Consider the following 57271-nt stretch of genomic DNA (forward strand, 5'->3'; position numbering starts at 1 on the left):
GTCGCTGGAGTCATGGTCGGGTCTCGTCGAGACCTTCCGGCCCGTGTTCCGGGACGACCCGAGCCGCGGCGCGCGGACCGTCGCGCTCCGCCTCCTCGGAGCGGCGGGGGCGTGGACGAGCCCCGACGCAGCCACGGTGGGCGCAGCGCTGATGAGCGGGGAAACCTGCGGCGTCGCCGTGCGCGGACATCTGCCGGCGGTGTTCGGGCGACGCGCCTCGGGTCTGCTGTCGGTGCTGGCCGGCCCGGTCGATGCCCGACTCGTCTTCGCGCGGACGCGCGACGACCTCGGCCGCGAATCGGCCGTGCTGCTCGACGGTGACGCGGTGACGACGACGGCGTCGCGCCATGCCACCGGACTCGAGGGCGTTCCCCTGCGGCGGGCGCAGGTGCGCGGCGCGCAGGTGCGGGCCGAATGGAACGTCGACCCGATCGCCGACGCGCACGCGCGGTCGATCGTCGCCGGGATGTGGCTGGCCGCGGTCGACACCGCTCTGCGGATGGCCGTGGACTACGCGCGCGGGCGCCGCCTCTACAGGGGGACGGTGTGGGACATCCCGCACGCCCGCAGTCTCGTCGCGCGCGCCCGAACCTGGTTGTCGGTCGCCGACACGGTGATCCAGGCGGCGCTCGCCGACCCGGGCGACGACGGTCTCGCTGCGGCGGTCGACCTCGTGCCGCTGCAGCTCGACGCCGCGATGCGCGCGCTGTCGGTGCTGTTCGGCTCGACCTTCTACGCGCGGGTCGATCCGTACGCCGACTTCGAGACCCTCGTGCGCGACGTCGGCTGCCTCGAACTGCTCGACCCGACCGGCGCCGGAGCGGCGCGGCGGCGCACACCGGTGAGCGTGCCCGCGATGGATGCTTCTGTGGTCGCGGAGATCTCGGCGGTGGCCGGGCCGCGCGTTGCGGCGGGGCTCGCCGCGGCATCCGACTCCTCTTTCGGTGTGACCACGCGACGGGAGTTCGGCGTCGTGAGCACGGCGCGGCTGGTCGCGTCGGGTCACGATGCCGGAGCCGTCACGGCGGCAGAGCGGGTCGCTGCCCTGACCCTTCTGGAGTCGTTCGCGACCGGCCGCCGCGCGGCGGCGCCGGACGAGTCGCTGGAGGTCATCGCCGCCGACACGGTGGGCCGCGTGGACGCCGGCCTCACCCTCACCCTCGACCGGGCGCCGCTCGGCGCCCCCGACTGACACCGATCCCTGGAGGACGACATGGACGCCATCGCGACCGAAACCGACGTGCAGGCCTGGCTGGCCTCGCGCGTGGTCACCTACGGCAAGAAGCTGCCCGGCGACTTCTCGGTCGACACCGACTTCGCCGACATCGGCCTCGACTCGGTCTACGCCCTGACGCTCTGTGGCGACATCGAGGACGAGTACGACATCGAGGTGGACCCCGAGATCATGTGGGACTACTCCACGATCCGTTCGCTCGCCGAGCACCTGGGGGAGCTCGGGGCGCGCTGAGCCTCAGGCTTCGCCTGTCGTTTCGTCTCGCTGCGCTCGCCCAACGACCGGAACAGTAGAACCTCTTGCTTTCTGACTTTGTTTAGTTTTAAATGAAGTCGTTCAGAAAGATCTGAGGTCAACGATGACATCGTCCCTTCACCGCACCGACGTCAATCGGTCGGCGATCCTCGCCCAGCTCGGGGCGCATGGCGCGGCCTCCCGCGCCGACCTGGCCCGCACGCTGAATCTCTCGCCAGCGCTCATCACGCAGCTCGTGAAGCAGCTCATCGGCGAAGGACTTGTCGCCGAGCTCGAGCAGGCGCCCTCCAGCGGCGGCCGCCCCGCGCGACTGCTCGGCCTCGCCGCTTCGGCGGGCCACGCGATCGGGGTGAAGGTCGGCGCCACCCACGTCGCGCTCGTCGAGGTCGGGATCGCCGGGCGCGTCATCCGCTCAGCAGAAGTGCCCTTCGACGCGACCGCCAGCACCTTCGTGCTCGACCTCGCCGACCGCATTCAGGCCTTCATCGGTGCCGGTGACGAGGTGACCCTCCTCGGCGTCGGGGTCGCGGTTCCGGGCACGGTCGACGAGCCGGGCAACGGCGTCGTCGAGTGCGGTGTTCTCGGGTGGAACAGCATCCACCTCGGCGAAGCCCTCCGCGGAGCCATCGGACTCCCCGTCGTCATCGAGAACGACGTCAACGCTCTCGCCGTCGCCGAGCGCCTCTACGGCATCGGCCGCTCGCACGAGAACTTCCTCGTCGTCACGATCGGCGCCGGCATCGGTGCGGGCATCGTCGTCGAGGGCACGGTGCTCCGCGCCGCCTCGGGCGGTGCGGGCGAGATCGGACACATTCCCGTCGCCGACGACGGACCCCTCTGCAGCTGCGGCAACCTCGGCTGCCTCGAGGCGGTCATCGGCGAAGCCGCGCTCGTGCGCCGCGCTCGCGAAGCCGGCCTGATCGACCAGGGCGCCGGCATCGACGACCTGCTCGCCGACGCCGAGGCCGGCGACGAGGAGGCCATCGCGCTCTACCGCGACGCCGGGCGGCTCCTCGGGCGCACCCTCGCGGGCATCGTGCACGTCATCGACCCCGCCGCGATCGTGGTGCTCGGCGAGGGAACCGTCGCCTGGGCGCACTGGTCGGCCGGGTTCGAGCCCGCGTTCCGCTCGCACTTGCAGCGACACCGCCGCACCATTCCGGTGAATGTCGAGACCTGGCTCGACGACAGCTGGGCGCAGGGTGCCGCCGCGCTCGTGCTCGCCACCCCGTTCGACACCGGCAGCGACGTTGGCGACCAGGGCCGGCTCATCCGCGCGCGCCTCGTGGGCCAGGGGAGCCGGTGATGACCGGACTCCTCAGCCAGGCCACGGCCACCCCGCCGGTCGACGGACCCCCCGCGCTCGGCCCGGCCGTCACGCGCCGCCGCGGATCGCGGCGGCTGCGCTACGCGCTCACCGTGCTGGTGTTCCTCTTGCCGAGCGCGGTGCCGCTCACCCTTTTCGTGCTCGTGCCGATGGTCTCAGCCGCCGGCATCAGCCTCACCGAGTGGAACCTGCTCCGCCCCGCCGAGTGGGTCGGCTTCGACAACTACGTACGGCTGCTCACCAACCCCGAGACCGCCGCCATCTTCTGGCACACGCTGTACTACATCCTCGGCTACCTGCCGCTGGTGTACGTGGGAGGCCTCCTCATCGCCCTCGCGCTGAACACCGCGCTCCGCGGTCGCACCCTCTTCCGGGGCATCTACTTCCTCCCCGTCATCACCAGCTGGATCGTCGTCGCCCTCGTCTGGCGGTGGCTGCTCAACCCCTCCAACGGCGTGGTCAACACCGTGCTCGGCTTCTTCGGTGTCGACGGTCCCGGATGGTGGACCGACCCGGCATGGGCGATGCCGTCGATCATTCTCGCGTCGGCGTGGAAGGACATCGGTTTCGTCATGGTGATCCTGCTCGCGGGGCTCCAGGCGATCGACCCCGAGCTGCTCGACGCCGCCCGCGTCGACGGTGCTGGACCCTGGCGCCGCTTCTTCTCGGTCACCCTTCCTCTTCTTTCTCCGGCGACCTTCTTCGTACTCGTCATCTCGCTCATCAACGGCTTCCAGGTCTTCGACCAGGTGTACGCGATGACCGGCGGCGGACCAGGCGGGGCGACCCAGGTGGTGGTGCAGCAGATCTACGACCTCACCTTCCGGTACGGACGTGCGGGCGAAGCATCCGCTCTGTCGTGGATGCTGTTCATCGTCATCCTCGCCGTCACCGTCATCCAGATCCGCGGACAGCGCCGGTGGGTGAACTATGGCTGAGACGACCCTCACTCGACGGCGCCCGCGCACGGGTTCGCGCACCCGCTGGAGCGCGCGCTCGATCATCCTCCACGTGGTGATCGCCCTCGGGGCGCTGGCAATGTTCTTCCCCTTCTACTGGACACTCATCACCTCGCTGTCCCCGGGCACGGGCCTGAGCGGCACGCCCTCCTTCTTCCCTGCGAACCCGAGCATCGATGCCTACCTGCGGCTCTTCACCGACGTGCCGTTCGCCCGCGTCGTCGGCAACAGCCTGCTGCTCGCCGTCATCACCACGCTCGCGCAGCTGTTCACCAGCGCCACCGCGGCCTACGTCTTCAGCAGGCTGCCCTTCCCCGGGCGGGGAGTGGTGTTCGGGATCTATCTCGCGACCATGATGATCCCGCTGCAGGTGCTGGTCGTACCGCTGTTCGCGCAACTGCGCACCTGGGGACTGGTCGACACCTACTTCGGCGCGGTGCTCCCGACCCTCGCCGCCGCGTTCGGCGTCTTCCTCCTCCGTCAGGCCATGAATCAGGTGCCGATCCAGCTCGACGAGGCCGCCTCGCTCGACGGTGCCGGACACTTCCGCATCTTCTGGGGCGTCATCCTCCCCAACATCCGTCCGGCCCTCGCCACCCTCGCGGTCTTCGCGTTCATGGGCAGCTGGAACAGCTTCCTCTGGCCGCTCGTGGTGCTGCGCTCGCCCGAGGTGCAGACCCTTCCGGTCGCGCTCGCGGGGCTCCAGGGGCAGTACACGACGCAGTGGGACATCGTCATGGCGGGCTCGGTCATCAGCATCCTGCCGATGCTCGCGCTCTACCTCTTCGCCCAGAAGTACATCATCCAGGGGGTCGCGAACACGGGGCTGAAGTAGCCCCGACTGCGTTGCACCCCTTTCCACCCCCCGTTCTTCACCAACAGGGACCCGTCCCACCGCATCAAAGGAGATACCCACCATGAGAGTCACCGCAAAAGCCGGTGTCGGCATCGTCGCCGCAGGACTCGTGCTCACCGGCTGCGCCGCCGGCAGCACGGGCGGCAGCGATGGCGGCAGCGAGAACGTCACCATCAGCTACACCAACTTCATCTCGAACGGCGGCAACGAGGAGAACCTCCAGACCATCGTCGACGCCTTCCAAGAGGAGAACCCCGGCATCACTGTCGATGTCACCACGCTTCCGTACGCCGACTACGCCACGGCTCTGCAGACGGATGTCGCTGCCGGCACCGTCTCGGACGTGTTCGACATCGAGTACGGCGGGTTCGCCGAATACCAGGCCAATGGCGTGCTGGCCGAGCTCGACGTCGAAGACCCGTCGGTCTACCGCCAGAGCGTGCTCGAGGCCTACCAGGCTGACGGTGCGCAGTACGCGCTGCCGAGCTCGTTCTCGACCGTCGTCCTCTTCTACAACAAGGACCTCTTCGACGCCGCGGGGCTGGACTACCCCTCCGCCGGCTGGACCTGGTCGGAAGAGCTCGCCGCCGCCGAAGCCCTCACCGATCAGGATGCCGGGGTGTGGGGCGACCACCAGCCGGTGAGCTTCTTCGAGTTCTACAAGGTGCTCGCCCAGAACGGCGGGGAGTTCCTCAACGAGGACGGCACCGCGGTCGCCTTCAACACCCCCGAGGGCATCGAAGCCGCCGAGTGGCTCGTCGAGAAGAGCGGCACCGTGATGCCGACGATCGAGCAGGGTCAGGGAACGCCAGACTTCGACACCGAGCTGTTCACCAGCGGCAACCTCGCGATGCTGCACACCGGCATCTGGATGTTCGGTGCGTTCGCCGAGGTGCCTTTCGGGTGGGACATCGCCGTCGAGCCGGGCAACACCCAGCAGGCGAGCGCGCTGTTCTCCAACGGTGTCGCCGTGTCGGCCGCCTCGGAGAACCAGGAGGCAGCTCAGGCCTTCGCGGAGTTCCTCACCTCCAGCGACGTCATGGTGCAGATCCGCCTCGACGCCGGGTGGGAGCTGCCCGCGATCTCGGATGAGGCCGAGCTCGAGAGCTACCTCACCCGCGGCGACCCCGAGAACCGACAGGCGGTGTTCGACTCGCTCGACGAAGTCGCGCTGCAGCCGGTGGTCGGCGAGGGCCAGCAGGAGATGCAGGACATCATGAGCGAGGAGCTCGTCGAGGCCCAGGCCGGACGGAAGAGCGTCGAAGACGCGCTCGCCTCGGCCGAGGACCGCATCAACGCCCTTCTCGGCGGCTGACCCCGGATGACCCGGCGGCGGGGTCTTCACTCCTCGCCGCCGGGTCACCCTGTGCCCGTCTTCGCCTCGACCTCTCAGGACTCACCATGACCGTTCCACCTCCCGGCGCCTTCTCACACACAGCGCAGATCGACCGCCAGGCGCTCGTCGCCGGCAGCATCGAGCTGATCGAACGCCTGCAAGACGTCACCGGCGCGTACCCGGCGAGCCCGACGTTCTCGGCGTACGCCGGATACAGCTGGTTCCGCGACGGGGCGTTCATCGCCGACGCGATGTCGAGCGCCGGCCGGGTCGAGTCGGCGGAGCGGTTCTTCGACTGGTGCGCGCAGGTCATCGCCTCGCGGGCCGAGCAGATCGGGCGGATCGTCGCGGCGGCTCGCGCCGATAGTCCGCTCCCCGACAGCGAGATGCTGCCCACCCGCTTCACCTTCGACGGCCGCGACGGCGACGACGACTGGTGGGACTTCCAGCTCGACGGGTACGGCACGTGGATCTGGGCGGTCGGCGCGCACGTGGTCCGCCACGGCGCGGATGACGCCCGCTGGGCCGAGGCCATCGGCCTCACCCTCGACTACCTCACCGTGTCGTGGCAGCGCCCCTGCTTCGACTGGTGGGAAGAGCACTCCGAGCATGTGCACATCTCCACTCTCGGATGCCTCGTGGCCGGCGCCCGGGCAGCCGCGACGCTTCCGGCCCTCGGGGCCGAGCATCGGCGGATCGCCGAGGCGCTCGCCGAGGAGATCGACGCGGCGATCGCCGAGCGCGGTGTGAGCACCGCGGGCGACGGCCGAGCGCCGCACCTGGTCAAGTGGGTCGGCTCGACCGCGGTCGACGCGAGCCTCGCGGCGGTCGTCGGGGTGATGGACGTCGTGCCCGCGGCATCCGCTCTGGCGCTCGCGACCATCTCGGCGATCGAAACCGACCTCGCCGTGGACGGTGGGGTGCACCGCTTCGTCGACGACACCTACTTCGGCGGTGGGCAGTGGCCCCTGCTGTCGTGCTTCCTCGGGCTCGCGCACCTGCGCGCGGGCGACCGTGACCGCGCGGAGCAGCTGCTCGACTGGGCCGGAGCGACCGTCGACGCCGACGGCGCGATGCCCGAGCAGGTCGAAGGCCACCTGCTCGCCCCCGACCGGCTCGAGGAGTGGGTGACGCGCTGGGGACCCTCGGCGCGCCCGCTGCTGTGGAGCCACGCCATGTACATCCGACTCGTGGTCGACCTCGGCCGCCCGAGCGCCCCTGAGGAGCACTCCGCATGATCACGCACCGACCGGCCGGATCGGGTCATCCCTATCTCGTGACGACCGATCAGCGCTGGCCCGTCCACCCCGTCGGCGGCGAGCCGCTGCGCCTGGGCGTGCGGGCGTCGGCCGATGTCGGCGACGTGGTCGCCGAGATCACGGTCACGGCGCCCGACGGGGCGGTGACGACGCGGAGCGAGCCGCTCACTCGGGTCGAGCCGACCCGGAGCGAGGGCGCGGCCGAGCCCGACGGCCACCTCGCCGCGGCGCAGGAGCGGTTGGCGGGAAGCGGCGGCGGATGGGTGCTCGCGACGACCGCGCCGGCGGCCGGGAGCACGCTGACGTACCTCTTCATCGGTGTCGCGGGTGACGGGAGGGTGCAGCGCACCCGCACGTTCTCGACGGGGGTGGCCGACTGGCAGCCTGCGCCCGACGAGGTCGTCACCGCGGTGGGGGCGCGCCGCGTCATCCCGGGCAGTGTCTCGGTGCTGACCGACGGGCAGGCGACGTCGCGCGTGCGGTTCGCGCTGCCGCTCGCGGAGGGCGAGCACGTCACCGGCTTCGGGGAGCGCTTCGACACCCTCGACCAGCGCGGCGGCGTGCTCGACTGCGTCGTGTTCGAGCAGTACAAGAGCCAGGGTGCGGCGCGGAAAACGTACCTGCCCATGCCGTTCGCGCACGTGATCGGCGGTGACGGCTGGGGCTTCCACGTTCGGACGACCCGGCGCACGTGGTTCGACATCGGCAGCTCTGTCGCTGACCGGATCCTGGTGGAAGCCGAGGTCGGAGCGGATGCGCCGGGGGTCGAGGTGGCCTTCTACGACGGGTCGCCGCGCGAGGTGCTCGACGCGTTCGGCAGTGAGACCGGGCGCCCCGAGGAGCTGCCCGACTGGGTGTTCCGGCTGTGGGCCAGCGGCAACGAGTGGAATACGCAGGCCGAGGTGCTCCGCCAGATGGACCTGCACCGCGAGCACGACGTACCCGTCGGGTCGATCGTCATCGAGGCGTGGAGCGATGAGAGCACGTTCACGGCGTTCCGCGATGCGCAGTACGCGGTGAGCGAGGACGGTGCGCCGCATCGACTGGCGGACTTCACCTTCCCGGCCGACGGCGCATGGCCCGACCCGAAGGGGATGGTGGATGACCTGCATGAGCGCGACATCCGCGTGCTGCTGTGGCAGATCCCGCTCCTGAAGGCGCGGCCGCATCCGACGGGGCAGGCCAAGGCCGACCGTGAGGCGGCGGTGCGCGAGAACGTGCTGATCCGCGAACCGGATGGGCGCGGGGGACTGCGGCCGTACCGCAACCGCGGCTGGTGGTTCCCGCTGTCGACCATGCCCGACCTCACCGACGAGCGGGCGGCACGGTGGTGGACAGAGAAGCGCCGGTACCTCGTGGAGGAGGTCGGCGTCGACGGGTTCAAGACCGACGGCGGCGAGCACGCGTGGGGGAGTGAGCTGGTCTACCTCGACGGCCGGCGCGGCGACGAGGCGAACAACACCTTCGCCGTCGCCTACGCCAAGGCGTACGGTGACCTGCTCCGCTCCGCGGGCAAGGCGCCGGTGACTTTCAGCCGGGCCGGGTTCACCGGCGCTGGCGCGCACGGCGCCGTCTGGGCAGGCGATGAGAACTCGACGTGGGAGGCGTTCCGCTGGTCGATGTTCGCCGGGCTGTCGGCCGCCGCGAGCGGCATCCTTTACTGGGGATGGGACATCGCCGGGTTCTCAGGCCCGCTGCCGAGCGCGGAGCTGTACCTGCGCGCGACGGCCGCGTCGACGTTCGTGCCGATCATGCAGTACCACTCCGAGTTCAACCACCACCGGACGCCGCTTCGCGATCGGACGCCGTGGAACGTCGCCGACGAGACCGGCGACGCCCGGGTGCTGCCGGTTTTCCGATCGTTCGCGCAGCTGCGGGAGCGCCTGGTGCCCTACCTCGCCGCGTCCGCGCGTGAGACGGTGCGCACGTCCGTGCCGCTGATGCGCCCGGTGTACTTCGATCACCCGTCGTTCGAGGGCGCGTGGTCGCATCCGTTCCAGTGGTTCCTCGGGCCCGACGTGTTCGTGTCGCCGGTGGTGACCGAGGGCGAGCCTGAGCACGAGGTGGCGCTGCCGCCGGGGGAGTGGGTCGACGCGTTCCGCGGGGAGCAAGTATCGGGCGGGGGCGTTCTGCGACGCGGCGTCGAGCTCGACGAGGTGCCGGTATACGTGCGCGCCGAGGCGTGGGAGGAGATGCGGCCGATCTTCGCGCGGTGAGTCAGGGCCGAACCCGTTGGGGGAGCCCCTGAACCAGAAGGAGTCTGCCACGGTCGTCGTTCACGGGATCGGTGGCCGCGATGACGGCGTCGTCGATCCCGAGCACCTCGAGGACGGCGAAGAGGTTCTCGAGCTTCACCGACCCAGACCCCTCTTCGATCGCCCTGAGCGTCGTCCGGTTGATTCCCGCCCGCTCTGCAACCATTGCGGCCGTGAGTCGCTGGACCTTCCGCCAGGAGCGCAGGTTCTCGCCGAGCGTGGCCATCCGACGCGTGCGAAGAGCTGAAGGACGCTGCGACATGGGTGTCCTGTCTTAGAGGTGGTTGCGTTCATCACAATACCGTCATACGGGTAATGTGACCACCGTAAAGGATGATCTTGGCAGCGACATCCACATAATCGTCCCACGGATCGACGGGTGTGCGCGGGGGCGACGGCGGTGACGTTCGTCATAGCGAGGCGATGGGCGTTTCGTCTCGCTGCGCTCGCTCAACGACCGGAACGGGCGCCCACCGGTCGTTTCGTCTCGCTGCGCTCGCTCAACGACCGGAACGGGCGCCCACCGGTCGTTGAGCGAGGAGCGCAGCGACGAGACGAAACGCCCGTGGGCTCGGGCGTGGCGCGCACCGAAGCGAGCCTGTTCCGTCGATGATCGTAAGAACAGGTGCCGTGATCCGCTGTGGGACGGGTCACGGCACCTGCGATTCGAGGGATCGGCGAAAGCGCGCCGCATCTGGGGTGCGACGCGACCTCGCGGGACCGCACGAGGTTTCCGGCCGCAGGCGTTCGGGTGACCTACGGATCGGAGTGAGAGGCCGGCGTCTCCGCTGGACTCTCACCGCTGACGCTACTTTATGTGCGCCTGAATGGATGGGTTCGGGGTGAAATGAGGGTGATTGTGGGGCGAACCTTCGGGGTTCCGGGGCGCGGCGCGAACGGCGCAATCCAGAGCTAACCACCTCTGACCAGGTGAAAGTCGGACCCCTCTGGCGCGAGGGGTCGCGCAATCAAACCGTTGCCTCCCGCGAGGGCCGGCGAAACACGGTGTTGCGATCGTGGCATCACTCGCAGGTGCCCCATCGGTCCTGAGACCGTCCCGACGTCGGGCCCTGCGGCCCGACACGGGAGGTGATGCATGAGCGTCGTCGAAACCACTGCGCCGTCGACAGCCACCGACGCCGCCGAGGCGCCGGCATCCGGCGGATTCAGTGCCGGCATCCGCCGCCACTGGTGGCTGCTGCGCACCATCCTGCTCGCCGCGGTGAACCTGCTGGTCTTCGTCTTCGTCTCGTTCTTCCTGGTCAAACTGATCCCCGGCGACCCGGTCGTCACCGCGACCGGCGGACGCCTCACCGGGGCCGACCTCGAAGAAGCGCGCGCCTCGTACGGGCTCGACGGGTCGGTGGGCGAACAGCTCCTCACCTACCTCGGATCTCTCGCCCGCCTCGACCTCGGCACCTCGATCGCCACGGGGCGGCCCATCGCCGAAGACCTCGCCACGCGGATCCCCGCCACGCTCGAGCTGGTGTTCACCGGCCTTCTCGCCGCGTCGGTCGTCGCTCTCCTGCTGTCGCACTACGTGGTCACCCACCGCGCCAACCGTGTCTCGCGCATTCTGCTCAGTTACGCCCGCTCGGCCGGCGCGCTGCCCGAGTACGTCATCGGGATCGCGTTCATCTACCTCTTCTTCGCCGTGCTGGGGTGGGCTCCCGCGCCCTCCGGCCGGCTCGACCCGATGCTCCTGGCGCCACCGCAGGTCACCGGGTTCCCGATCCTCGACGCGCTCATCACCGGCGACACCGCGGCGGCCGCCTCGTACGCCTCGCGCCTTGCTCTCCCCGTGATCGTCATGATGGTCGCCCACGCGCCGCTGCTGATGAAGACCCTCATCATCAACCTCGACCACGCCATCGACGAGCCCTCCACGCGATTCCGCATCGCCTCGGGGGCGCCGCGGCGCAGCATCCTGCTCAGCGTCTACCGTCGGGCACTTCCCTCGGTGGTGGCGATGCTCGGGATGATGTTCGGTCTGCTGCTCGGCGGCGCGATCGTGCTCGAATCGCTCTTCGCGCTCGGGGGTCTCGGGCAGTACGCGGTCGACGCCGTCAACGCCTCCGACGTCTTCGCGCTCCGCTCCTTCCTTCTCGTCGTCGCCGCGATGTGCCTGGCGATCTACCTCATCGTCGACATCCTCACCATGACCCTCGATCCGCGACGTCGGGTCGAGACCGGAAAGGGGGCATGATGGCCGCCGCCATCGCCGGAGCCGACCTCGATTCCGTCATCCCGCGGCGGCGCGTCCGTCGCCTCTCACCGCGCGCCTCGCTGGTGCTGCACTGCATCCCCCTGGGGGTCGTGCTGCTGCTGACGTTCATCGGACCGCTGCTCGCACCCTTCGACCCCACACGGGTGGTGGGAACGAGCTCGCAGCCGCCGTCGGCGGAGTCGTGGTTCGGCACCGACTCGATGGGCCTCGACGTCTTCTCACGGGTCGTCGCGGCGTTCGCCCTGAACATCCCGATGGCACTCGCCATCACCGTCATCGCCACGGCGCTCGGAATGGTCATCGGCCTCATCGCCGGGATGTACGAGTCGCGCGGCGGCCCGATCGGCCTGCTCGCCCGCATCCTCACACGCGCCGTCGACCTCGTCCAGGCGATTCCGATCATGATCGCCGGACTGGTTCTCGTGTCGTTCTTCGGCCGCAACCCCGTGGTCATCGTGCTGTCCCTCGCGCTGGTGCTCGTGCCCTTCCAGGCGCGGCTGATGCGCACCGAGGTGCTCAAGACACGGTCGGATGCCTACGTCGATGCCGCCCGGCTCGCGGGCGAGAGCGAAGCCGAGATCGTCGTCCGCCACGTGCTGCCCAACTCCTCCCGCTCGACCATCGAGAACACCTCGGCGATCTTCGCGATGGGCATCATCTTCTGCGCGGCGCTCGGCTTCCTCGGCGTCGGTGTGCCGGTGCCCGCTCCCGAGTGGGGGAGCATGCTCGCCAACGGCGCCACCGATGCCGTGGTCGGTCGCTGGTGGCCCTTCCTCTTCCCCGCCATCGCCCTCGGCGTCTCCGTCTGGGCAGCCTCGGTCTTCATCGCGGGCATCACCCGCTCCCGTTCCTGAGCGTCGGCACCTGCCGGCGCACGTCTCCGCACCATCCCTCCGCATCGCCTCCGCCCCGCCCCCGCCCAAGGAGATCCGCACCCATGAACACCCGCACCCCTCGCCGACTCGCCGTCGTCGGCGTCGCCCTCAGCGCGCTCGTCCTCGCCGGCTGCTCTTCCGCCGCGTCGTCGGAGGAGTCATCCGCCTTCGTCATCGTGACCGCCGCCCAGCCGCCGAGCTTCAGCTACGAGACCAGCGCCACCGGTTATGAAGCGGGCGAATTCTGGGCCAACACCGGCGCCACGCTCATCCGCAACCCCTACGTCGAGGGGGAGGGCGACCTGTCGGCATCGCAGGATCTGTTCGGCTTCGAACCGCTCCTCGCCGAGAGCTACGAGGTGAGCGAAGACCGGCTGACCTACACCTTCCACCTCGACCCCGACGCCACAAGCGTCGCCGGCAACACGATCACCGCCGACGATGTGCTCTTCTCCATCAAGCGGAAGTTCGAAACGCCCACGAGCGTGGTGCCCTTCGTCTCGGCGCCGGCGCTGACCGATCCCGACGCGCAGGTCACCGTGATCGACGAGTCGACGGTGTCGATCACGATCAGCGACCCCGGCTACGGGTTCACCCTGCTGTCGATGCTCGCCAACCAGCCGTACAACATCTACGACTCCACCGTGCTCCTCGAGCACGCCACCGACGACGACCCCTACGCCGTCGAATGGTCGGAGACCAATGCCTCCTACGGGTTCGGCGCGTACGAGCTGACCGACTACACCCCCGGCGAGCAGATGGTCTACACCGCGAACCCCGGCTACGTACTCGGCGAGCCCGAGATCACGACGATCGTGCAGCGCGTCGTGCCCGACGCCGGTCAGCGGGCGAACCTCGTCCGCAGCGGCGATGCGCAGATCGCCACCCAGCTGCGCCCCGCCGATCAGGCCGACCTCGCCGAGGGTGGGGCCGCGCAGATCTTCACGGTGCCGACCAACGCCTACGTATACATCCCGCTGCTGACGACGGCTGAGCCGTTCGACGACCCCGAGGTGCGACGGGCGTTCTCGATGGCGATCCCCTACGACGACATCATCGACGACGTCTACCGCGGACGGCTCGACCCGGTCGACTCGATCCTCTCGGAGGATGCGCCGGGCTACGACGGCGAGGGACTCGCTGCCCCTGAGCACGACCCCGCCGGGGCGCAGGAGATCCTCGAAGCAGCCGGCTACACCGAACCGGTCGAGTTCACCCTGACCGTCAACTCCGCCGTCCCCGACCTCGAAGAGACCGCGGTGCTGATCCAGTCCGCCGCCGCCGATGCTGGCTTCGACGTCACCGTCGACTCGGTCAACTCGGCCGTGTTCCAGGAGGGCCTGGCCGCCAAAACCTTCCAGGCCTCGATGGGCCGCGACTACGCGATCGTGCAGTCGCCGCCCTATGTGCTGGCGCTGTTCTACACCCCGGGCTCGCCCCTGAACTGGCCGAACTACGAAACGCCCGAGTTCAGCGCGGCGCTCGCCGAGGGCAACGCCGTCGGCGACCCGCTCACCCCGGAGGCCGGCGCCTGGTGGAACGAAGCCCAGCGGATCCTGCAGACCGACCTTCCCACCATCTACGTCGGATACGTCCAGCCGCTCAACGCCTTCGCGAACGACGTCGGCGGCTACGTCTTCCGCACCGACAACGTCATCGACTACTCGCAGCTGACCCGGGAGACCGAATGACCTCCGACACGCGCAACATCGTCCTCGACATCCAGAACCTCAGCATCCACTACGGCGACGCCCCCGCCGTGACCGGCGCCTACCTCACCCTCCGCGAGGGCGAGAAGATGGCGATCGTCGGGGAGTCGGGATCAGGGAAGACGAGTCTGGCGAACGCCGTCGCGGGGTTCCTCGACCCCCTGGTCGGCTCGGTCCGCGCCGACCGGCTCGACTTCCGCTACACCCCGCTGAACCGGTCGATCGACCCCCGGCGGCAGCCTCGCATCCCGGTCCGGACTCCGGGGATGTCGATGGTGTTCCAAGACGCGATGCACTCCCTCGACCCGGTGTGGACGATCGGGAGCCAGCTGGTCGCCGTGCTGCGGGGGGCGGAGCGGATGACCGCACGCGCTGCGCGCGCAGCGGCGGTGGAGCGGCTCGCCGCCGTCGGCATCAGCGATCCGGGCCGCGTGATGCGGGCTCGTCCGACGGAGCTCTCGGGAGGGATGCGACAGCGCGTCATGATCGCGATCGCGATGGCGTCGCATCCGGCCCTTCTCATCGCCGACGAGCCGACGAGCGCGCTGGATGCCACCCTCGCGGTGTCGACCATGCAGCTCATGGTCGACCTCGCCGACCGGGAGGGGACGGCGCTGCTCATGATCACGCACGACATCGAGCTGTGCCGCCGGTTCACCGACACCACCGTGGTGATGCATCAGGGGCGGGTGGTGGAGACCATCGCGTCCGATCGACTCGACCACGCCCGGAACGCCTACACCCGAGGACTCCTCGCCTGCGTGCCGACGCTCGAGACCGCAACGCTCGCGGAGCTTCCCACCCTGCAGTCGATCGCGCCGAGCAAGCGGACGGTCGCGGCATGAGCGTGGTGAGCGTCGATGACACCGGCATCCGGGTCACCGATCTCGGACGCGACTTCCACCGCGTGCAGGCGGTGCGCTCGGTCACCTTCGCCGTGGCTCCCGGCCGCCGTGTCGGCATCGTGGGGGAGAGCGGGTCGGGAAAGTCGACGGTCGCGCGCATCATCGCCGGTCTCGACCGCCCGACGCGGGGGACCGTTCACGTCGACGGTCAGGATCTCCGCTCGGCGCTGTCGACCGCTCGGGGTCGCCGGGAGTACCGGCGGCGCGTGCAGCTGATCGCCCAGGACACCACCTCGGCCTTCGATCCCCGGTACACCGTCCGGCAGTCGCTGCGCGTGCCCGGTCAGCGCCTGGGTGGATGGACGCGCGCGGAATGCGACAGCGCCATCGAGGAGATCGCCGAGGAGCTGTCGATCGATGGGTCACTGCTCGAGCGTCGCCCGGCTCAGCTGTCGGGCGGTCAGCGCCAGCGCATGGCGATCGCGCGAGCGCTCCTGGTGCGGCCGCGATACCTCGTCTGCGACGAGGCGGTCAGCGCGCTCGATGTCTCGGTGCAGGGTGCGGTGCTGAACCTCTTGAAGCGCTACAGCACCGACCACGACGCGGCGCTCCTCTTCGTCTCGCACGGTCTGCCCGCGACGGCCTTCATCACCGACGAGCTCATCGTCATGTACCGCGGCGCCATCGCCGAAGCCGGCCGCACCACTCAGGTGCTCGGCCGCCCGACTGATCCCTACACCCGCGCCCTCGTCGGCGCGTACCGAGAAATGGAGTCGGCGCGCTCCGGCGCCTGACGCCCGCACCACTGAATAGGAGAGAGATGTTCCACCTCGCATGGTTCCTCGGCGACGGCTTCGGCATTCACCCCTGGAGCACCACCAACGGCGACGGCCCGTGGGTCGGCAACAACGTCAACGACTGGATGGATCCGCAGATCTACCTCGACATGGCGACGAGCCTCGAACGCGCCGGCTTCGACTACATCCTGTTCGAAGACACCGCGATGGTCGAAGACAGCTACAACGGCACCGCCGACACGAGCCTCCGACGCGGCTTCATGGCGCCGAAGAACGACCCGATGCCGCTCGTGCCGCTTCTCACCCGGGCGACCAAGCACATCGGCATCATCCCGACCGTGTCGACCATCCAGTACCCGCCGTACCTCGCCGCGCGGCTCTTCACGACGCTCGATCACCTCACCGAGGGCCGGGTCGGAATGAACGTCGTCACCAGCGTCACCGACCGGGTCGCCCAGAACTTCGGCTACGACCAGCACCTCGACCACGACGAGCGCTACGCGATGGCGATGGAGTGGGTCGACGTGGTGCTCGCGCTGCAGCAGAGCTGGGAGGAGGGGGCGGTCGTCGCCGACCCGGTGGCGGGCGTCTACGCCGACTACACGAAGGTGCGCCCGATCGATCACAAGGGGCGGTTCTTCTCCTCGCGGGGGCCGCTCAACACCATCCCGGGCCCGCAGCGTACGCCCCCCATCTGCTCGGCGGGGAGCTCGCCCGCGGGACGCGAGCTCGCCGCCCGGTACGACGACACGATGATCTCGATGGTCAAGAGCGGTGCCGCGGGTCGCGCCTACCGCGACGACATGCGGGAGCGGGTCGCGTCGTACGGACGCAACCCCGACGACGTGAAGTTCCTCTTCCTCGCCACGCCGTGGATCGCCGCCACCGACTCCGAGGCGCAGGATCAGTTCGACGCCTACAACCGGTGGAAGGCCACCGACAAGGGCGTGGAGTACAACCTCTGGAACATGTCGTATACCTCCGGCGGGCGCATCGACTTCGGCGGCATCGATCCCGACACCCCCGTGTCGGAGATCGACCTGTCGCGCCAGAACGGTGAGCACACCTCCATTGCGAACCTGTTCGAGAACTCCGAGGGCAAGACGCTCCGCGAGGTCGTGGCCACTTCCCACCAGACCAGCGACATGGGTCTCATCGGCTCGCCCGAGACGGTCGCGAGCAAGATGGAGGAGCTCATGGATGAGATCGGCGGCGACGGCTTCCTCATCTACATGCCCACCACGCGGATGAACTTCGCGCTCATGGCCGATGGGCTCGCCCCCGTGCTGCGCCGTCGTGGTCTCATCCGCGACGGGTACGCAGGGTCGACGCTGCGCGATCACCTGCGGGAGTTCTGACCGGAACGGATGACGCCCGCCGACCGTTCGGGGTCGGCGGGCGTCTTCTCGTCTCGACTGGGCTCAGGAGAAGGAGATCGGACCGCGGTCGAAGCTCACGCGGTCGGCGCGGAACGCGTCGAACACGACCTGGATCGGGTCATCGTCGACATCGAGGTACACCAGCTCCCGGCGAAGGAGGGGTGCGCCCTCGGCGATGCCGAGGATACGGCTCGTCCTGGCATCCGAGATCTCCGCTCCGATCCACGCGTACACGAGCCCCGGCTCTTTGCCGAAGAAGTCGCGCATGACGGTGGACATCGTCGCCGGTTGGCGGATCGCGGTCGGATCGCTCGTGACCGCCTGCGAGAAGTAGGCCGTTCGGATGCCGATCGTCTCGCCCTTCAGGGTGAAGGCGTTCTCGACCATCCGGACCACCTCATCGTCGAGCTGAAGGCGCTCGCGAAGGAGCGGTGTGGAGGGGACGAGGCGCTGCTCGAGCACGTCGATGGCGACCCCACCGCGCTCGCCGAAGGCGAAGTCGGTGACGCCGATGCGCACGCCGGCGTTGACGAGGCGCGTGCCGACGCGGGTGCGCCGTTCGAGGATGCCGATGCTCGTCAGCTGTGACAGGGCGCTGCGCACGGCTCCGCGACTGGCCGAGTAGGTCTGCATGAGGTGCTCTTCGTTGAGCGAGGAGCCGGGGGTGATCCTTCCGGCGCGGATCGCGGCGAGAAGGAGGTCGCGCACGCGGCGCGCGGAGATCTGTGCGCCGCGGGCCGAGCCGCCGTGTGCGCGGGGATGAGCGATCGTCTCGGGCATCGACCTCTCCTCGGGTGGGTCCTTCGACGGTAGCGAGAGAGCGTTTCGGCGGGGCGCTCAGGCGTTTCGCCGGTGTAACGCAAAGCCGGGGAAGAGCTACGAACTCTTCCCCGGCTTCGCGATCGCCGCGGTCTCAGGCCGCGAGGGTAGTGAACTGCGAGCGATGCCACACCAGCGGGGTGTGGGAGAAGTCGCTCATGAGGCCGAGGACACGCAGCACGATGATGTCGTGGTCGCCGGCGGGGTAGACGTGCTCGACGGAGCAGTCGAGCCAGATCGGCGCCTGGTCGAGGAAGATGGAACCCCGCTCGGAGATGTGCGTCTCGACGCCGACGAACCGCTGCGACTTGTCCTTCGACGCGAGCTGCCTCGTGACCGGCGCGTGCGCCTGGCCGAGGATCGAGATGCCGAGAGTGTCGGCCGTCGCCAGGACCGGCCACGTCGTCGAGGATTTCTGCACCGCGAACATCACCAGCGGCGGGTCCTGCGAGACGCCGACCGAGAACGAGGAGGCGACGAGAACCGTGGGCTCGTCGTCGACGACAGCGGCCAGCGCCGCCACGCCGCACGGGAACCCCGAGAAGGCCTGACGGAGAAGCGTCGGGTCGGCCGACTCGGAGGAGTAGGGATTGAGCATCGGAGTCCTTTCGTTCGGAGCAGGCGTCGTCAGGATGGCGGTCATGGGGTGCTCCCGTCCGGGGTGGCCGAGGCGAGGACGGCCGAGCCCCAGCGGGCGACCCAGGGGTCGGTCGAACCGGGCTGGTCGTAGACCTTGTCGCCGAGGTACAGACCCTGCGCGGGGCAGACGGCACCGAGCTCGACGAGCACGGGCTTGAGGAGCAGATCGGGTGCGAGCGCGTGAGCCGGCCCGGCACCGAGCATGAGGGGAACGGCGGTGACCCCCGCAAGACCGGTGCCGGTGTCGAACTGGTCGAGGAAGAGTTTGAGGATGCCGGTGTAGGTCGCCTTGAACGTCGGTGAGGCGACGACCAGCAGGTCGCTCGCGGCGACGGTGGCGACGGCATCGGCCACGGTGGGGTCGCCCCAGCCCAGCAGTCCGGGGCCCAGCTCGACGACGTCGACGGCGTGGTCGGCGTCTCGGCCGCTGAGCGCCTGCGCGACGATGTGCGCGGCATCCAGGGTGCGCGACGCGGGCTTGGGGTTTCCGGCGACAACGGTGACGATCATGGCGCCTCCTTCCACTGTGAAGTAGACACCGAGGCGGTTTCACCCGGGTGAAAGGAGGGTTACTGTCGATTGCGCGGCTCGACGACGGCTCTCCGCGCCAATGATCGCCTGATCAGCGGATCATTCCCGCGACGCTCGAGGAGAACTCCGCGACATCCGGAAGCGGCGCGAGGTCTTGCTCAGCCGGTGGCGGGAAGGGGTGCCGGGGCCTGCACTGTGAACTCAGCCACCGCCGTGTGGCCGCTCTGGCCCGTGACGACGATCTCGTAGGTGCCCGGCTTCGTCCCGGCGGGGATCGTCAGTCGCTGCGACAGTGAGCCCGCGTCATCCGTCGTCACCGACAGTGCTGGGATGGAGGAGTTCCGCACCTCGATGCGCACGGTGTCGCCGGCGGGGAATCCGGCCGCGGTGAGCTGCACGGATTCGGACGGCGCCACCGTGGAACGGTCGAGTCGGAGCTCGACGGTCGCCGGCGTCAGGGGCACCTGGATGTTCGTCGTGGAGTTCGTCTGGACGAGCACCGTCGTCTCGAACGGCTCGAATCCGCGCAACGTCACCCGCACCTCGTAGGCATCGATCGACAGCAGGGGGAAGCGGAACATTCCCTGTGCGTTCGTCACGGCGACGAGGTTGATCCCCGGTTCGGAGGGGATGATCGTCACCTCGGCGCCGGGGAGTTCGGTGCCGGTGCCGGCGATGATCACCGTTCCCATCAGATTGCCCGTGAGTGGGCTCTCGTCTTCAGGCCCGGGTGCGACAGTCGGTTGTGTCGAGGGCGAGACGGACGGCGAGGCGACCGGGCTCGGTGACGCCGTAGTCGTCGGGTTCGCGTCGGCGGACGCCACGGCGCCGCCGGTGCCGACGGCGAGAATCGCGACCACGGCCGACGCGGCGGCGATCGCCGCCCACCGGTCTCGTCGCCTGGCGGGCACGGGCAAGAACGGTGGTCGCACGGGTCGGGCTCCTTCGGCGGTCACGCGGGAATGCTGCGACCGACCCTACCGGGCGATGGTTTCGGCAGGCGGCGCTTATGCGCGCGTCCGCGCCTTCACCCACAGGCCGATGTCGTGGACGGCGCGGGCGGCGCTGTCGGGGCTCTCCGCAGCATCCAGGTCGTCGAACGAGTCGCGGAAGCCCCGGGGCAGCTTGCGCTGCGGGGTGGCGACGGGGCGGAACTCCATGGTCCAGTCGCCGAACTGGCGCTCGTCGATCGGCTCGTCGAGCACGATGCGGATGTCGCCGTGACGCGGGTCGGCGGTGATCGTGGCCACCAGGCTCTGCACCGAGTCGCGCGGGCCCTCGAGCACCTGCACGAAACGGCCGTCGCGATAGAGCAGCACGCCCGTCACGCCTGACTGGGCGTTGTTCTCGCGGCTCTCGGTGAGGATGTCGCGGAGCGTGTCGTCCCCGACATCCGCCTTGGCCCTGCTGACGTAGACGACCGACACGAGCTCGTCGCCGCCGGTGATGCTCATGCCGTCGCCTCCTCGTCGTGGTGAGCGAGGAGTGCGGCCATCGCCCGTCGGCGGTCGGGCGCCTCGCCGACCTGGCGGGAGCGGCCGTTGAAGACGCGATACGTGCCGTCGGCCTCGCGGTCGAGGTAGCCGAGGAAGACGCCGTCGCGGTTGGCGACGTAGAAGCCGTCTTCGACGCGCGACCACAGGACGCCGTAGGAAGAGGGTGATGCGGCGTCGGTGCCGCTGAGCGGATCGGGGGCCAGTGATGAAGCCATTGCTTCATTCTGCGGGCCGGGTCGGACACGGGGGAGGAGGTTGCGTGGCGACGAGGGATGTGTCAGTGGGTCTCACCGGCGGCAGGTGGCGCCCAGCCGTCGAGAAGGCGGCGGAGCGTGTTCTCGAGCCAGTCGCGATATCTCCGCTCGCTCCACCCCGAGCGGGTGACGAAGAAGGCATATGTCTCGGGACCGACGAGATAGTTGAGCTCGTCGGTCGCCTGCTCGACGGCGTCGCTCTGCAGGAGGCCCCGACCGACGAGCCACCGAGCGGCCAGTCCGATATCGGCGCGCCGGCGCGCGTCGAGGTCGGCGACGACCTCCGCAGCGGCCTGGTCGGTCTCGCCTGCGACACCCATCGCGCGGACGAGCCCCGCCGTGCGTGCGTTCGCCTGGGCCACGTAGTCGAGCCACCCACGGATCGCATCGGCCGCGTCGGCGCGCGCCATGATCTCCGCCATCGCCGGGCGCTCACTCAAGCTGTGGCGCCCTTCGTCGCCGGCGAACGCCCTTTCGAACGCAGCGATGAGCAGCGCCGACTTCGGCCCGGCGAGGTGCACGGACTGCACCGACACGCCCGCTCGTTCGGCGATCCCCTTCATCGTCGTGGCGACGTAGCCGACCTCGGTGAAGGACTCGGCCGCGGCGTCGACGATCGCCGCACGCGTACGCGCGGCGTCGGCCTGCCGACGCGGTGACGAATAGCTTCGCGGTGTCACATCACCCTCAGATATGGTTGGACTCAGAATCTAACGAATCGAGGCAGCCGTGGCCACCTACCTTCTCGCCGCGAACCCCATCCACGGCCACGTCGGCCCGATCGTACAGGTGGCAGGTCATCTCGCCCGCGAGGGGCACCAGGTCATCGTGCTGACAGGAAGCCGGTTTCAGGGGAAGGTCGAGTCCGCCGGTGCCGGGTTCGTCGCCCTTGCCGGCCGTGCCGACTACGACGACCGGGATCAGGACTCCTACCTTCCCGACCGCGCCCGATACCGGGGCGTGAAGCGGGCGGAATACGACATCCGCACCATCTTCGTCGAGACGATCCCCGATCAGTACAGAGGGATCCGCGAGGCGATCGCGGATGTCGGTCCCGACGCCGTTCTGGTCGACGGCGCCTTCGCCGGTGTGCTGCCCCTGATCTCGCAGACGACCCGACGCCCACCGGTGCTCGGCCTCGGTGTCACTCCGCTCACCCAGTCGTCTCGGGTGCTCGGACCGCACGGGATGGCGCTGCCGCCCGCCGGGGGAGCGCTGGGGCGAATGAGGTACGCGGGATTGAACGCCTTCGCCCAGGGTGTGGTCTTCCGACCCACCCAGCGGGCCGGCGTCCGAGCATTCGCGGCCACCGGCGGCCGGCTGAAAGGCTTCATCCTCGACGCGTCCCGTCACTTCGACAGGTTCCTGCAGACCGGGACGGCGAGCATGGAGTACCCGCGCCCCGACCTGGCGTCGAACACCCACTTCGTCGGCGTCCTGCCGCAGGAGGAGACGCGCGGTGCGGCGCCCGAGTGGTGGGATGAGCTCGACGGATCCCGGTCGATCGTGCACGTGACGCAGGGCACGATCGACAATCGCGATTTCACCCGGCTCGTGCGGCCCACGCTCGACGCTCTCGCCGATCGCGACGTCCTCGTCGTGGTCACGGCGGGCGGTCGGCCGGCTGAGTGGGTCGGTCCGGTGCCGGCCAACGCACGTGTCGCCGCCTACCTTTCGTACCGAGACTTCCTTCCCCGCGCCGACATCTTCATCACCAACGGGGGATACGGCGGAGTGCAGGCCGCCCTCGCGGCCGGCGTTCCCGTGATCGTGGCGGGCGACACTGAGGACAAACCCGAAGTCGCCGCCCGCGTCGCGTGGACGGGGGCGGGCGTGAATCTGCGAACCGGTACACCCGATGCGGCTTCGATCGCGCGCGCCGTGGACTCGGTTCTGGAGCACCCGTCATACCGCGACAACGCCCGCCGCATCGCGCGGGATGCGGCGGGCATGGACTCTCTGGCGGAGATCAGCGGTCACCTCGCCGACGCGACGGTGATGCGACCGGTTCGGTGAGGCGGAGGACGTCGGGGACTGCGCGGCGCGCGGTGGCCCCGGTCAGTGGGTCGGCGCCAGGGGGCGCGCCGTACTGCGGCGGCCGACTCCCGCGTCGTCACGAGAAGCCGCCCGCAGTGCGAACAGCCCGGTGATGATGATCGTCGCGTGCAGGGCAATGAACCCGAGCATGGCGCCCAGCGGGTATCCCGCGGCGATCATGTAGATGTCGTCGAGGATGCCTCGGATCGCCGACAGCGCGATCGCCAGCCACGCGAGCGTGCGGCTCGGGCGCGGACGGAACGACGTGGCCACGAGGAACGCGCCCAGCACCAGCAGGTCGAGACTGAACAGCAGCGTGTAGTCGAGGAAGCCTCGGTAGGCCGTGCCGCCGATGGGCGCGTCCCACCCGGGAACGCTCAGCTCCAATCGAGCGGCGTTCAGCGCGGGGAGCCACAGGATGCCCAGGACGATGTTGACGAGGCCGACGGAGCGGAACCACCATCTCAATGAAGTCATAGAGTCATCATCTATTCGTTAGAGGCATGTGTCAATGAATATCTCATTCACAGGGCTGGCACGTTTTCCTCCGGTCGCATAGCATCGCCGGATGCCCCAGGCGCTGCGCCGATCCTTCACCGGCAGTGCCGTCGCGGTTGCCGCGGTCCTCTTCGCCGGGTGCGCGCCGGGCGCGCCGGAGCCTGACGCTCTCACCGCCACGCCGACGCCCTCGGCCACAGCTTCGGCGAGTCCGTCCCCGACGCCCGACCCGTGGGCGGGTCACTTCGACGAGCAGGCCCGCGCGGAGTCGACGCAGTTCCAGGCGCAGTTCTGGGGCTCGTTCGGTGACCCGGGCGGTGTCGCCGTCGTCCGCAACGAGGATCAGAGGCTGCCGGCCGGCGCGTACGACATCGAGATCGAATGCGCCGGAGCGCCGTCGCTGGACGCGGCTATCAGCGACCTCGCCGGCGGCGCTCTGGTCGAGCCCCTCTCCCTGACGTGTCCTTCGTCCGCCACCGTCCCGGTCGCCCTCAGCGAACCCGGCGCGACGTTCGTCCTCGACAGCCGAGGAGAGGTCGGCGCGTACCTGATCCGCATCGCGTCGCCGGAGTCGTAGGGGCCCGCGGAGCGCGGATCCGACTCCCCTCCGCCGAGAAACCACAATTCGGCCCAGACACCACGGTCAAGGTGGGGTCTCGGCGCGGGACTGGTTTCTCGGCGAAGGTGTGGCGCGGCGCGGCGCGGGGCCGGGTGGGGCGGATGCGGCGACCCGCCGTGATCGCGGCGAGCCGCCCAGTCAGGGGCGGTGGTTCGTCGCGATGAGGGTGGCTCGCGGACGGCGCAGGGTCGAGCGCGCCGGCGGGGCAGGCCTCAGCGCGCCCCCATCCGCCGAGAAACCGTAATCCGGCCCAGACACCACGGTCGGGGTGCGGTTTCGGCGTGGGACTGGTTTCTCGGCGAAGGCGGCGCGGTGCGGGTGGGGCGGATGCCGCCCGCAGCACGGCGGGACGTTGGACCCGCCCGCTGGCGGCGGGGGATGTCGCAGGGGCGCGGCGCGCGGGTGTGGCCGTCTCCGGCGAGGTGGCGCTGCTCATGCAGCTGCTCGGTGTGCTCGACCGAGGGGATCTGGACTTCAGCATCGTGGTGCCGTAGGTGGTCGACGGCCTCCGCGTATACGTCTGGGGGGTATGGTGGTTCTGACATACCCCCTGGATGTATCGAGGAGCGCCATGAGCACCACCACCGAGTACACCGTCACCGGCATGACCTGCGGGCACTGCGAGATGTCGGTCCGCGAAGAGGTCGGCGAGATCGCGGGACTGACCGTCGTAGACGTGTCCGCCCAGGCCGGAAAGCTCGTCGTCTCGGCGGAGACTCCCGTCGACGACGCCGCGGTCATCGCCGCCGTGGAAGAGGCCGGCTACCAGGCGGCGCGCGCCTGACATGAACGCCCCGGTTCGTCTCGGCCTCTACGCCGGAGGGCTCGCGCTGGTGTTCGGCGCGTCCTTCGGCGTGGCGGCGCTCGTCGCGCCCGACGCGCCGTCGTCGGCGGCCGAGACGGCTGAGGGAGCCCCCGGTTCCCACGCCGAGGCACCGCATTCCGGCCCAGACACCGCTCCCCCCGGGGTGTCTGGGCTCGAAAGCGGTGTCTCGACGGAGAGCGGGGGTGCCGTCACCGGCGTCACCGCCAGCGACCGGGGTTACACCCTGTCGGCGGTGGACGCTCCCGCGGAGACCGGCGACGCCGGAACGCTGTCGTTCGAGATCACCGGGCCCGACGGCGACGCCGTCACCGAGTACGACGTCGCGCACGAGAAGGACCTCCACCTCATCGTCGTCCGCACCGACGGCGCCGAGTTCCGTCACGAGCACCCGACCCTGGGTGCGGATGGCAGCTGGACGATCCCCTGGACCTGGGATGCCGCGGGCGGCTACCGCCTGTACGCCGACTTCGTGCCGAGCGAGCTCGGTGAGGGTCTCACGCTCACCGGTTCGCTGTTCGTGGAAGGTGCCGTCGAGGCAACGGCGCCTGCGTCGGAGACGACCGCGTCCGCGGGGCCCTATCAGGTGGAGATGACCGGAGGCCTCACGGCGGGCGCATCGTCAACCGTCGGCTTCGCCGTCACCCGCGACGGGGAGCCGGTCGAGCTCGAGCCGTACCTCGGCGCCGACGGCCACCTCGTGGCGCTTCGCGAAGGCGATCTGGCCTACCTGCACGTGCATCCCGAACACGCCGACGGGCACGAGCCGGGCACCGTGTCGTTCGCCGCCGAGGTCCCGAGCGCGGGCGCGTACCTGCTGTACCTCGACGTGCAGATCGACGGCGTCGTGCACACCGCAGCGTTCCGAATGGAGGCGTCGTGACCACCGTGCAGCCCGGATCCACCGAGCGCGTCGAGCTCGAGATCGGCGGCATGACGTGCGCGTCGTGCGCCAACCGCATCGAGCGCAAGCTCAACAAGCTCGACGGCGTGACGGCGAGCGTGAACTACGCCACCGAGATGGCGCACGTCGACGTGCCCGCGGGCACCGATCCGGCTTCGCTCATCGCCGAGATCGAGAAGACCGGCTACACCGCCGCGCTCCCTGCGCCGCCCGAGCCCGACCCGGCGGCCGCGCCGACCGAGGGGCGTGACGACCCCGAACTGCGGTCGCTGCGGCACAGGTTGATCGGCAGCGTCATCCTCGGGGTTCCCGTCATCCTGCTCTCGATGATCCCCGCCCTGCAGTTCACGTATTGGCAGTGGGCGGCGCTCACGCTCGCCGCGCCCGTCGTGGTGTGGGCGGCGTGGCCGTTCCACCGTGCGGCGGGGCTCAACCTCCGCCACGGCGCCGCGACGATGGACACCCTCATCTCGGTGGGCGTCACGGCGGCGTTCCTCTGGTCGCTGTGGGCGCTGTTCTTCGGCACCGCCGGTGAGCCCGGCATGATCCACCCCTTCACGCTCGCCATCGCGCCGAGCGACGGGTCGGCGAACATCTACCTCGAGGTCGCCGCGGGCGTGACGATGTTCGTGCTCGCGGGGCGATACTTCGAAAAGCGCGCGAAGCGCCGGGCCGGTGCGGCGATGCGGGCCCTGCTCGATATGGGGGCGAAGGATGTCGCGGTGCGCCGTGGCGCGAGCGAGGTGCGCATTCCGATCGGCGACCTCCGCGTCGGCGACGAGTTCATCGTGCGCCCGGGGGAGAAGATCGCCACCGACGGCGTGATCGTCGAGGGGCGAAGCGCCGTGGACGCCTCGATGCTCACGGGCGAATCGGTGCCCGTCGAGGTGACGCTCGGCGACACCGTCGTCGGTGCGACCGTCAACGCCGGCGGGCGGCTCGTCGTGCGTGCCACCCGCATCGGCGCCGACACGCAGCTCGCGCAGATGGCGAGGCTCGTCGACGAGGCCCAGTCGGGAAAGGCGGAGGTGCAGCGCCTGGCCGACCGGATCTCGGGCGTCTTCGTGCCCGTCGTCATCGCCATCGCGGTCGGCGTGCTGGGCGCGTGGCTCGGCGCCGGCTTCGGCGCGGAGGCGGCATTCACCGCGGCCGTCGCCGTGCTGATCATCGCCTGCCCCTGCGCGCTCGGCCTCGCCACGCCCACCGCGCTGCTCGTGGGGACGGGCCGCGGCGCGCAGCTGGGCATCCTCATCAAGGGACCCGAGGTGCTCGAGCAGACGCGCCGCGTCGACACCATCGTGCTCGACAAGACCGGCACGGTGACGAGCGGACGGATGACGCTGACCGGCGTCGTCGCCACGGCGGGCGTCTCGGACGACGAGCTACTCCGCCTCGCGGGGGCTGTCGAGGATGCGTCGGAGCATCCGATCGCACGTGCTGTTGCTTCGGCGGCGCGCGAGCGGTTCGGCGACCTGCTGGCCGTCGCTTCGTTCCAGAACCTCGAGGGGCGCGGTGTGCACGGCATCGTCGACGGACACCTTGTGGTCGTCGGGCGTGCGTCGCTGCTGGCGGAGTGGGCCGTGCCCGTCGACGACGCGCTCGCCGCGGCCGTGCGTGAAGCCGAAGGCGGGGGTGCGACCGCGGTGATCGTGGGGTGGGATGGCGCAGCCCGCGGCATCCTCACCGTCTCGGATCAGGTGAAGCCGACGAGCGCCGAGGCAGTCGCGGCCTTCCGCCGACTCGGACTCACGCCGGTGCTGCTCACGGGCGACAACGACACCGTCGCGCGGCGGGTGGCCGCCGAGGTCGGCATCGACGAGGTCATCGCCGAGGTGCTGCCCGCCGGGAAGGTCGAGGTCGTGAAGCGCCTGCAGGGCGAGGGACGCGTGGTCGCGATGGTGGGCGACGGCGTGAACGACGCCGCCGCGCTGGCGCAGGCCGACCTGGGCCTGGCGATGGGGACGGGGACGGATGTCGCGATCGAGGCCTCCGACCTCACGCTCGTCTCGGGGGACCTGCGCGCGGCGGCGGACGCGATCCGCCTGTCGCGGCGGACCCTCGGGGTCATCAAGGGCAACCTCTTCTGGGCATTCGCGTACAACGTCGCGGCGATCCCACTCGCGGCGCTCGGGCTTCTCAACCCCATGCTCGCCGGAGCGGCGATGGCGTTCTCGAGCGTGTTCGTGGTGAGCAACAGCCTGCGGCTGCGCAGATTCCGATCGGATTTCCGCGGTTCGGCGGAATACGCAGCAATACCCGGCCGTTCTTCCTAGTACCCCCTAGGGGTATCCGAGAGGAGAGAAGCATGGACCACCGCACCGATCCTCGCCCCGATCGCGAGGGTGCACACGCCGCACCCGACGCTGCCGTCGCGACGCGCCACGATGCGCACGGCGGCCACGATGCGCGCGCCGGCCACGATGCGCACGGCGGCCACGATGCGCACGGCGGCCACGCGTCTCATTCCGGCCACGGCGGTCACGGATCCCATGGCGGCCACGCGGGGCACGGCGATCACGTCGGGCAGTTCCGACGCCTGTTCTGGTGGAACCTGGTCCTCGCCGTCCCCGTCATCGTCTTCTCGGGCATGTTCGCCATGCTCCTGGGCTACTCCCTGCCCGACCAGCCCTGGGTGACGTGGATCTCGCCGATCCTCGGCACGGTCATGTACGTGTGGGGCGGCCGCCCGTTCCTCACCGGTGCGGTCAGCGAGCTGCGCTCGCGCAAGCCCGGGATGATGCTCCTCATCGCTCTGGCGATCACGGTCGCGTTCGTCGCATCCTGGGGGTCGAGTCTCGGCATCCTCGATCACGAACTGGACTTCTGGTGGGAGCTCGCGCTCCTCATCGTCATCATGCTGCTCGGCCATTGGATCGAGATGCGCTCGCTCGCGCAGACGACCTCGGCACTCGACTCGCTCGCCGCGCTGCTCCCCGATGAGGCCGAGCGCGTCGAGGGCGACCAGACGGTGACCGTCGCGCCGAGCGACCTGCGGGTCGGCGACGTCGTCGTCGTGCGACCCGGCGGACGCGTACCCGCCGACGGCCGTGTCGTTGCGGGGTCGGCGAGCATCGACGAGTCGATGATCACGGGGGAGTCGAAGCCCGTGCGCCGCGAGGTCGGCGACGCGGTGGTCGCGGGCACGGTCGCGACCGACTCCGGAATCCGCGTCGAGATCACCGCTGTCGGCGACGACACCGCCCTCGCCGGCATCCAGCGGCTCGTCACCGACGCGCAGAACTCCTCCTCGCGCGCGCAGCGCATCGCCGACCGCGCAGCCGCTCTGCTGTTCTGGTTCGCACTCGGCGCCGCAGCGCTGACGATGCTGGTCTGGACACTCGTCGGCAACGTCGACCAGGGCGTCATCCTCACGATCACGGTGCTCGTGATCGCCTGCCCCCACGCTCTGGGCCTCGCGATTCCGCTCGTCGTCTCGATCGCGACCGAGCGCGCCGCGCGCGGCGGCGTGCTGGTGAAGGACCGCCTCGCCCTCGAGCAGATGCGCACCGTCGACACGGTCCTGTTCGACAAGACCGGCACCCTCACCGAGGGCCGCCCGGCGGTCACCGCGATCGAGCCGGCCGCCGGATACGACGAGAACCGCGTCCTCGCGCTCGCCGCCGCGGCCGAGGCCGACTCGGAGCACCCGCTGGCGAAGGCCATCGTGCAGAAGGCTGCTGATCCTGGGGTCGCGGTGCCCGCGGCATCCGACTTCGACTCCTCGCCCGCGGTCGGCGTCACCGCCACCGTGGAGGGCGTGCGGGTGCGGGTCGGTGGGCCGAACCTCCTCGCCGAGGAGAATGCCGCCGAGCTCGACGTCGCCGATCGCTGGCGCGCCGATGGCGCGATCATCCTGCACGTCGTCGCCGACGGGGCCGTGATCGGCGCGCTCCGCCTCGCCGACGCCGTGCGCCACGAATCGCGCGAGACCGTCGAGGCGCTGCACCGGCTCGGCGTGCAGGTCGTCATGATCACCGGCGACGCGGAGGCGGTCGCCCGTTCGGTCGCCGACGAGCTCGGCATCGACCGGGTCTTCGCCGGCGTGCGCCCCGAAGACAAGAGCGCCAAGGTTCAGGAGCTGCAGCGTGAGGGCCGCAAGGTCGCGATGGTCGGCGACGGCGTCAACGACGCCCCCGCGCTCGCGCAGGCTGATGTCGGCATCGCGATCGGTGCGGGGACGGATGTCGCGATCGCGTCGGCGGGCGTCATCCTCGCCTCCGACGACCCGCGCTCGGTGCTCTCCGTCATTCAGCTCTCGCGCGCCAGCTACCGAAAGATGCAGCAGAACCTGTGGTGGGCGGCCGGCTACAACCTCATCTCGGTGCCGCTCGCCGCGGGCGTGCTCGCGCCGATCGGGTTCGTGCTTCCGATGTCGGTGGGTGCGATCCTGATGTCGCTGTCGACGATCGTCGTCGCCCTGAACGCCCAGCTGCTGCGGCGCCTCGACCTGCGGCCCGAGGCCAGCGCGGAGGCGCTGCTTGGCGGCATCCCTGCTTCTGAAGAGAATCGTTCCGAGAGGATCACATCATGACCGACATCGCCTCGCCGGAGACCGGACACGAGCACGGGACGGATGCCACGCACGCCGGCCCCCACGGATACATCAGCGACAAGCACCGCTACCTCACCCGCCTGCGGCGGGTGGAGGGGCAGGTGCGGGGGATTCAGCGGATGGTCGAGGAGGAGCAGTACTGCATCGACATCCTCACCCAGATCTCGGCGCTGAGACTCAGCGCTCGAGAACGTGGCGCTGGGCCTCCTCGACGATCACCTGAAGCACTGCGTCGTCGACGCGGCGACGCGCGGGGGCGACGAGGCGGCGGTGAAGCTCAAGGAGGCGTCCGACGCCATCGCGCGGCTCGTGAAGGCCTGACGCGCCCGCTTCGCGGTCGCGACTCGCACCCGCGTGGCGCCGCCAGCGCCCGCGACCCGTCAGTATGTGCGGTCCGCGCGCGGCCAGCGCCCGCGACCCGTCAAGAATTGCGGACCGCGCGAGGCGCGAGCGACGTTTTGTGACGGGTCGCGCTGGCGGCCGCGGCCCGGGGCCCGTTGTGGAGCGCGGCCCGCGCTCGCGACCCGTCAGTATGTGCGGTCCGCGCGCGGCGCGAGCGACGTTTTGTGACGGGTCGTACCCGGGCTGCGACCCGAACCCGTGGCGCGGCCAGCGCCCGCGACCCGTCAGTATGTGCGGTCCGCGCGCGGCGCGAGCGACGTTTTGTGACGGGTCGTGCCCGCGAAGCCCCGCGCGACACATCTCAGTCGGCGTCCGGGCGACCCTTCGGAGCCAGCAGACGGTGCTCGTAGGCGTAGATCACGAGATGTACCCGGTCACGGGCGTCGAGCTTGGTCAGCAGCCGACCGACGTGGGTCTTGACCGTCGATTCGGCGACGAGCCTGCCGCGCGGCGATTTCCGCGTTGCTCAGTCCTTCGCCGATGGCGGTCAGCACCTCGCGTTCCCGCGGGGTCAGCGACAGTGCGTCCTCCGACGGCTCGGGCACCCGAGCCGGAACCTCCTGGCCGAACAGCTCGAGCATCCGGCGCGTGATGCGGGGGGCCAGCGCCGCGTCCCCGGCGTGGACCGCCCGGATCGCCGCGAGAAGATCGGCGGGGCGGGCGTCCTTCAGCATGAAGCCGCTCGCCCCCGCGCGGATCGCGGCGAAGGCGTGCTCGTCGAGATCGAACGTGGTGAGGATCAGCACCCGCGGGGCCTGGGGGGCGGACACGATCGACGCGGTTGCGGCGATGCCGTCCACCCGCGGCATCCGCACATCCATGAGGATGACGTCCACCCTCCGCCCTCTCGCCAGCTCGATCGCCTCGTGACCATCGGATGCCTCGCCGACCACGTCGATGTCGGGTTCGGCTTCGAGCACCATGCGCAGGCCCGCACGGACGAGCGCCTGGTCGTCGGCGATCGCGACTCGGATGGGGTCGCGGTCCGCGGTCATCAGGGTGGTGTCGATCATCTCGTTCACCGTCAGGTTCCGTCCGGTCGCTCGGGCGAGGGAAGGGCGACGCGGATGCGCCAGCCGCTGAATCCGCGGGGCCCCGCATCGAGGGTGCCGCCGTACACCGCGACCCGCTCGCGCATGCCGATCAGGCCGCGACCGCCGGTGTCGCTCGCCCCTGTCGCGCTGTCCGCCCGGCGGGATGCGTCACCGTCGTCGACCACCTCGACCCTCACCTCACCGTCGGCCTGCTCGATCGTGACATCCACGTGTCGCGCCGACGGCGCATGGCGGAGGACGTTGGTGAGGGCCTCCTGCACGATCCGGTAGACGGTCAGCTGCAGATTGGGGTCGGCGATCGCCGCGCCCGCGGTCTTGAGCGTCACCGGCAATCCTGCGGCGCGGAATCCCTCGAGCAGCTCGGGCATCGCCGATGTTCCGGGCTGCGGTGCTCGCCCGTCGACGGTTTCGGTGCCCGGCTCGGTGAGCACACCGAGCATGCGGCGCATCTCGAGGAGCGCGTCGCGTCCGGCATCAGCGACCAGTCGCATCCCCTCGGCGGCCCGCCCCGGATCTCGGCCGGCCGTTGCCGCGCTCCCCTCAGCGAGGGTCACCATCACCGTCAGGCTGTGTGAGACGACGTCGTGCATCTCGCGGGCGATCCGCGCGCGTTCGACCGCTGTCGCCAGCTGAGCCTGCCGGTCGCGCTCGCGGGCGAGGTCGCCCACCCGGGCGATGAGCGCCTCGAGATAGCGGCGACGATTGCCCACGGTGACGCCGATGAGGGTGCCGAGGAGCGCGGTGACGACCGCTTCGGCCATGGCGAAGGGGAAGAACGCCGATTCCCCCAAGAGCGGGCTCGGTTGGAGGAGGGATGCCACGAACGCGGCCGCCCCGCCGACCCCGGCCGAGATGGCGAAGCCGATCCAGGCGGAGCGGGTGGAGCGGTAGACGGCGAGTGCGTACAGGCCGATGGCGATGGCGAAGACGTTGACCGCTTCCAGCGGGTAGACCAGCAGCGTGGTCACCCACGCCGCAGCGACGAGCACCCAGGGCCTGCTCCGCCGCCAGACGATCATGATGGCCGCGGTCGCAGCGACGAGGAGGACGCGCGCGATCGTCACCCACAGGGGCACCGGTCCGACGGGCGCGGCGAGCACCAGCGACCCGAGGACGGGAATGAGGTAGACCACGGCGACGAGCGCGTCGACCAGTCGCGGATGCCGGGCCCAGAACCGTCGGATGACGCCGGGTGGTCGGGGCAGGCGCAGCTCTCCCCGGCCGCCGTGACCGGACGGTCGGGGGAGAGCTGAGCGGACGCCATGGCGTCGACGTTACGCGTCGCGGGTGCGCAGCAGGATGGCCGCCGCTGCGGTGGGGACCGCGACCCAGAGGCCGGTGACCAGCAGGTTCAGCCACATCCCGAGTGCCTCGCCTTCCGGTGCGAGGGCGGCGGAGGTGTAGATCCCCGTGCCGGCGGAGGAGAGCAGGTACGGGACGGCGTCGCGCGCCCAGTCCGCCGGCACGAGGCCGAGGATCGTGGGAAGGATCAGCAGAACCCCCACGACCACCGCGATCCCGCCGGCGCTGCTGCGGATGAGCGTGCCGACCGCGAGGGCGAACAGCGAAACCATCGCGAGGTAGAGCGCGGCGCCGAGAAGCGGCCAGAAGATGCCCGGGTCGGTGATGGGTGCGGCGATATCGTCCTGCGAGAGCAGGAGGGATGCCACGAGATACCCGGCGACGTTCGCCACCAGCCCCACGGCGAACGTGAGGGTGAACAGCACGATGCCCTTCGCCGCGAGCGCGGAGATCCGGCCGGGCACCGCCAGGAAGGTCGATCGGACCATGCCGGTGGTGTACTCGCCACTGATCACCAGGACACCGAGGATGCCTGCGATGAGCTGACCGAAGGCGACGCCCGCCACGGCGGCCCCGACGATGGTCTGCACCGGGTCCGCCCCGGGCGCTTCGGCCGCCACGCCCTCGGGGATGTTGAGCAGGGCGACGGCGACGAGGGCGGAGAGTCCGACCGAGATCGCGATGAGGAGTGCGTACGACCAGACGGTCGAGCGCAGGCTGCGCAGCTTGATCCATTCGGCGCGAAGGGTGCCGGGGAAGGTGAGGCGTGCGTCGCCGAGGTCGTCGGTTCGGGAGTCGAGTATCGTCGTGGTGGTCATCGGACCGCCTCCGTTCGGTATTCCACCGCATCCGCGGTGAGGTCCATGTATGCCTCCTCGAGCGACGCGCTGAGGGGGGTCAGTTCGTGGATGACCAGGCCATGCTGGGCGGCCAGATCGCCCACGGCCGGGGCTTCCACCCCGGTGATCTCGAGCAGACCGGCCTCGGCCCCGGTGATCGTGACGTCGGGAGCTGCCACGAGCTCCGCGAGGCGGCTCGCCTGGGGCGAACGGACTCGCACCCGCGGGCCGGTGCCGCCGGCGATGATGTCGGCGACCGGTGCGTCGGCGATGATCTTGCCCTTGCCGAGCACGATGAGGTGGTCGGCGGTCAGCGCCATCTCGCTCATCAGGTGCGAGGAGAGGAACACCGTCCGCCCCTCGGCGGCGAGGTGCTTCACGAGCCGGCGCACCCAGAGGACGCCCTCGGGGTCGAGGCCGTTCACCGGCTCGTCGAGGATGATCGTCGCGGGGTCGCCGAGGAGCGCCGCCGCGATGCCGAGGCGTTGCCCCATTCCGAGGGAGAAACCCCCGACGCGGCGGCGGGCGACGGATTCGAGTCCGGTCAGCTCGATGACCTCCCGCACGCGCTTCGCGCCGATCCGGTGGGTGGCCGCCATGGCGCGGAGGTGGTTCTCGGCGGTGCGTCCACTGTGGACGGCCTTGGCGTCGAGGAGGGCTCCGACTTCGCGGAGCGGGGCGCGGTGCCCCGCATACGGGCGACCGTTGACCGTGACCGATCCGGCGGTCGGGCGATCGAGGCCGACGATCATGCGCATCGTGGTGGACTTGCCGGCGCCGTTCGGACCGAGGAACCCCGTGACCTGGCCGGCGTGGACGGTGAAGTCCACGGTGTCGACGGCGGTTTTGGCGCCGTATCTCTTCGTGAGGCCTTCTGCACTGATCATGCGCTTCACGCTACGGACGACGTCGCGCCGCCACATCCATCCGCAGCATGAATCGAGACGGGATGGGGTCCTCCCGTGGTACCGGTCGGGTGACGCGACACCCGACCGCGGGGCGCGCGTCAGAGAAGCGCGGAGACGACCTGGTCGGTCACCAGGTCGTAGAGCTGGCCGGCGGGGACCGGGACCAATCGCTCGCCCGTGGTGGCGCCGGACTCCGCCGTCCGGCGCCACCACCGGTTCTCGCCGATCCTGACGAGGGGGATGAGGCCGCTGCGCATCCGCAGGTCGACGCCCACCCACGGCTGCTGCCACGCGAAGGCGAGATGTCGCCCAGCGCCGTCGGGCACGGGCTCGGCCGGGTCGGCGATCCGGCGTGCGATCGATCCCGCGGGGAGAACCGGCGCATGCGCGTCGACACTCAGCGTGCTCGGACCGGCGCCGAGCCACCCGAGCACCAGCGCGGCGGTGCGATCGAACGTCGAGCTGAACACGGTGACCGGGGCGGCGCCCAGGCTTGAGGCGTCACCGCCGGGCGCGGGCGTCGACGCGGCGAAGAGCACGGATTGCGCTCCGCGCCATCCGGTCAACGTGCCACCGTCCGACCGCTCGATCGAGACGATCGTCGCGTCGGGGCGCGCCCAGTGCTCCACCGTCCACGCGCCCAGATCGGTGAGCCGCCCACGCTCGGTCGCGAACCCGGCGCCCACGAGGGCGCGGCCTTCCGCAGAGGCGCGGTCGGCGCGTGACAGCCGACCGCTCGGCCGCGCGGAAGCGAGGACGTCGAGCGCGGGCCGAGGGACGACGGGCCCGTTCACCGTCAGCTTCTGCGGACGACGCTCCGTGGCCACATCCGCATCCGACGATTCCGGCAGGCGGTCACCGGATGCCGGAAACTCCACGTGGGCGCCGATGCTGTCGAACAGCGCGCGAAGCGTCGGCGTCTGCCACGGCGCGGCGCTCGTGGACAGGTGGACGTGATGTGTGCCGGTGGCCCACACGTACTTCCGCACGTCGACCTGGCCGGCGTCTCCGGCGGGGTAGGTGAAAAGCAGGCGACGCCCCTGAAGAGCCGGCGGCCAGAGGTCGAACGCTCCGACCAGTGCGCCCGGGTGCTGGTCGAGAGCCGCCGCGAGGGCCGCTTCGCCCGCACGCTCCACCGGCTCGCTCGACGGCACCGAGGTGACGACGACGTTCGCGCGGAATCCGTCGTCGCCCCCGGGCGCGACGAGCACGGCATCCGCGCCATCGACCGTCTCGGAGGTCCAGTCCGCAGGCACGCGGAGGCGGGCGTGCGGGGTGTCGATCAGCTGGTCGACCGTCATGCCTTTCGGCGCCCTCTCCGCCGTGTGCCGGCCTCGCGGAACCACCGGGGTGTGAGGGCGCGGGGGAACCAGAACAGCGACAGCAGGGTGGTGCCCAGGAAGGCGAAGACGACGACAGCGCCGACCCGCTGCGCGGCGAGGGGCAGGGCGTCGCCGAGCGCGGTGAGGATCGCGAACAGACCCATCCCGATGCCGAGGAAGAGGATGCCGAAGCCGATCGCGTAGAAGATGACCGCACCGGCGGTGTCGGTCACCTCGACCACACGGCGGCGGAGCGCCGCAAGGGAGACCAGGAACGGGTCGGCGGCGAGGTTCGTCAGTGCCTGCGCGGTGCGCGGCGCGCGGGCTGCGGCGGCGATCGCGTCGGCGTACCGGTCGGAGGTGGTCGTGGCTGCGTTGTCGAGGGTGGCGGTCTCGGCCCGGGCATCAGAGATGACGGCGCGGGCCGCGGGGGGATCGATGGACCACGTCACCCTTCGAGTCTAAGCAGGGCCGCGGGCGCTCACGATGTCGCGCAGGAATGCGTGGACAGGTCGCTGATCAGGGACATCTGCCCCTGTCGGTGAGGGTCTGCCGACTGGAAGAGTCGTTCCAGGCACACCACAGGAGTCCGATGGTCTCGTCCCGCATGCGCGTCCGCGATCCCGCGCGGACAGCGGCGAGCCTCGCCGTGATCTGGATCCTCGCCGCGGTGACGCCGGCGGTCGTGGCGCTCTTCGTCGCGTTGGCCACCGAGACCGATCCCGCACGGGCGGTGCGTCTCGTGGTGACGGCGATCGTGTACGCCGTTGTCGCGGCAGTGTCGACGAGGCTCGCGCGGCCCGACGTCGCGGCGGTCACCGGCGCCCTTGCGGTGACCAGCGGCATCCTCGCGCTGCTCGTCGTTCTTTCCAACGCCCGCGCCGATGGGTTTGCCGCGTCGCTGCTGCCGACGATCACTCTCGTGTCGCGCGTGCCCGAGGTCGCCGCGCTCGCGTTGCTTCCGTGGCTCGTCGCGAGCGCGCCGACGCGGGGGAGGCGGCCCGGCCTCATCCTCGGCCTCGCAGCCGTCGGGGTCGCGGTGGTCGTTTCGACCACTGCGCTTCTCGCACCCGTGCCGCTGTGGCTTCACCTGCTACCCCTCATCCTCGCGATCGTGAGTTTCGCCCTGGGGGCTGCAACGCTCTGGCGACGCTGGCGGGCTGCGGGGCCACGTCAACGCACCGCCAGCACCTGGTTCGCGTTCGGCGCGGTGCTGCTCATCGCCAGCTACATCCGCGTGATCGTTCCGCTGCCGGTGCCCCTCGCACCTCTGGCCGACGCCGCGTTCGCCCTCGCGCAAGGGTTCCTCCCCCTCGGAATTCTGCTCGCGATCGCCACCGGACGCGCTGACGTCCTGCCGTCGCCGCGCTTGATCGAACAGCTGGCGGCGGCGCAGTCGCTCGCGTTCGGCGTGAGCGCCTATCTCGCCGTGACCTCGGCGGGAACCCTGCTGAGCCTCGGCCCCGCCCTCACGGGCGCCCTTTCTGCGGCCGCGCTCGCGTTCGTCCTCGGTGGCACGCTCCGCGCCGCGCGAGCGCGCCTGACGCAGGTGCTCGCCGACATCGTTCCCGATGCCCGCAGCGTTCTCGCCCGGCTGGCCGACCGGCTCACCGAACGCCCGGCACACCTCGACGCCCGCATCGCGAGCGCAGCGATGGTCGCGTCCTCCCTGCGGGAGACGTGGCGGGTTGACGCCGTGGAGATCCGAATGACCGATGCGGATGCGGGCGGCGGCGCCGACCTCGATGTCGTGTCCGCCGGCGAGCCCGGCCCGTTCCGACGGGACGTGCCGCTTCAGGTGGGTGGCGTGGAGATCGGCGTCTTGTCCGTGTCGCATCGTTCGCTCGAACACCTCGACCGTACGGTCGGGCCCGTACTCGCCCAGATCGCAGGTTTCCTCGCTGTGGCTGTGCAGCTCGCGCGGGTGAACGAAGAGGCCGTTCAGACGCGTCGACGCGCGCAGGGAGTGCGGCGCGAGGAGAGACATCGCCTGGCCGTCGAACTGCACGATGAACTGGCCCCCACGCTGGCCGGACTGGTCTACGCGATGGTGGCCACGGACGCGGTTCTCGCCACACCGGGGCCCGGGGGGCGCGACGCCCTTGCGCTTCTGCGCCAGCATGCGGTGCGAGCAACGGAGGTCGTTCGTTCGGCCGCTCGCTCGCTCCTCCCCACCGCGCTGGACCAGGGCGACCTGGCGGGCGCTCTCGACGAACTCGCCGCGCGCACGGGCGCGGACACCGCACTGGCGGTGAATGTGCGCGCTCCTCGGGTCGACCTCCTCGAGCCCGATCTTCAGCTGGCGCTGTACCTGCTCGTCTCCGACGTCGTGTCACACGCTGTGCGGAACGGCGCCTCGGGGCACGCGGCGATCGAGATCGGCATCGGCGACGCGGTCGTGTCAGAGCGTCATGCGGCCACCGTACGCATCAGCCTGCCCGACGGGATAGATGCGGCATCCTCGCTCTTCGTCCGCCGTGTGCGCGAACTCGGTGGCACGGCCGTCGGTGACAGCCCGTTGGAGGCGGTGATCCCTCGATGACCACGGCGGCGCGGCGGGCCGTCGCGATCGTGGTATGGGTGACGTCGTGGGCCTTCGCAGTGGCAGCCCTCATCATCGGGGCGGTCGCGGACCTTCCTCCGGACCCACTCCCCGGGGTGTTCCTCTCCCAGGCGCCCGAGGAGATGAAAGCGCGGTTCGGCGACATCGGGGTGACGGTCGCCCTGCTGTACGGACCGGTCGCGGCGCTGATCCTCTTCCGGCGACCCCATCCCGTCGGGATCATCCTGGCCGTCCACGCCGTCGGTTCGGGGGTTACGGCCTTCGGGGTTGAATACGGGCTTCTGGGTGCCGAGACCGGGGGTCTGCCGCTGTGGGGCCTCGCCGTCTACGCGGCCGGATGGGGGTTCGTCCCCGGCACCTTTCTGACTGCCGTCGTCCCACTGCTCGTGACGCGCACGCCCCTGCCCCGGTGGCAACGAATGGTCGTCGCGCTCGGCGTCGCGGCCGCGCTCGCCGCGTTTTGGGTGAGCCTCACCCAGGCCGGGACAGGAAGTCCCGTCAATCCGCTCGCGATCGCGAACGGGGCCTACCAGGCGGCCATTCCCTCGGTCTACGAGGTCGCCGCCCTGTGCGCCGTGGGGATGTCGGTGCTTTCGGCGGGAGTTCTCGTGAGCCGTTGGTCGCGCTCGCGCGGCCGGGCGCGCATCGATCTGTCATGGCTCACTGTCGGATTCATCGTCGTCACGCTGTCCTACATCGTGCTGATCCTGCCGGCGGGCATCGGCGTGCCCGGATGGGTGATCGAGGTCGGTATCGTCGCTCCGATCCTCGGCCAGGTGCTCATGTCTGCGGGAATCGTGGTGATGATCCTCGGGCAGCGGCTCGCCGGAGTGGAGGTGGCGATCAGCCGCATCCTGCTCTGGCTGCTCTTGAGTGTGACCGGAGTGGCCCTGTACTTCGCCGTCGTGGTGACCGTTCCCCTGATCTTCCCGACGAGCGGAACGGTGCTGCTCGTCGTCCCCCTCGTCGTCGCCCTCGCCGTACTGCCGCTGCGCGCCTGGCTTCAGCGCCGGGTCGATCTGCTCGTCTACGGCGATGGGGCCGACGCCACGCAGGTACTCGCGCGGCTCGGCGCACAGATCGGTGGTCTCACCCCGGGACCCCGCGGGCTCGCCAGTCTCGCCGAGACGATCCGTCGGGTGCTGCGCCTTGCTCGCGTCGAGATCCGCGCAGGTGACATCGCCGCTATGGTCGGGGAAGGGGGCGCACGGTCGGTGGTCGTTCCGCTCCCGGGTGGCCTCGGCCAAATGGTTGCGGCGCCGCCGGTCGGGCAGCGCCTGGATCGTCGCACACTCACGGTGCTCACCGATATCGCGGGCCTCGTCGCCACCGTGGTGCGACTTTCGGAGTCGTACGTGGTGCTCGACACAGCGAGAGCCGACGTGCAGAAGCGCCGCGCTGAGGAGCGACGAGCCCTGCGCCGACAACTGCACGATGGGCTCGGACCGGCCCTGGCCGGCGTCAGCTACGGTCTCGCGGCGGTGGAGAATCTCATGGCCACCGACCGTTCGGCGGCGCGCGCACTGCTCGGCGAGCTCGCCGACGAAGTACGGGATCGACTTCGTGACGTGCGTGATCTCGCCGGCGAGGTCGGCGAGACGCCTTCCGAACCAGATGATCTCGCGCCGGCATTGCGGCGGCTGTCGCGGCGCCTCGGAGACGGATTGTCGGTGCGGATCGACGTGACCGGGGTGGAGCTGCTCGATGCCGCTCGAGCGGAGGCGCTCCACCTCATCGCGGCGGAAGCGCTCACCAACGTCGCGCGGCACGCGCGCGCACGCACTGCAGAGGTGCGGATCGCCGTTGACGGCGAGATCACCCTCTGCATCCAGGACGACGGCGGCGGATTCGCCGTCACCGCCACCGCCGGGGTCGGCCTGGCGTCCATGCGCGAGCGGGTCGCCGCGTTCGGCGGTCGGTTCGACATCACCTCGTCACCGAAGGGAACGACGGTGAGCGTGACGATGCCTTCCCATGGCCCTTCGTGGGCAGTGGACTCTGGCGGGTGGGACGGGCGGGGCGCGAGAATCGACGCTGAGGCGGCGCGATGAGCCGTGGGCGCGCCGGATCCGGAGTGCGGGGACGCCCGCGCCAGGACGAGGGAGAGCGGATGCCGCGTGAGACGGCGATCACCGTGGGAGTCGTCGATGACCACCCGCTCTTCCGACGTGGCATCGTCTCGCTTCTGAACACCCTCGACGGTGTTCGGGTGGTCGGTGACGCCGCGACCATCGGTGAGGCCCTCGACCTCATCGCCGCGCGCGAGCCGGACGTCGTACTCATGGATCTCGACCTGGGATCGGAGTCGGGCATCGACGCGACAAAGACGGTCGCCCAGCGGCATCCTTCCACCGCCGTTCTCGTGCTCACGATGCTCGGAGACGACCGGTCTCTGTTCGCGGCGATGCGCGCAGGTGCGCGTGGCTACCTTCTCAAAGTCGCCTCGGCGGAGGAAGTCGAGCGGGCGATACATGCCGTCGCCGGCGGGCAAGTGCTGTTCGGGGCGGATGTCGCTGCCCGTGCGGTCTCCTACTTGAGTGGTGCTGTGGCGGAGTCCTCGCCCCGGCGGTTCCCCGAGCTCACGCAGCGGGAAGCCGATGTCCTCGATCTCGTCGCCCGCGGACTGGACAACGGCTCGATCGCGCGCACGCTCGTGTTGACGAGCAAGACCGTCCGCAACTACGTCTACAGCATCATCACCAAACTCGGGGCGCCCGACCGCAGCGCGCTGATCGTCATGGCCCGCGAGGCCGGATTCGGGGCGAGAGCGGACGGCAGGGCCCTCTAGCCGCGATGCTCGGATGCCCGGAGGAGGAGCGAGCGCGTCCTGTTCCGCGTCCCAGGCCGATCGAGGACATCCGCACCTGACGATCGGGATGCCGGCTTCGGGAGCATCGACCTGTGCCGACGACGTCGGTGCCGGCGGATGCCGCTCCTTCGACGAAAGCAGAACCCATGTCATCCGATTCGCCCGTATCACCTCCGGCGACCCGACGCTTCCGTGCCTGGCCGCTCTGGGCCCTCGCCGCCGGCGTGGCGGGGACCGTCGGAAGCATCGTCACGGATCTCCGGCCTGATGGTGAACTCGCCGCTGTGGCGGAGGGGCGGGAGTACACCGTGACACCTGCCGACATGGCGGGCCTCGACCCGCTGCTCGGCCGGGTCGGCTACCTCGCCGGGCTCACGGCGATCATCGCCCTTCTGATCTTCGTCGCCTTCTGGCGCCGGCACATCGACGCGATGGTGCCGCGTTCGACCGGCGCGCGGCTGGTCAGCGGCGGACTCATCGCCGCAGCCGGCGCGCTCACGCTCGGATACGGGTGGCGCGGCGCGCTGGCGAACTACCTCGGGCCCGAGTCCGGCATGTATGGGGAACAGGGTCTGTTCGTCTATTACATGCTCACCGACTTCGGTGCCTACATCTCGTGGACGGCCGCCATCGCCGCCGCGCTCGGCGTCGCGTGGATGGCCTTCTTCGAGCGCAACCTGTCGCGGGTTCTCGGCGTGTTCAGCGCGGTCTTCGGTGTCGGCACGCTGGGGGCGATCCTCGTCACGGGCGTCCCCGGTCTCCCGGGGGTGTTCATGCCGTTCTGGCTCGCCGTGACCGGCGTGTGGCTCGCTGTCGGGCGCAGCCGAGCCCTCGCGGCCTCGTATCGCCCTTCCGCCGCTGCAGCGATGGCTCAGTGAGGCGGCAGCGCGACCTTTGAGCGGCCCGGATTGGGGGATCCGGGCAGCGAGCGCCGATCCGGATGATGACGTCTCCGGGTCGGCGCTCTCACCTCACCGATGAGCGGAGGGGTGACGAGGAGAAGAGCAGGCGCCGGGACCGAGGGCGGGGGGCATCGCAGTCCCGGCGCCTGCGCCTAAACGGTCGGCAGCGGGGGAAGGCTGCGACGACCGGGCCTGCCGGAGGGCATCGCGGCGCCATCGGTCCACCTGACGGTGAGCGTGGCGGTCGTCGACATGGATCCCTCTCGGATTCATCGGCGGTTGCCCGACGGGGCGGACGGGCGGCGGCGACGCGAAATCTTGGGGGCGCGTCGCACGCGAGAGGCGGGAACCTCCTGGAATGACTGTATGCCGGGCGGCCGCGCAAGAGCGGGAACCTTCGGGCTTCGGGTCGCGACGTTTCGGGCATAGGGGTTCACATGGGCGCCGCGCCCGGGTTTCCGATATACCGGCGCGCGAACATTCACGCGCTGGGCTTGCACCCTCGCGAAGTGCTTGACGACCCGCAGCAGGCGGTGCATAATCTGATAAATCGATTTATCACGCACACCAACACCACCTCGACCGAGGCCTCACACGACGGAGTGACATGAGCCGGGCCCGCATCTCCGATGTCGCCGCAGCCGCGGGCGTCTCGGTCACGACGGTGTCGCTGGTGATGAACGACGTCGAGTCCCGCATCTCCGAGACCACCCGTCAGCGCGTGCGGGAGGCAGCGGATGCCGTCGGCTATGCGCCGAGGCTCGGTGGCGCGCAGCCTCCGCACCCGCCAGACCCGCACGGTCGGCCTCATCTCCGATCAGATCGCCACCACGCCGTTCGCCGGCCGCATGCTCGCCGGCGCCCAGGACGCCGCCCGCGAGAACGACCACCTCGTGATCTTCGTCGACACCGGCGGCGACGAAGACGTCGAGCGCGACGCGATCTCGGCGCTTCGCGCCCAACAGGTCGACGCGATGATCTACGCCTGCATGTGGCACCGCGTCGTCGAGGTGCCCGAGTCGCTGCCGGCAGGCTCGGTGTTCCTCGACTGCCGCCCCGTGCACGGCGGCTTCCCGAGCGTCGTCCCGGCCGATCGGGAGGGCGGCTACGCCGCCGCCCGCGTGCTCATCGGGGCCGGTCACCGCCGCATCGCCTACCTCGACACCGTCGATCCGCCGATCGCCTCGGGCCTGCGCGAGGAGGGGTACGTCCAAGCCCTCACCGAAGCGGGCATCGCGGTCGACCCCGCTCTGCACGTGCGCGGCGAGACCACCGCCTTCGGCGGCCGCGAAGCGGCCGACCGTCTCCTCGACCTGCCCGACGGCCAGCGCCCCACCGGCATCTTCTGCTTCAACGACCGCATGGCGGTCGGGGTGTACTTGGCCGCTCACGCTCGAGGCCTCCGAATCCCCGACGACCTCTCGGTCGTGGGCTACGACGACCAGCTGCTGGTCGCCGCGGAACAAGACCCACCCCTCACCACCGTCGCCCTGCCCCATTACGAAATGGGTCGCTGGGCGATGGAGGTCGCGCTCGGCGTCCGCGCGGATGGGAACAGCGACGCCACGCACCGCATGGAATGTCCCGTCATCCGGCGAGACTCCGTGGGCCCGCCGCCGGCGCACGTCGCCAAACAGAGCCGACGGCGGACCACTTGAGATACCGAACGACCGCCGAAGCGGTCCCCGATCGGTGATCGACGTAGCGGTCGATCACCAGAACAGGAAATCACAGATGCGCAGAACAGTCCCGGCTTTTGTTGCGGCCGGCGCCATAGGAGCCCTCGCCCTCACCGGGTGCGGGCAGGCCGGCCAGGGCAGCACCACCACCGAAGACGGCCGCACGCAGGTCACGATGTGGACCCATTCCGCCGGCAACCCCGCCGAGCTCGAGGTCTACGAACGGATCATCTCCGACTTCAACGCCTCGCAAGACCAGTACGAGGTGGTCGAAGAGTCCTTCCCGCAGGGCGCCTACAACGACGCGATCGTCGCGGCCGCGGCATCCGGCGATCTTCCCTGCCTGCTCGATCTCGACGGCCCGATCATGCCCAACTGGGCGTGGGCGGAGTACATCCAGCCGCTCGGGATCTCCACCGACATCACCGACTCGCTCCTGCCGACCGCGGTGGGCGTCTGGAACGACGAGATCTACTCCGCCGGCTACTGGGACGCCGCGCTGTCGATCTTCGCGCGGGAGTCGGTACTCACCGAGAACGGCATCCGCATCCCCACCATCGACGATCCCTGGACGGCGGAGGAGTTCACCGCGGCCCTCCAGACCCTGAAGGATGCCGGGTACGAGACGCCCATCGACATTGGCGCGGAAGACACCGGTGAGTGGTGGCCCTACGCCTACTCGCCGTTCCTGCAGAGCTTCGGCGGCGACCTGATCGACCGCGACACGATGCTGAGCGCCGACGGCGCACTGAACGGGCCCGAGGCGGTCGCCTGGGGCGAATGGTTCCAGGGACTCTTCGCCGACGGCCTCGCCAGCAACAGCGGCACGATCGGCAACCAGGAGTTCGTCGACGACGAGGTCGCCCTCAGCTACACCGGCGTCTGGAACGCCCTCGCCTCGGTCGAAGCGATCGGCGATGACCTCGTGATCCTGCCTCCGCCCGACCTCGGCACCGGCCCGAAGATCGGCGGCGGCTCGTGGCAGTGGGCCATCTCGTCGACCTGTGAAGAGGTCGAGGGTGCCCGCGCGTACCTGGAGTTCAGCTTCCAGGACGAGTACATCACCGAGTTCGCCGACAAGCAGATCGTCATCCCCGCGACCGAGGGCGCCGCTGAGGCGTCGGAGTACTTCGGCACCGACGGCGTGCTCCGGCCCTTCGTCGAACTGTCGCAGGAGTACGCGGTGCTCCGCCCCGAGACTCCGGCCTACGCGGTGATCTCCACCACGTTCGAGACCGCGGCCAAGGACATCATGAACGGCGCCGACGTGCAGCAGACCCTCGACCGGGCCGTGCAGGAGATCGACGCCAACATCGAATCCAACGACGGCTACGGCTTCTGATCACTGACGTGCGGGCGGGGAGCCGCCGCTTCCCGCCCGCACGACTCGGGAAAGACTTCTCATGACTGTCACGCCTCCGACGGTCGCAGCCGAGACACCTCAGCGCGCGACCCGCCGCTTCCGCACCACGAAGGGCCGAGAGACCTGGGCGGGCCTGGCGATGATGGCACCCGCCGGCATCCTGCTGGTGCTGTTCCTCATCATCCCCGTCATCCTCGCCTTCACCCTCTCGTTCACCAACGCCCGCCTCATCTCGCCCAACCCGCCGCGCTTCGTCGGGCTGGACAACTTCGTCCGCGCGTTCACCGCGGACGGCGTGTTCGTGCAGTCGGTGTGGAACACGTTCCTCTTCGCCCTCGTCGTGGTGCCGGTGCAGGCAGGCCTCGGCCTGCTGCTCGCGGTCCTCGTCAACAGACGGATGCGAGGGGTCACCGCCTTCCGGGTGATCTTCTTCATCCCGGTCGTCACCTCGATCGTCGTGGTGTCGATCCTGTGGCGCTTCCTCTACCAGCCCAACGGCCTGATCAACTCCATGATCGACACGATCACCTTCGGGGCGTGGTCGGGCATGGACTGGCTGAACAACCCGCAGACCGCGCTCGGCGCGATCATCGTGCTGTCGATCTGGCAGGCCGTCGGGTTCCACATGATCATCTGGCTCGCGGGGCTGCAGACCATCCCCGAAGAGCTCTACGAGGCGGCGAAGATGGACGGCGCCGGACCCTGGCGCCAGTTCGTCAGCGTCACCTGGCCGGGCCTTCGCCCCACCATGGTGTTCGTCCTCGTCACCATCACCATCGCCGCGCTCGGCCTGTTCGTGCAGATCGACGTGATGACCCAGGGCGGCCCGGTGAACAGCACGTCCACGATCGTCTATTACGCCGTGCGCAAGGGCTACGAGCAGCAGGAGATCGGCTACGCCGCCGCCATCTCGCTGATCTTCTTCGTCGCGGTGCTCATCATCGCCCTCATCCAGCGGCGCCTGACGAGGGAGAAGGACTGACATGACCGACACCCGTAACCGCCCCGACACCGGGGCGCGGGGCCGCGCCGCGGCATCCGCTCGGTTCTCGACCGACGCCAGCGAGAAGCGGCGCCGGCGCACCGGGAAGTTCTTCCTGTACGCCGCCATGTCGGTGTTCGCGATGATCTTCCTCTTCCCGCTGGTGTTCATGTTCGTCTCGAGCCTGAAGCCCGACGCCCAGATCCTGCAGGACATCGACTCGCCGATGGCGTTCCTCCCCGTCGGCGACATCAGCCTCGACAACTACTTCGGGGTGTTCGACCGGGTGCCGGTCGCGCAGTTCCTGTTCAACTCGGTGCTCGTCACCGTGCTGACGGTGGGGCTCGGGCTGATCGTCAACTCCATGGCGGGCTTCGCGCTGTCGCGCCTGGCGTGGCGGGGACGGTTCGTCGTGCTCGCGATCATCATCGCCACCCTGATCGTGCCCTTCGAGACGATCGCGGTGCCCATGGTCTACTGGGTCGCGCAGCTGCCGACCCTCGTGATCGAGGGTGGGGTGCTGAAGTACGACTTCGGATGGCTCAACACCTACGAAGTGCAGATCGTGCCGTTCATCGCCAACGCCTTCTCGATCTTCCTGTTCACGCAGTACTTCTCCACGATCCCCAAGTCGCTCGACGAGGCGGCACGCATCGACGGCGCGGGCTGGTTCACCATCTACCGGCGGATCATCGTGCCCCTCTCGGGCCCGGCGTTCGCCACGGTGGCGATCCTCACCTTCCTGCCCGCGTGGAACCAGTACCTCTGGCCCCTCATGGTGGTGCAGCGCGAGGAACTGCGGCCGGTGATGGTCGGCATGCAGTACTTCTTCCAGCTCAACACCGCCTGGGGTGAGGTCATGGCGTACACCTCACTCATCACCCTGCCGGTGCTCATCGTGTTCCTGGTGTTCCAGCGCGCGTTCGTCTCGTCGATCGCCGCGAGTGGGGTCAAGGGATGACGCGGGGCGCGGTCGCCGGTCTGCTCGACGTCTCTCTCGATGTTTCTGAAAGGTCTGCTGTGTTCGATCTGCCCGGCTCCTGGGTGTGGGATTTCTGGTTCGCCGACGACGGAGAGCAGTACCACCTGTTCTTCCTCTACGCCTCTCGGGCGCTCCGCGACCCCGACGCGCGGCACTACCGTGCGGCGATCGGGCACGCGGTCTCGACCGACCTGCAGACATGGACGCAGGTCGCCGACGCGCTCGTGCACTCCGACGCGCCGGCGTTCGACGACCTCGCGACGTGGACCGGGTCGGTGGCGCGGCACCCCGACGGCACCTGGTTCCTCTTCTATACGGGGTCGTCACTGGATGCCGGGGGCAAGAACGTCCAGCGGATCGGGTACGCGACCTCGCCCGACCTTCTGACCTGGACCAAGGCGCCGGGGCCCGTGGCGTCGGCCGCGGCACCCTGGTACGAAACGCTCGACTCCGGCGACTGGCACGACGAGGCGTTCCGCGACCCGTGGGTGTTCCCCGATCCGGAGGGGAACGGGTGGCACATGTACGTCACGGCGCGCGCGACCGAGGGCCCGGCCTTCGGGCGCGGGGTCATCGGGCACGCGTGGTCGCCGGACCTTCGCACCTGGGAGCTGCGGCCGCCGCTCAGCGCGCCGAGCGAGCACGGGTTCGGCCAGCTCGAGGTGACGCAGGTCGAGGTCGTCGACGGGCGCCCGGTGCTGATCTTCTCGTGCGGCAGCGAGCACGCGATGCCGTCGCGGGCGGGGGAGCCGGGCGGCGGAGGCACATGGGCGATCAACGCCGACAGCGTGCTCGGGCCGTTCGACGTCGACGCGGCGTACCCGGTGACCGACGAGCGGCTCTACGTGGGTCGGCTGCTGCGGCGGCGCTCGGACGGGCAGTGGCTGCTGTTCGCGTTCCGCAACGCCGACGCCGACGGGCGATTCGTCGGGGGAGTGATCGACGGGTTGCCCGTGGCGTGGGTCGGCGACCGGCTGGTGGCGGGGCCGCGCGCGTAGCGGGCGTAGCACGCTCCCGGCACGCGGGGGTGCACTCCCTCCCGCCGGGGGTGCACCCCCCCCGACCGGGCCGGGCACCGATTGTCGGGCGCGACGCCGCCCGCGCTTCCTAGCATCGACACGTCGGCCATTCGGTCGACAGGATGACACGGGAAGGGCGGGCAGCATGCTCGAACGCTGGAACGACGCGATCGATCTCATCGAGGCTGACCTCGAGGGCGAGATCGACGTCCCCGCGCTCGCGCGGACGGCCGTCACGTCGGAGTACCACTTCCGCCGCGTGTTCTCGGTGCTCGCCGGCATGCCGCTGTCGGAATACATCCGGCGCCGCCGGATGAGCGTCGCCGTCGCCGACGTGCTCGAGGGCACGCCCCTCGTCGAGGTCGCGGTGCGTTACGGGTACGGCTCGGCCGATGCGTTCCGCCGCGCATTCGTCGCCGTGCACGGTCTCACGCCCGAGCAGGCCCGCCGTCCCGGCGCCGTCCTCACAGCCCAGCCTCGCCTGCGGCTCCGCCTCACCATCGAAGGGAGCGCCTCCATGCGCCACCGCATCATCGACCTCGAACCGTTCCGCATCGCCGGGCCCGGCGTCAGAATTCCCCTGGTCTACCGCGGGCCGAACCCCGACATGATCGCGTTCCACCGCTCCTTGCCGCCGACGACCGCCGCCGAGCTGGCAGCGATCAGCGACATGGATGAGCCGGCGGGCCCCTTCTCGGTGTCCACCGACTTCGCGCCTGATCGTGCCGACGGCAGCGAATTCCACTACGTCTACGGGGTCGCGACCCGGCGTCCGGCAGGCGACATCCCCGAGTCGTTCGACACGCTCGAGGTGCCCGCCCACACGTGGGTGGTGTTCGAAGTGTCGGCCGAGACCGGATTCTTCGATGCGCTCCAGCAGGTGTGGGCCGACGCGTACGGCGACTGGTTCCCCTCGCATCCGTATCGCACGGTCGCGGCGCCGGAGATCCTCGCCGTCCACGAGCGGTCGGACGACGGCGACGCCGGTCGCGCGGAGCTCTGGCTCGCGGTGGAACGCCAGTCCTGAGGGGCAGGGTCGGGGAGGCGGTTGAGGGAGGCCCCGCGCTCGCCTACAGTCAGCGAGCAACAACGCCCCCTCGCCCCCCCGAAGCAGGCACCCATGGCACCACGCGTCTCTCAGGTCTCCGCGCACTGGTGGCGGGAGATGACCACACCCGCGCGCCTCCTCATGGCAGCCAAGGCGGCGATCGGCTGCGCGCTGGCCTGGGCTCTCGCGCCGCTGCTGCCGACGCAGGATGAATACTCCTACTACGCGCCGCTGGGCGTGCTGGTGAGCATGTATCCGACGGTCGCCGCGTCTGCCCGGTCGGGCGCGCAGGCGCTGCTCGGACTTGCCATCGGCATCGGCCTCGGGCTCCTCGGCATCGGCGCGCTGTTCGCGGGGCTCCCGGCCGTGCTGACACTCGCCCTCGTCATCGCGTTCGGGGTGATCATCGGCGGCATCCGCGCACTGGGGGTCGGCCGTGAGTGGGTGGCGATCGCGGCGCTGTTCGTGCTGCTGCTCAGCGGCTCGCAGGCAGACGACTTCTCGGTGTCGTACCTCCTCACGGTCGGGTTCGGTGTGCTCATCGGGACGGTCATCAACTTCTCGATCCTGCCGCCGGTCTACCTCGACACCGCCAGCGCGAGGCTGTCGGAGCTGCGCGACGAGGTCGCCGATCTGCTGCGCGTGCTCGCCGACCGCGCGGCGGAGGGGAACATCGACGCCGCCGAGGTGTCAGAGCCCGACGCCGCCCTCGACGCCGTGATCGCCGACGTGCACGACGAGGTGCACGAGGCCGACGAGAGCATGCGCGGCAACCCACGGGGGCGCCGGCGCCGTGCCGAGCAGAAGGAGAACCTGCAGCGGATGCGCGCGCTCGAGCGCATCGCGTTCTACAGCCGCGATCTCGCCGATGTCCTGTACGCGCTCGATCGAGCAGGCGATGCGGCGGTCGGCCTGCAGGCGCGCGCCCCGCTCGCCGACGCGATCCGCCGGTGCGCCGACCTCGTCGCGACCCCCGTCGGCGACCGCTCCTCGCGGGCGCGGTACGCCGACGCCGACCGGGCCGTCGAGTCCTACGCCGATGCCCTGACCGCGGCCGTCGGGCATGCGGGCGTCGCCCGCCGCTCGACGCCCGTCGCGCTGCTCCAGCGGATCATCGACGCGGCGAGGCCATCCGCGTCCGACGGGCGGTGACGGCGCGCGGCGCGATGCTTCCCGCTCCCTCCCCGCACCCCCCACCCCGCACCCCGCATCCCGCCGGTCGTGTCGGGGTTCTGCAGGTTTTCACGTGCTTCCGACTGCGAAACCCCGACATCGGGCGTGCGCTCGGCGAGGACCTCTGGATGCGCGCCCGCCGCCGCCCCGACCGCCCGTGAGCCTGCTCGGGTGGCGACCGGCATGTCGCCCTGGATAGCCTGGAGGGATGGCTGACACCAGAAAGGCCATGACGGCCGACCCCGCCCGGCACTCGACCATCAAACGATGGGTCTTCTGGCCCGCCGCGACGATCGCCCTGGCCTTCAGCGCCTTCGCGCTGCTCGCCCCCGACCTTGCGGAGGCGTCGTTCGGCGCCATCCAGACGAGCATCGTCAACGCCTTCAACTGGTACTACGTGCTCATCGCGGCATTCTTCGTCGCCTTCGCGCTGTTCCTCGGCTTCAGCCGGTTCGGCGACATCCGCCTCGGCCGCGACGACGACAAGCCGGAGTTCTCCCTCGGCGCCTGGTTCTCGCTGCTCTTCGCGGCGGGCATGGGCATCGGGCTGGTGTTCTACGGCGTGAGCGAGCCCCTCAGCCACTTCGTCTCACCGCGGCCGGGCGTCGCGGGGACCCCCGAGCAGCTCGCGCAGGCCGCCCTCAGCCAGACCTACCTGCACTGGGGCGTGCAGGCCTGGTCGATCTACGTGATCGTCGGACTAAGCCTCGCCTACGCCATCCACCGCCGGAAGCGCCCGATCTCCATCCGGTGGGCCCTCGAGCCGCTCCTGGGAGATCGGGTCCGCGGCGGCTGGGGTAACGCGATCGACGCCATCGCCCTCGTGGGCACCCTTTTCGGCGTCGCCACCTCGCTCGGTCTCGGCGTGCTGCAGATCTCCGCCGGCCTCGACTTCGCCGGCCTCGTCGAGCCGAGTGAGCCGATCCAGCTCGCCATCATCGGCGTGATCTCGGTGCTCGTGCTCATCTCCGTGCTCTCGGGCGTCACCCGCGGCATGAAGTGGCTGTCGTCGTTCAACCTCATCCTCGCCGGCATCCTCGTCCTCTATCTGCTCGTCTTCGGGCAGACGGAGTTCCTACTGCGGGAATGGGTGCAGTCGATCGGCAACTACATCCAGAACTTCGTCGGGCTGTCGTTCAACGTCACCGCCTTCCAGGGCGAGGCGGGGGAGTCGTGGCAGGCCAGCTGGACCTCCTTCTACTGGGGCTGGTGGATCGCCTGGGCTCCGTTCGTCGGCGTCTTCATCGCCCGCATCTCACGGGGTCGCACGGTGCGGCAGTTCGTGATGGGCGTCATCATCGTGCCGACGCTCGTGACGTTGCTGTGGTTCGCCGTCCTCGGCGGGTCGGCGATCTACCTCGAGCTCACCCAGCCCGGATCGCTCACCGCCGCCGACGGCACGGTCGATGTCAACACCGCGCTGTTCCAGCTGCTGCAGTTCCTCCCCGGCACCCCGGTGCTGACCATCGGCGTGCTGCTGCTCATCACGATCTTCTTCGTGACCTCGGCCGACTCCGGAGCCCTCGTCATGGGCATGATCGCCACCGGCGGCGACATCAACCCCAAGCGCTGGGTGCGGGTGTTCTTCACCCTCACCACCGCGGTGCTCGCCGGTGCGCTGCTCGTGACGGGAGGCCTGCTGGCCCTTCAGACCGCGGCGATCATCATCGCGCTGCCCTTCAGCATCGTGATGCTCCTGATGTGCTGGTCGACGGTCGTGGCCTTCAGTCGCGAGCGGCGGGCGTACGAGCGCGCTGCGCGCGCGCAGTTCGTCGACCAGATCGGCGAGTACTACGGCCTCGAGGTCGAAGAGCCCTCCTCGGCGGGCGTCATCCACGAGCCGTCATGGCTGCGGCGCGTGTCGTCGCGTCTCACCGGACGTCCCCTCGCGACCGCCGAGAGTTCCGGCGGCCGAGTGGAGAGATCGGATGCCGCGGAGATATCGGATGTCGCGGAGCCGGCCGATGACGACGAGGTCCACCTCGCTCGCAGCGAGAACTGAGGAGTGCACCCTCGCGGGTGCGGAGTGCAGCGTCGCGGGTTTGGCCGTGGCATCCGGATGACGTAAGCTGACTCTTTGGTGCCGCAGTCTGCTGGCAGCGCACCGCGAACGTGAGCCCTCCACCGGCCTGTTCCCCCGGCATCCGTCGGGGTCAACGACCACCGGAGCGGGATTCACGAACCACTCCGTTCGATCAAGAAAGCAGCACTACTGTGACGCGTACTTTCACTCCCAAGGCTGGCGAGATCCAGCGCGAATGGCTGGTCATCGACGCCACCGACGTCGTTCTCGGCCGCCTCGCCTCGCACGCCGCCGCGCTCCTGCGCGGCAAGCACAAGGCGAGCTTCGCCAACCACCTCGACTCCGGCGACTTCGTCATCATCGTCAACGCCGACAAGGTCGCCCTCACCGGCAACAAGCGTGAGCAGAAGATCGCCTACCGCCACTCGGGTTACCCGGGCGGTCTGAAGGCTGTCAACTACACCGAGCTTCTCGAGAAGAACCCGGTTCGCGCGGTGGAGAAGGCCGTCCGCGGCATGCTCCCCAAGAACAGCCTCGGCCGTGCCCAGCTGTCCAAGCTCAAGGTGTACACCGGTGCCGAGCACCCGCACGCCGCGCAGCAGCCCAAGACGTACACCTTCGACCAGGTCGCCCAGTAAGCGCCGCACACATTAAGGACAGACTCGTGGCGAAGATCTCCGACTCCATCGATCCCATCAACACCGACTCCAACTTCTCGACCGAGACCCCGGTCGAGGCCGACGCCGCAGCCGTCGAGCGCCCCGTGCTCTCGGTTCCCGGCTCGGCCGTGGGCCGCCGCAAGCAGGCGATCGCCCGCGTGCGCCTCATCCCGGGCTCGGGCACCATCACGGTCAACGGCCGCACGTTCGAGGACTACTTCCCGAACAAGCTCCACCAGCAGCTGATCACCGACCCCTTCACGGTTCTGAACCTCACCGGCGCGTACGACGTCATCGTCCGCATCTCGGGTGGTGGCCCCTCGGGCCAGGCCGGCGCGCTGCGCCTCGGCATCGCTCGCGCGCTCAACGAGATCGACGCCGAGAACAACCGACCGACCCTGAAGAAGGCCGGCTTCCTCTCGCGCGACGCGCGCGTCATCGAGCGCAAGAAGGCGGGTCTGAAGAAGGCCCGCAAGGCTCCGCAGTACTCCAAGCGCTGATCGCGGAAAGCTCCACCCGTATGCCGCTCTTTGGCACGGATGGGGTGCGGGGGCTGGCCAACGGCCCCCTCACCGCCGATCTCGCACTCACCCTGGCCCAGGCGACCGCGGTCGTCCTGGGCCAGGGCCGCACTGCCGAGGCGCGTCGCGCCGCCGGCAAGCGACTCACCGCCGTCGTCGCCCGCGACCCGCGCGTCTCGGGAGAGTTCCTCTCCGCGGCAGTTCAGGCCGGGCTGGCGTCATCCGGGGTCGATGTCTTCGATGCCGGTGTGCTGCCCACGCCCGCCGCGGCGTTCCTCATCGCCGACATCGACGCCGACTTCGGAGTGATGGTCTCGGCGTCGCACAACCCGGCGCCCGACAACGGCATCAAGATCTTCGCCCGGGGCGGCGTCAAGCTGCCCGACGTCGTCGAGCAGCGCATCGAATCCGCGATGGAGTGGGACAAGCTCCAGCCGACCGGCGCCGGCGTCGGCCGCATCCGCCGGTTCGCCGATGCCGAGGACCGCTACGTCGTGCACCTGCTGGGCTCGCTCGAGCACCGGCTCGACGGCATCCACGTCGTGCTCGACTGCGCGCATGGCGCGGCCTCGGGGGTCTCGCCCGAGACGTTCCGCGACGCCGGAGCGCGCGTCACCGTCATCGGCGCAGACCCCGACGGACTGAACATCAACGACGGGGTGGGCTCGACGCACCTGTCGCAGCTGGCTGCGGCGGTGCGTGACGCGGGCGCCGACCTCGGCATCGCCCACGACGGCGACGCCGACCGCTGCCTGGCCGTCGACGCCGACGGCAACGTCATCGACGGGGACCAGATCATGGCCATCCTCGCGCTGGCGATGAAGCAGCGCGGCGCGCTCGCGCGCGACACGCTCGTCGCGACGGTGATGAGCAACCTCGGCCTGCATCGCGCGATGGCCGACCACGGCATCCGCGTGCTGCAGACCGCCGTCGGCGACCGCTACGTGCTGGAGGCGATGAACGAGGGCGGCTATTCGCTCGGCGGAGAGCAGTCGGGACACGTCATCATGAGCCGCTTCGCCACGACCGGCGACGGCCTCCTGACGGGCCTGCAGCTGGTGTCGGAGATGGCCCGCACCGGCAAGACGCTCGCCGAGCTCGCGTCGATCATGACGGTCTACCCGCAGATCCTCGTGAACGTGAAGGATGTCGACCGCTCGCGTGCCGCCGACGACGAGGGCGTGCAGGCGGCCGTGGCCGCGGCGGCCGCCGAGCTCGGCGACTCCGGTCGCGTGCTCCTCCGCCCGAGCGGCACCGAGCAGCTCGTGCGCGTGATGGTCGAGGCCGCCGACGAGGCGACCGCGCGACGGCACGCCGAGCAGCTCGCCGACGTCGTGCGGGAGCGCCTGGCGCTCTAGCTGTAGTGCCCAGGCAGGTTGTTTGAGATCCGGCTGATGGGCGGGAGCTTTCCGATGGCGGTGTGGGGCCTGTGGTGATTGTAGAAGTGCAGCCAGGCGGGAAGAGCGGCGCGGCGGGCTGACTCGGAGTTGTAGTGCTTCGAGTAAGCCCAGCCGTCGGCCATGGTGCGGTGGAAGCGCTCGATCTTCCCGTTGGTCTGTGGGCGGCGGGGGCGGATGAACTTCGGTGTGATCGCCAGCTCTTGGCAGGCGTGCCGCCAGGCGTGGGATCGGTAGGCCGATCCGTTGTCAGAGAGCACCCGTTCGACGATGACGCCGCGGTCGGCGAACCAGGATGTGGCGCGTTGCAGCACGCCGATCGCGGTGGTCGCGCGTTCGTCGTCGTGGATCTCGGCGTAGGCCACGCGGGAGTGGTCATCGATCACGGTGTGGACGAACGCGTGCCCGAGGAGAGGGTCGCGGTTCTTGCCCTTGCGGCGGTTCAGGTCGGACGCGGCCCTGTTGCGGTCCCCCTGAGCGCGCCCGACGAACCGCCAGCCACCGCCGATCGGGATGTTGCCGAGCTTCTTCACGTCCACGTGGATCAGGGCGCCGGGGCTGTCGTGCTCGTATCGTCGGGCCGGTTCCCCGGTCCTCACGTCGACATGCGAGAGCCGGTTGAGTCGGCAGCGCACCAACACCGCGTGGACCGTCGACGCGCTCAACCCGAGCCGGCCAGCGATCTGCACCGGCCCGAGACGCTTGCGCAAGCGCAGATGCACGATCTTCTTCACGACGGGCCGGGGAGTCTGGTTCGGGTGCACGTGCGGTCTGCTCGAGCGATCGACCATGCCCTCCGGCCCGAGCTCGACATACCGCCTGGCCCATTTCGTCGCGGTCGGATACGACACCCGGAAGAACCGGGCGGCCGCCGCCACGGACCAACCCTCATCGACGATCTGCTTTGCCAGGCGCAGCCTTTGGCGCGGCGTGAGGGCCGCATTAGCGTGAGACACGAGAACCTCCCGGGTTTCAGAGCGAAGTGGTAGCAGCTCCACTCTGCCGGGAGGTTCTCGTCACATCACGGCAACCAGGTCAAACAACGTCCCTGGGCACTACATCTAGCGCGCTGCTTCGCCGTCGCCGCCGCGCGCGGCGGACCTTCGGGCAGCGCGGCGCCACGCCTGGTGCTGTAGCGCGCCGCCGCGCACCGACCACCGCGCTATGCGCCGACCGCCGCGCCGCGCGTCCGTGCCCGCCGATCGCAGCCGGTGTCCACCCATCCCCGCCGAACCACCGCATCTGCATCGAGCCGCCGTCCCCGGCGAGGTGGCTCGACGCGATCGCGGTGGCTCGCCGGGGCGGGAGACCGCCGCGCGCGAGCGGCGGGCCTTCGCGCAGCGTGGGTGTAGATGGGTCAGTCCAGCGGGGGAGGAGCCGCGGCGCGGGCGAGCGCGGGACGGGCGAGCGCGGGACGGGAAGCGACGGGGAGTGCGCGGGGGCGGGGCGCGACGGGGCACTTGTCAAGGGGTGGGCGCGCGGCATCCGCTCTTCCGTACGGTGTGCGGATGCCCTACGACGACACCGCCTCGACGACCCCTGCCTCCGGCCCCGCCGCGGCGACGCCGCAGGAGGGCACGAAGCTGCGCCGGGCCATCACCGGCCCCATGCTGTTCCTGTTCGTGCTCGGCGACGTCCTCGGGGCGGGGATCTACGCGCTGATGGGCGTGCTCGCCGCCGAGGTGGGCGGCGCCACGTGGATCCCGCTGGCCGTCGCGCTCGGGCTCGCCCTCCTCACCGCGGGGTCGTACGCCGAGCTCGTCACCAAGTACCCGCGCGCGGGCGGGTCGGCCTACTTCGCCGAGAAGGCGTACAAGAAGCCGGTGGTGTCGTTCCTC

The 57271-nt window shown here is 70.0% G+C and carries 52 protein-coding genes and 2 pseudogenes (2 of these 54 cut by a window edge); 38 read left to right on the forward strand and 16 right to left on the reverse strand.

Going from position 1 to position 57271, the window contains the following annotated elements; all coding sequences use genetic code 11:
- From QSU92_RS12410 to QSU92_RS12445, 8 genes are all read left to right on the forward strand, one after another.
- Nucleotides 1-1192 carry the 3' portion of a hypothetical protein gene (locus tag QSU92_RS12410; protein ID WP_289262305.1) on the forward strand. It extends 95 nt beyond the left edge of the window, so 1192 of the gene's 1287 nt are visible here — the last part of the coding sequence; its start codon lies off the left edge, out of view; the stop codon is at nt 1190-1192.
- A gap of 21 nt (nt 1193-1213) precedes the next feature.
- On the forward strand, nt 1214-1468 hold the full coding sequence (locus QSU92_RS12415) for an acyl carrier protein (RefSeq protein ID WP_289262307.1): 255 nt from the start codon (nt 1214-1216) through the stop codon (nt 1466-1468).
- 124 nt (nt 1469-1592) lie between these two features.
- Nucleotides 1593-2795, forward strand: coding sequence for an ROK family transcriptional regulator (locus tag QSU92_RS12420; RefSeq protein ID WP_289262309.1), 1203 nt, complete (start codon nt 1593-1595; stop codon nt 2793-2795).
- Entirely contained in the window at nt 2795-3754 is a 960-nt protein-coding gene (locus QSU92_RS12425; protein ID WP_289262311.1) for a carbohydrate ABC transporter permease, read from the forward strand. The genes QSU92_RS12420 and QSU92_RS12425 overlap by 1 nt, the downstream gene beginning before the upstream one ends.
- On the forward strand, nt 3747-4610 hold the full coding sequence (locus QSU92_RS12430) for a carbohydrate ABC transporter permease (RefSeq protein ID WP_289262313.1): 864 nt from the start codon (nt 3747-3749) through the stop codon (nt 4608-4610). Before QSU92_RS12425 ends, QSU92_RS12430 begins: the two co-directional genes overlap by 8 nt.
- 82 nt (nt 4611-4692) lie before the next feature.
- The gene (locus QSU92_RS12435) at nt 4693-5946 is read left to right on the forward strand and encodes an ABC transporter substrate-binding protein (RefSeq protein WP_289262321.1); all 1254 of its coding nucleotides are present in this window, start codon (nt 4693-4695) and stop codon (nt 5944-5946) included.
- A gap of 86 nt (nt 5947-6032) precedes the next feature.
- Nucleotides 6033-7205: a glycoside hydrolase family 15 protein gene (locus QSU92_RS12440; protein WP_289262326.1), complete on the forward strand. Its 1173-nt coding sequence runs from the start codon at nt 6033-6035 to the stop codon at nt 7203-7205.
- Nucleotides 7202-9442 carry a glycoside hydrolase family 31 protein gene (locus QSU92_RS12445; RefSeq protein WP_289262328.1) on the forward strand — a complete coding sequence of 747 codons (2241 nt, stop codon included), beginning with the start codon at nt 7202-7204 and terminating at the stop codon, nt 9440-9442. The genes QSU92_RS12440 and QSU92_RS12445 overlap by 4 nt, the downstream gene beginning before the upstream one ends.
- Before the next feature lies 1 nt (nt 9443).
- On the opposite strand, the gene QSU92_RS12450 is transcribed toward QSU92_RS12445, so the two are convergent.
- Nucleotides 9444-9743 (reverse strand): helix-turn-helix domain-containing protein, encoded by a 300-nt coding sequence (locus QSU92_RS12450; protein WP_289262330.1) that lies wholly within the window; start codon nt 9741-9743, stop codon nt 9444-9446.
- 834 nt (nt 9744-10577) lie between these two features.
- On the opposite strand from QSU92_RS12450, the gene QSU92_RS12455 reads away from it, so the two are divergent.
- The 6 genes from QSU92_RS12455 (at nt 10578) to QSU92_RS12480 (ending at nt 17292) form a co-directional block, all read left to right on the forward strand.
- The gene (locus QSU92_RS12455; protein ID WP_289262332.1) at nt 10578-11687 is read left to right on the forward strand and encodes an ABC transporter permease; all 1110 of its coding nucleotides are present in this window, start codon (nt 10578-10580) and stop codon (nt 11685-11687) included.
- The gene (locus QSU92_RS12460) at nt 11687-12562 is read left to right on the forward strand and encodes an ABC transporter permease (RefSeq protein WP_289262334.1); all 876 of its coding nucleotides are present in this window, start codon (nt 11687-11689) and stop codon (nt 12560-12562) included. The genes QSU92_RS12455 and QSU92_RS12460 overlap by 1 nt, the downstream gene beginning before the upstream one ends.
- 83 nt (nt 12563-12645) lie before the next feature.
- Complete coding sequence (locus tag QSU92_RS12465; protein ID WP_289262336.1) at nt 12646-14274, forward strand: ABC transporter substrate-binding protein; 1629 nt, start codon at nt 12646-12648, stop codon at nt 14272-14274.
- Entirely contained in the window at nt 14271-15137 is an 867-nt protein-coding gene (locus QSU92_RS12470; RefSeq protein ID WP_289262338.1) for an ATP-binding cassette domain-containing protein, read from the forward strand. The genes QSU92_RS12465 and QSU92_RS12470 overlap by 4 nt, the downstream gene beginning before the upstream one ends.
- Nucleotides 15134-15931, forward strand: a complete 798-nt coding sequence (locus tag QSU92_RS12475) for an ABC transporter ATP-binding protein (protein WP_289262340.1) — start codon at nt 15134-15136, stop codon at nt 15929-15931. The genes QSU92_RS12470 and QSU92_RS12475 overlap by 4 nt, the downstream gene beginning before the upstream one ends.
- A gap of 26 nt (nt 15932-15957) precedes the next feature.
- Nucleotides 15958-17292: an NtaA/DmoA family FMN-dependent monooxygenase gene (locus tag QSU92_RS12480; RefSeq protein ID WP_289262342.1), complete on the forward strand. Its 1335-nt coding sequence runs from the start codon at nt 15958-15960 to the stop codon at nt 17290-17292.
- Nucleotides 17293-17355: 63 nt separating this feature from the next.
- Here the strand turns inward: QSU92_RS12480 and QSU92_RS12485 are convergent, their stop codons facing one another.
- From QSU92_RS12485 to QSU92_RS12515, 7 genes are all read right to left on the reverse strand, one after another.
- Nucleotides 17356-18093, reverse strand: a complete 738-nt coding sequence (locus QSU92_RS12485; RefSeq protein ID WP_289262344.1) for a GntR family transcriptional regulator — start codon at nt 18091-18093, stop codon at nt 17356-17358.
- A gap of 133 nt (nt 18094-18226) precedes the next feature.
- Nucleotides 18227-18775: a flavin reductase family protein gene (locus QSU92_RS12490; RefSeq protein ID WP_289262346.1), complete on the reverse strand. Its 549-nt coding sequence runs from the start codon at nt 18773-18775 to the stop codon at nt 18227-18229.
- Nucleotides 18772-19281, reverse strand: a complete 510-nt coding sequence (locus QSU92_RS12495) for an NADPH-dependent FMN reductase (RefSeq protein WP_289262348.1) — start codon at nt 19279-19281, stop codon at nt 18772-18774. The genes QSU92_RS12490 and QSU92_RS12495 overlap by 4 nt, the downstream gene beginning before the upstream one ends.
- Nucleotides 19282-19460: 179 nt before the next feature.
- Entirely contained in the window at nt 19461-20258 is a 798-nt protein-coding gene (locus QSU92_RS12500; RefSeq protein WP_289262350.1) for a carboxypeptidase regulatory-like domain-containing protein, read from the reverse strand.
- Between the two features lie 51 nt (nt 20259-20309).
- Nucleotides 20310-20756 carry a BLUF domain-containing protein gene (locus QSU92_RS12505; RefSeq protein ID WP_289262352.1) on the reverse strand — a complete coding sequence of 149 codons (447 nt, stop codon included), beginning with the start codon at nt 20754-20756 and terminating at the stop codon, nt 20310-20312.
- Nucleotides 20753-21013, reverse strand: coding sequence for a hypothetical protein (locus QSU92_RS12510; RefSeq protein ID WP_289262355.1), 261 nt, complete (start codon nt 21011-21013; stop codon nt 20753-20755). Before QSU92_RS12510 ends, QSU92_RS12505 begins: the two co-directional genes overlap by 4 nt.
- A gap of 62 nt (nt 21014-21075) precedes the next feature.
- Complete coding sequence (locus QSU92_RS12515; protein WP_289262358.1) at nt 21076-21732, reverse strand: TetR/AcrR family transcriptional regulator; 657 nt, start codon at nt 21730-21732, stop codon at nt 21076-21078.
- Nucleotides 21733-21781: 49 nt separating this feature from the next.
- Here QSU92_RS12515 and QSU92_RS12520 point away from each other — a divergent pair, with 49 nt between their 5' ends.
- The gene (locus QSU92_RS12520) at nt 21782-23068 is read left to right on the forward strand and encodes a glycosyltransferase (RefSeq protein ID WP_289262361.1); all 1287 of its coding nucleotides are present in this window, start codon (nt 21782-21784) and stop codon (nt 23066-23068) included.
- Nucleotides 23069-23110: 42 nt separating this feature from the next.
- Here QSU92_RS12520 and QSU92_RS12525 read toward each other — a convergent pair whose 3' ends face one another.
- Nucleotides 23111-23566, reverse strand: a complete 456-nt coding sequence (locus QSU92_RS12525) for a BphX family protein (protein WP_289262363.1) — start codon at nt 23564-23566, stop codon at nt 23111-23113.
- 91 nt (nt 23567-23657) lie between these two features.
- On the opposite strand from QSU92_RS12525, the gene QSU92_RS12530 reads away from it, so the two are divergent.
- From QSU92_RS12530 to QSU92_RS12560, 7 genes and pseudogenes are all read left to right on the forward strand, one after another.
- Entirely contained in the window at nt 23658-24164 is a 507-nt protein-coding gene (locus tag QSU92_RS12530; RefSeq protein ID WP_289262365.1) for a hypothetical protein, read from the forward strand.
- A 323-nt stretch (nt 24165-24487) separates the two neighbouring features.
- Nucleotides 24488-24700 carry a hypothetical protein gene (locus QSU92_RS12535; RefSeq protein WP_289262367.1) on the forward strand — a complete coding sequence of 71 codons (213 nt, stop codon included), beginning with the start codon at nt 24488-24490 and terminating at the stop codon, nt 24698-24700.
- Nucleotides 24701-24777: 77 nt separating this feature from the next.
- Nucleotides 24778-24990, forward strand: coding sequence for a heavy-metal-associated domain-containing protein (locus QSU92_RS12540; protein ID WP_289262369.1), 213 nt, complete (start codon nt 24778-24780; stop codon nt 24988-24990).
- A 1-nt stretch (nt 24991) separates the two neighbouring features.
- Nucleotides 24992-25912 (forward strand): heavy-metal-associated domain-containing protein, encoded by a 921-nt coding sequence (locus QSU92_RS12545; protein ID WP_289262371.1) that lies wholly within the window; start codon nt 24992-24994, stop codon nt 25910-25912.
- 50 nt (nt 25913-25962) lie between these two features.
- Nucleotides 25963-28206 (forward strand): heavy metal translocating P-type ATPase, encoded by a 2244-nt coding sequence (locus QSU92_RS12550; protein WP_289265896.1) that lies wholly within the window; start codon nt 25963-25965, stop codon nt 28204-28206.
- Between the two features lie 32 nt (nt 28207-28238).
- Nucleotides 28239-30464, forward strand: a complete 2226-nt coding sequence (locus QSU92_RS12555) for a heavy metal translocating P-type ATPase (protein ID WP_289262373.1) — start codon at nt 28239-28241, stop codon at nt 30462-30464.
- Nucleotides 30461-30806, forward strand: a pseudogene (locus tag QSU92_RS12560) (metal-sensitive transcriptional regulator). The gene QSU92_RS12555 and the pseudogene QSU92_RS12560 overlap by 4 nt, the downstream one beginning before the upstream one ends.
- 382 nt (nt 30807-31188) lie before the next feature.
- On the opposite strand, the pseudogene QSU92_RS12565 reads toward QSU92_RS12560, so the two are convergent.
- The 6 genes and pseudogenes from QSU92_RS12565 to QSU92_RS12590 form a co-directional block, all read right to left on the reverse strand.
- A pseudogene (locus QSU92_RS12565) lies at nt 31189-31882 on the reverse strand (response regulator).
- Nucleotides 31883-31911: 29 nt separating this feature from the next.
- Nucleotides 31912-33075, reverse strand: coding sequence for a histidine kinase (locus QSU92_RS12570; protein WP_289262377.1), 1164 nt, complete (start codon nt 33073-33075; stop codon nt 31912-31914).
- 141 nt (nt 33076-33216) lie between these two features.
- Nucleotides 33217-34062, reverse strand: coding sequence for an ABC transporter permease (locus QSU92_RS12575; RefSeq protein ID WP_289262379.1), 846 nt, complete (start codon nt 34060-34062; stop codon nt 33217-33219).
- The gene (locus tag QSU92_RS12580; protein ID WP_289262380.1) at nt 34059-34970 is read right to left on the reverse strand and encodes an ABC transporter ATP-binding protein; all 912 of its coding nucleotides are present in this window, start codon (nt 34968-34970) and stop codon (nt 34059-34061) included. The genes QSU92_RS12575 and QSU92_RS12580 overlap by 4 nt, the downstream gene beginning before the upstream one ends.
- A 119-nt stretch (nt 34971-35089) precedes the next feature.
- Entirely contained in the window at nt 35090-36292 is a 1203-nt protein-coding gene (locus QSU92_RS12585) for a hypothetical protein (RefSeq protein ID WP_289262382.1), read from the reverse strand.
- A complete protein-coding gene (locus QSU92_RS12590; RefSeq protein WP_289262384.1) occupies nt 36289-36765 on the reverse strand; it encodes a hypothetical protein in 477 nt (158 codons plus the stop codon). The genes QSU92_RS12585 and QSU92_RS12590 overlap by 4 nt, the downstream gene beginning before the upstream one ends.
- Nucleotides 36766-36905: 140 nt before the next feature.
- Between QSU92_RS12590 and QSU92_RS12595 the strand changes: the two genes are divergently transcribed.
- The 15 genes from QSU92_RS12595 to glmM all read left to right on the forward strand — a co-directional run bounded on the left by QSU92_RS12595 (nt 36906) and on the right by glmM (nt 55394).
- Nucleotides 36906-38855: a histidine kinase gene (locus QSU92_RS12595; protein ID WP_289262386.1), complete on the forward strand. Its 1950-nt coding sequence runs from the start codon at nt 36906-36908 to the stop codon at nt 38853-38855.
- On the forward strand, nt 38852-40927 hold the full coding sequence (locus QSU92_RS12600) for a sensor histidine kinase (RefSeq protein ID WP_289262389.1): 2076 nt from the start codon (nt 38852-38854) through the stop codon (nt 40925-40927). Before QSU92_RS12595 ends, QSU92_RS12600 begins: the two co-directional genes overlap by 4 nt.
- Nucleotides 40928-40986: 59 nt before the next feature.
- Nucleotides 40987-41664 (forward strand): response regulator transcription factor, encoded by a 678-nt coding sequence (locus tag QSU92_RS12605; RefSeq protein WP_289262390.1) that lies wholly within the window; start codon nt 40987-40989, stop codon nt 41662-41664.
- Nucleotides 41665-41831: 167 nt separating this feature from the next.
- Nucleotides 41832-42563, forward strand: coding sequence for a hypothetical protein (locus tag QSU92_RS12610; protein ID WP_289262392.1), 732 nt, complete (start codon nt 41832-41834; stop codon nt 42561-42563).
- 788 nt (nt 42564-43351) lie between these two features.
- Nucleotides 43352-44245: a substrate-binding domain-containing protein gene (locus QSU92_RS12615; protein WP_289262394.1), complete on the forward strand. Its 894-nt coding sequence runs from the start codon at nt 43352-43354 to the stop codon at nt 44243-44245.
- A 76-nt stretch (nt 44246-44321) separates the two neighbouring features.
- Nucleotides 44322-45608 (forward strand): sugar ABC transporter substrate-binding protein, encoded by a 1287-nt coding sequence (locus QSU92_RS12620; RefSeq protein ID WP_289262397.1) that lies wholly within the window; start codon nt 44322-44324, stop codon nt 45606-45608.
- A gap of 61 nt (nt 45609-45669) precedes the next feature.
- The gene (locus tag QSU92_RS12625; protein WP_289262399.1) at nt 45670-46611 is read left to right on the forward strand and encodes a carbohydrate ABC transporter permease; all 942 of its coding nucleotides are present in this window, start codon (nt 45670-45672) and stop codon (nt 46609-46611) included.
- A gap of 1 nt (nt 46612) precedes the next feature.
- Nucleotides 46613-47572 (forward strand): carbohydrate ABC transporter permease, encoded by a 960-nt coding sequence (locus QSU92_RS12630; RefSeq protein ID WP_422880377.1) that lies wholly within the window; start codon nt 46613-46615, stop codon nt 47570-47572.
- Nucleotides 47573-47631: 59 nt separating this feature from the next.
- A complete protein-coding gene (locus QSU92_RS12635) occupies nt 47632-48591 on the forward strand; it encodes a glycoside hydrolase family protein (protein WP_289265898.1) in 960 nt (319 codons plus the stop codon).
- 166 nt (nt 48592-48757) lie between these two features.
- Nucleotides 48758-49639, forward strand: coding sequence for an AraC family transcriptional regulator (locus QSU92_RS12640; RefSeq protein ID WP_289262401.1), 882 nt, complete (start codon nt 48758-48760; stop codon nt 49637-49639).
- Nucleotides 49640-49732: 93 nt separating this feature from the next.
- Nucleotides 49733-50812, forward strand: coding sequence for an aromatic acid exporter family protein (locus QSU92_RS12645; protein WP_289262403.1), 1080 nt, complete (start codon nt 49733-49735; stop codon nt 50810-50812).
- A 229-nt stretch (nt 50813-51041) separates the two neighbouring features.
- Entirely contained in the window at nt 51042-52835 is a 1794-nt protein-coding gene (locus QSU92_RS12650) for a BCCT family transporter (RefSeq protein ID WP_289262405.1), read from the forward strand.
- Nucleotides 52836-53047: 212 nt separating this feature from the next.
- The gene (gene rplM, locus QSU92_RS12655; RefSeq protein ID WP_289262407.1) at nt 53048-53494 is read left to right on the forward strand and encodes a 50S ribosomal protein L13; all 447 of its coding nucleotides are present in this window, start codon (nt 53048-53050) and stop codon (nt 53492-53494) included.
- A 26-nt stretch (nt 53495-53520) separates the two neighbouring features.
- Nucleotides 53521-54015 carry a 30S ribosomal protein S9 gene (gene rpsI, locus QSU92_RS12660; RefSeq protein WP_289262410.1) on the forward strand — a complete coding sequence of 165 codons (495 nt, stop codon included), beginning with the start codon at nt 53521-53523 and terminating at the stop codon, nt 54013-54015.
- Between the two features lie 20 nt (nt 54016-54035).
- A complete protein-coding gene (glmM, locus tag QSU92_RS12665; RefSeq protein ID WP_289262412.1) occupies nt 54036-55394 on the forward strand; it encodes a phosphoglucosamine mutase in 1359 nt (452 codons plus the stop codon).
- Here the strand turns inward: glmM and QSU92_RS12670 are convergent.
- On the reverse strand, nt 55391-56389 hold the full coding sequence (locus QSU92_RS12670; RefSeq protein WP_289262414.1) for an IS481 family transposase: 999 nt from the start codon (nt 56387-56389) through the stop codon (nt 55391-55393). The two genes, glmM and QSU92_RS12670, sit on opposite strands and share 4 nt — an antisense overlap.
- 552 nt (nt 56390-56941) lie before the next feature.
- On the opposite strand from QSU92_RS12670, the gene QSU92_RS12675 reads away from it, so the two are divergent.
- Nucleotides 56942-57271, forward strand: the 5' portion of a protein-coding gene (locus QSU92_RS12675) for an APC family permease (RefSeq protein ID WP_422880378.1). Its footprint extends 1035 nt past the window's final position; the window shows 330 of its 1365 coding nt (coding positions 1-330); it begins with the start codon at nt 56942-56944; its stop codon lies off the right edge, out of view.

Origin of the sequence: Microbacterium sp. ET2, from assembly GCF_030347395.1 — a bacterium.
Lineage (GTDB): Bacteria > Actinomycetota > Actinomycetes > Actinomycetales > Microbacteriaceae > Microbacterium > Microbacterium albipurpureum.

What these genes read in the sequence shown, in the direction of transcription:
- QSU92_RS12415 (WP_289262307.1), top strand. Translation starts at nt 1,214, where the DNA reads ATGGACGCCATCGCGACCGAAACCGACGTGCAGGCCTGGCTGGCCTCG.
- QSU92_RS12420 (WP_289262309.1), top strand. Translation starts at nt 1,593, where the DNA reads ATGACATCGTCCCTTCACCGCACCGACGTCAATCGGTCGGCGATCCTC.
- QSU92_RS12425 (WP_289262311.1), top strand. Translation starts at nt 2,795, where the DNA reads ATGACCGGACTCCTCAGCCAGGCCACGGCCACCCCGCCGGTCGACGGA.
- QSU92_RS12430 (WP_289262313.1), top strand. Translation starts at nt 3,747, where the DNA reads ATGGCTGAGACGACCCTCACTCGACGGCGCCCGCGCACGGGTTCGCGC.
- QSU92_RS12435 (WP_289262321.1), top strand. Translation starts at nt 4,693, where the DNA reads ATGAGAGTCACCGCAAAAGCCGGTGTCGGCATCGTCGCCGCAGGACTC.
- QSU92_RS12440 (WP_289262326.1), top strand. Translation starts at nt 6,033, where the DNA reads ATGACCGTTCCACCTCCCGGCGCCTTCTCACACACAGCGCAGATCGAC.
- QSU92_RS12445 (WP_289262328.1), top strand. Translation starts at nt 7,202, where the DNA reads ATGATCACGCACCGACCGGCCGGATCGGGTCATCCCTATCTCGTGACG.
- QSU92_RS12450 (WP_289262330.1), bottom strand. Translation starts at nt 9,743, where the DNA reads ATGTCGCAGCGTCCTTCAGCTCTTCGCACGCGTCGGATGGCCACGCTC.
- QSU92_RS12455 (WP_289262332.1), top strand. Translation starts at nt 10,578, where the DNA reads ATGAGCGTCGTCGAAACCACTGCGCCGTCGACAGCCACCGACGCCGCC.
- QSU92_RS12460 (WP_289262334.1), top strand. Translation starts at nt 11,687, where the DNA reads ATGGCCGCCGCCATCGCCGGAGCCGACCTCGATTCCGTCATCCCGCGG.
- QSU92_RS12465 (WP_289262336.1), top strand. Translation starts at nt 12,646, where the DNA reads ATGAACACCCGCACCCCTCGCCGACTCGCCGTCGTCGGCGTCGCCCTC.
- QSU92_RS12470 (WP_289262338.1), top strand. Translation starts at nt 14,271, where the DNA reads ATGACCTCCGACACGCGCAACATCGTCCTCGACATCCAGAACCTCAGC.
- QSU92_RS12475 (WP_289262340.1), top strand. Translation starts at nt 15,134, where the DNA reads ATGAGCGTGGTGAGCGTCGATGACACCGGCATCCGGGTCACCGATCTC.
- QSU92_RS12480 (WP_289262342.1), top strand. Translation starts at nt 15,958, where the DNA reads ATGTTCCACCTCGCATGGTTCCTCGGCGACGGCTTCGGCATTCACCCC.
- QSU92_RS12485 (WP_289262344.1), bottom strand. Translation starts at nt 18,093, where the DNA reads ATGCCCGAGACGATCGCTCATCCCCGCGCACACGGCGGCTCGGCCCGC.
- QSU92_RS12490 (WP_289262346.1), bottom strand. Translation starts at nt 18,775, where the DNA reads ATGACCGCCATCCTGACGACGCCTGCTCCGAACGAAAGGACTCCGATG.
- QSU92_RS12495 (WP_289262348.1), bottom strand. Translation starts at nt 19,281, where the DNA reads ATGATCGTCACCGTTGTCGCCGGAAACCCCAAGCCCGCGTCGCGCACC.
- QSU92_RS12505 (WP_289262352.1), bottom strand. Translation starts at nt 20,756, where the DNA reads ATGAGCATCACCGGCGGCGACGAGCTCGTGTCGGTCGTCTACGTCAGC.
- QSU92_RS12510 (WP_289262355.1), bottom strand. Translation starts at nt 21,013, where the DNA reads ATGGCTTCATCACTGGCCCCCGATCCGCTCAGCGGCACCGACGCCGCA.
- QSU92_RS12525 (WP_289262363.1), bottom strand. Translation starts at nt 23,566, where the DNA reads ATGACTTCATTGAGATGGTGGTTCCGCTCCGTCGGCCTCGTCAACATC.
- QSU92_RS12530 (WP_289262365.1), top strand. Translation starts at nt 23,658, where the DNA reads ATGCCCCAGGCGCTGCGCCGATCCTTCACCGGCAGTGCCGTCGCGGTT.
- QSU92_RS12540 (WP_289262369.1), top strand. Translation starts at nt 24,778, where the DNA reads ATGAGCACCACCACCGAGTACACCGTCACCGGCATGACCTGCGGGCAC.
- QSU92_RS12545 (WP_289262371.1), top strand. Translation starts at nt 24,992, where the DNA reads ATGAACGCCCCGGTTCGTCTCGGCCTCTACGCCGGAGGGCTCGCGCTG.
- QSU92_RS12550 (WP_289265896.1), top strand. Translation starts at nt 25,963, where the DNA reads ATGACGTGCGCGTCGTGCGCCAACCGCATCGAGCGCAAGCTCAACAAG.
- QSU92_RS12555 (WP_289262373.1), top strand. Translation starts at nt 28,239, where the DNA reads ATGGACCACCGCACCGATCCTCGCCCCGATCGCGAGGGTGCACACGCC.
- QSU92_RS12575 (WP_289262379.1), bottom strand. Translation starts at nt 34,062, where the DNA reads ATGACCACCACGACGATACTCGACTCCCGAACCGACGACCTCGGCGAC.
- QSU92_RS12580 (WP_289262380.1), bottom strand. Translation starts at nt 34,970, where the DNA reads ATGATCAGTGCAGAAGGCCTCACGAAGAGATACGGCGCCAAAACCGCC.
- QSU92_RS12585 (WP_289262382.1), bottom strand. Translation starts at nt 36,292, where the DNA reads ATGACGGTCGACCAGCTGATCGACACCCCGCACGCCCGCCTCCGCGTG.
- QSU92_RS12595 (WP_289262386.1), top strand. Translation starts at nt 36,906, where the DNA reads ATGGTCTCGTCCCGCATGCGCGTCCGCGATCCCGCGCGGACAGCGGCG.
- QSU92_RS12600 (WP_289262389.1), top strand. Translation starts at nt 38,852, where the DNA reads ATGACCACGGCGGCGCGGCGGGCCGTCGCGATCGTGGTATGGGTGACG.
- QSU92_RS12605 (WP_289262390.1), top strand. Translation starts at nt 40,987, where the DNA reads ATGCCGCGTGAGACGGCGATCACCGTGGGAGTCGTCGATGACCACCCG.
- QSU92_RS12610 (WP_289262392.1), top strand. Translation starts at nt 41,832, where the DNA reads ATGTCATCCGATTCGCCCGTATCACCTCCGGCGACCCGACGCTTCCGT.
- QSU92_RS12620 (WP_289262397.1), top strand. Translation starts at nt 44,322, where the DNA reads ATGCGCAGAACAGTCCCGGCTTTTGTTGCGGCCGGCGCCATAGGAGCC.
- QSU92_RS12625 (WP_289262399.1), top strand. Translation starts at nt 45,670, where the DNA reads ATGACTGTCACGCCTCCGACGGTCGCAGCCGAGACACCTCAGCGCGCG.
- QSU92_RS12630 (WP_422880377.1), top strand. Translation starts at nt 46,613, where the DNA reads ATGACCGACACCCGTAACCGCCCCGACACCGGGGCGCGGGGCCGCGCC.
- QSU92_RS12640 (WP_289262401.1), top strand. Translation starts at nt 48,758, where the DNA reads ATGCTCGAACGCTGGAACGACGCGATCGATCTCATCGAGGCTGACCTC.
- QSU92_RS12645 (WP_289262403.1), top strand. Translation starts at nt 49,733, where the DNA reads ATGGCACCACGCGTCTCTCAGGTCTCCGCGCACTGGTGGCGGGAGATG.
- QSU92_RS12650 (WP_289262405.1), top strand. Translation starts at nt 51,042, where the DNA reads ATGGCTGACACCAGAAAGGCCATGACGGCCGACCCCGCCCGGCACTCG.
- glmM (WP_289262412.1), top strand. Translation starts at nt 54,036, where the DNA reads ATGCCGCTCTTTGGCACGGATGGGGTGCGGGGGCTGGCCAACGGCCCC.